Consider the following 55,265-nt stretch of genomic DNA (forward strand, 5'->3'; position numbering starts at 1 on the left):
AGCAGGTGGGTGACTCGCTGGACCTGGACCAGTCCTACCGGGCCCCCGTTCTGCTCGGCTGCTGCCCTTTTGTGCCGGTGCCGCGGGTCGGGCTTGTCGAGCAAGCCCGACCGGCGGCACAGTTGCGTCATGGCCACCACAAGTACCGTCCGTGGGTCCGACCCACGGGGGCGGCAGCACACTGTGCGTGTCACCAGCCGTGGCTCCGCACGCCGTCTGGAGTGCGACACCTGCGGCTGGGTCCAGTCCGCCCAGTTCCTGCCCTGGCTGAAGGCTCGCGACCACCTGGCCGAGGCACACGGCGCCGACGCGCCGGAGTGACCGCGGGGACTGTGCCAAGACGGGCCCTAGACCGCCAGGCCCCTGAGGATCAGGTCGCACACGGCCGTGAAGGCCTCGTCGATGCCGGGCTGTGCCCAGTCGGCGGCGTGGGCGGGGTTGTGGAAGCGGCCCGACGCGTCCCAGACGGCCTGGGCGGTGGCCGGGACATCGGTGGCCGCGAACTCGCCGGCGGCGACCCCCGCGCCGACGATCACCGCGATCTGCTCGACCATCGACGCGACGTGCCGCTCGACCACGCCGCTGTTCTCGACCGCCAGCGCCATGTACGTGGCGAACAGCTCCGGATCGTCCCCCGCCTTGCGCCGCTTCGAGGCGAACAGCGCCGCCAGCCACGCCCGCAGCCGCTCCGGCACAGGGCCGTCGCCCTCCGCGATCGCCTGGAGCGTGGCGTGGGACAGGTCCAGCCAGCGTTGCGTCACCGCCTCGCGCAGCGCCGCCTTCGTCCGGAAGTGCCGGTAGACGCTGCCGTGGCTGACCCCGAGCGCGCGCGCCACGTCCACCACGGTTGCCTTGGCCGGGCCGTAGCGGCGCAGCACGTCCTCCGTGGCGGCGAGGATGCGGTCGGGTGTCAGCGTCTCGGGCGGCATCGCGTCGCGGGCCTTTCGCGGTTCGGGTGATCCCTCAAGTGAACCAATGGTCCCGCCGCACCCCGGGGGCGGGACGCGGGGGGCGGGGTGCGGGGGCCGCCGACGCGTCAGGCCTGCTCGCTGTCGAGGTGGGCCATCTGGGCCGCCGGGTAGCGGTCGCCCGCGGCCGAGCCGCGGGGGACGGCCCGCTCGATGGCGGCCAGGTCGTCCGCGTCGAGGGTGACGTCGAGGGCTCCGAGGGCCTCGGTCAGCCGCTGGCGGGTACGTGCGCCGACCAGCGGGACGATGTCCTCGCCCTGCGCCAGGACCCAGGCGATGGCGATCTGGGCGACGGAGACGCCCTTCTGCTCGGCGATCTTCCGGAGCGACTCGACGAGGTCGAGGTTCCGGCCGAGGTTTTCGCCCTGGAAGCGCGGGCTCATGGCGCGGAAGTCGTTCGCGCCGAGCTGCCGGTCCCGGGTGAAGTGGCCGCTGATGAGCCCCCGCGACAGGACTCCGTACGCGGTGACCCCGATGCCCAGCTCGCGCACGGTGGGCAGGATGTCGGCCTCGATGCCACGGGAGATGAGCGAGTACTCGATCTGCAGATCGCTGATGGGCGCGACGGCGGCCGCCCGCCGGATGGTCTCGGCGCCGACCTCGCTGAGGCCGATGTGGCGCACATAGCCCGCCTCGACGAGCTCGGCGATCGCGCCCACCGTCTCCTCGACAGGGACGTCGGGGTCGATGCGCGCGATCCGGTAGATGTCGATGTGGTCGGTGCCGAGCCGCTGCAGCGAGTACGCGGCGAAGTTCTTCACCGCCGCCGGGCGGCCGTCGTAGCCGGACCACTCACCGGCCGGCCCGCGCAGGGCGCCGAACTTGACGCTGAGGAGCGCCTTTTCGCGGGCGGCCGGGTCGGCGGTGCGCAGGGCCTCGCCGACGAGCAGTTCGTTGTGGCCCATGGCGTAGAAGTCGCCGGTGTCGAGCAGGGTGATCCCGGCGTCCAGCGCGGCGTGGACGGTGGCGATGGACTCGGTGCGGTCGGCGTCACCGTAGAGGGCCGACATGCCCATGCAGCCGAGACCGAGGGCGGAGACCTGGGGAACGGTGGTGCCGAGGGTGCGGTTCAGCACGGTGTGCTCCTTTTGCCGAGGAGGGTGAGGATGAACAAGGGGATATCGGCAAGGATGACACGCGGGCTGACAGATTTCAATATCTGTCAGTCCATTGCTGTCAGTCGCAGGCTCATCAGAGCCGTCAGCACGACCGCCGCCAGTTGCACCACCAGCACCGTCACCAGCGCGTCCCGCATGCCGTGCGAGGGGGCCAGGGACAGGAAGAGCGTGCCGAGCGTGGCCACGCCCAGCGCCAGCGCGGACTGCTGGGTGGTGACCATGACACCGCTGCCGACGCCCGCCCGCTCGGCGGGCACGCCGGTGAGGACCAGGCGCATCAGCAGCGGCAGTTGCAGCCCCTGCCCGAAGCCGGCCAGTATCACGCCGGGCACCAGGTCGAGGACGGTCAGGTCGGACCAGCTCCGCGCCACGGTGACGGCGAGTACCGCCACGCCCGCCGCCTGCAGCAGCCCGCCGACCGTGACCACCCGGCTGCCGTAGCGGCCGATCAGGCGCGGTCCGGCCAGGGAGGCGACGAAGAAGGCCGTGGCCATCGGGGCGAGCGCCAGGCCGGCCGCCACAGGCCCGTAGTGCAGGCCCTCCTGCAGGGCGACCGCGATGACGAACATGAAGCCGCCGAAGCCGATCGAGAACGGCAGCACCATCGGCAACGCCCGCCGCATCCCTGGCAGTTCGAACAGGCTCGGCGGCACCAGCGGGGTCCGCCCGGCACGGTCCGCGCGCCGCTCGACGGCGTAGAAGGCGTAGGCGGCGAAGGGGAAGATCGCCAGCGACACCCAGGTCCACAGTGGCCAGCCCGCGGCCCGGCCCTCGGTCAGCGGGGCGAGCAGGGTCACCAGCGACACCGCGAGCAGCGCCGTGCCGGGGCCGTCGATCGGCGTCGGATGCGCGGAGCGGGTCTCGGGCACCGTACGCACCGCGAGCACCAGCCCGACCAGCGCGACCGGCACGTTGACCAGGAACACGGCCCGCCAGTCGGTTCCGGCGATGTTGGCGGCGACCAGGACGCCGCCCAGGATCTGGCCCGCCACCATGGACAGGCCGGCCGTGGCGCCGTACAGGCTCAGCGCCTTGGCGTGCCGCTTGCCGCGGGTCGCGGAATGGATGGTCGCCAGCACCTGCGGCATCATCAGCGCCGCCGCCGCGCCCTGCGCCACCCGGGCCGCGACCAGCGTCCAGGCGTTCGGCGCGAGCCCGCAGGCCAGTGAGGTCAGGCCGAAGGCGGCCATCCCGGCGAGGAAGAGCCGGCGGCGGCCGAAGGTGTCGCCGATCCGCCCGCCGAGCACCAGCAGCACGGCGTACGCGACGCCGTAGCCGGCGACCACCAGCTCCAGGACCGCCGCCGAGGCGTGGAGGTCGGAGGAGATGGCCGGCAGTGCGACATTGACGATGAAGAAGTCGATCAGGGGCAGGGAAGCGCCGATCAGCACGGTGAACAGCCCCAGCGCGGAGAGCACGGGGGCCGCCACCGGGGCGGGCGCGGACGTCGCCGACGCGGAGGTACGGCCGAGGTGGGTCACCCGGGGCAGCACTTCCGCACGGGAGCGAAGGTCAGTCGTCAGTTCCACAGGTTCGGTCACGTCAGTTACGATCCTCCGTATCTCAGGGTGGTACCAGAGAGCGTTTATCCAGGTATCAGAACCACCTGGCAACCGCTTGAGCCGGGAGCGGCGACGAGGCACCCTGGAACCATGACGACGACCGGCCCGGCACGCCACGAACTGGCCCACTTCCTGCGCAGCCGCCGCGAGCGCATCACCCCGGAGCAGGTCGGCCTCCCGCCCGGCCGCCGCCGTCGCACGCCCGGCCTGCGCCGCGAGGAGGTCGCCACGCTCGCCGCCGTGGGTGTCACCTGGTACACGTGGCTGGAGCAGGCCCGTGACATCCAGGTCTCCGGCCAGGTCGCCGACGCCATCGCCCGGGCCCTCATGCTCGACGCCAACGAGCGCAGCCACCTCTTCGTCCTCGCCGGCGTCCCCGACCCCAACCCGCGCGCCAACTGCCCGGGCATGTCGCCGCAGGTGGCCGAGATGCTCGAAAAGCTGGAGCCGCTGCCCGCCGCCGTCCTCAACAGCCGCACCGACGTCATCGCCCACAACCGCACGTACGCGCGGCTCGTCGGCGACCTCGACCTGCTGCCCTACGAGGACCGCAACATCATGTGGCTGATCTTCACGGACCCGGCCTGGCGCGAGGCCCTCCCCGACTGGCCGGAGACCAGCCGCCTCATCGTCGCCAAATACCGTGCCGCCATGGCCGAGCATCTCTCCGAGCCCGCCTGGAAGGCCCTCGTCAAGCGTCTCCAGGAGGCCTCACCCGAATTCGCGGCCCTCTGGGACCGCCACGAGGTCCTCCAGCCCGAGAACCGCGTCAAGCGCTTCCTCAACCCCGAAGTCGGCCTCCTCACCTTCGACTTCACCCACCTCTGGCTCGGACCCCGGCAAGGCCCCCGGCTCGTCACCTACACCCCGGCCGACGCCGTCACCCGCGACCGCCTGGACCGGCTCTACGAGCTGGCGCTCAGGCGCGAAGCCGCTCCCGTGCCGGCCTGAGCAGCCGCATCCGCGCCTCCATCAGGGCGAAGCCCAGCAGATTGAGCCCGCGCCACTGCGCCGGGTCCGGCGCGCGCTCGTCGTCGGCGGCCAGCCCGATGCCCCATATCCGGTCCAGCGGGCTCGCCTCGACCAGCACCCGCGCGCCCGTGCCGAGCAGATACTCCCGCATGGCCGCGTCCTGGCCGAACTTGGCAACGTTCCCCTCGACGACCAGGTCCCAGCGGTGACGTATCCACTCCTCCTCGTCGAACCCGCGCACCTGGCGGCCAAGCTTCTTCGCCGCATTCGGATGCCGGGCCTCCTGGATCCGGGCCAGCGCCGCGTCGTCCCCGAACAGCCGCGCCTTGCCCGCCATCATCCAATGCTCCGCGCTGCGGTATTCCACCCCGTCCACCGTGAACCCCGAAGGCCACCACTGGCTCAGGCAGCCCGCGCCGATACTGCCGTCCCGCTGCGGCTGATGCCCCCAGAAGAACAGATACTTCGGCCGCACCCCACGCCCCGTCAGCCCGGCGAGCTCCTCGCGGGTGCGTACGCTCGTCGGTCCCCCATGCTGAGTTCGAGTCATGTGATGGACCGTAGCGGGAGGGTCTGACAATTGACCCCTGAATTCAGGGTCGCGCCGGACAGCACGTCACGCGGGGCATTCGACCGGCAGATCGCGCTCACGGGCAGCAGCGGCCAAGCGCTTGTCGTACGAGACGAACGCGGTCAAGGCCTGCTCCAGATGCTCGGCGCTCGCCACGTGGATGGCGTCCAGGCTCCGCAGATGCCGAGACGGGAACTGGCCGGCGGCGCGGAGGATGGGATCAGTCACGCGGATGCGCAGCACGCGGTCCAGCATGTCTTCGGCGGCATCCAGGATCGGCGCAGGAGCCTCAACTCGCACCAGCGCCCGGGCAAATTCGGTGCGGGCGAGGGCGCTGGTCGCGTGGCCTTCGGGGCCACGCGCCGCGAGGAAGGTCCGCAGGGCCGCCGTCTCCTGCTCCGGCACCACGAGTTTGAGCAGCGCGCAGGAACCCAGGTAGATCACCGGTCCTCCTCCTCGCGGAGCGCGATGAGGGCGTCCGCGGGTGATGCCATACCCGGTGGCGGAACGGGCGGCTCCCAGTCGGCCAGTCCGCGTGCCTCGGCGGCATTCTCCGGATCGACGGTCCCCGTGCGGATCAGATCCTCCATGACCCGTTGCCCGGGCGGCGGCGGCCCCAACACGGCGATCAGGCGACCGTTCCGGGTGATCTCCACGCGCTCGCCCGCCACGACTCGGTCGATGAGCTCGCTGGCCTGCTGTTGCAGCTGCCGGATGGGTACTCGCGTGGTCATGACTCAAGCTAGGCGCGGTGGGCGGCAGATGGGGACAACGTGCGTCGATTTACTTCGAACGAAGTACGGTCTCCTTATCCACCAGCTTCGCCATCATCCGCTCCAGTACCGCCAACTCGCCCTCCTCCAGCTCCCGCAGGCCCGCCGGGGGCGTCCCGAGGATCCGCTCGGCCTCGGCGGCGGCGACCGCGCCCGCCGCCGTTACGGTGACGATCTTGGAGCGGCGGTCGGTGGGGTGGGGCGTACGTTCCACGAGGCCGCGCTTGGCGAGGTCGTCGACGACGAGCGTGGTGTAGGGGCGGTCGGTCATGAGGTCGGCGGCGAGATCGCCGAGCTTGGCGGGGGCGGCGGCGATCCGGCGCAGGGCCTTGACGCGGAAGAAGCTCATGCCGAGGGCGTCGCAGACCTCGCTGCGGCGTTCGTTGTCCAGGACGAGGCCGCGCATGGCGGCCCAGGCGCGGGATGCGGCGGCGTCGTTCACCGGGCACCCACCACGCTCTTCGGGGTCGGCTCGCGGAGCCGTTCCGCGGTCCGGTCGGCGGTGCCGGCGGCCCAGCGGCCGGTGGTGAGCAGGCCCAGGAGCAGCACGGCAGCGCCGCAGCCGGCGATGACGGCCCAGGCGGCGATGTTCAGGCTCGCCGCGACGAGGGCGCCCACGACGGCGACGCCGAGGGACTGGCCGACCTGGCGGCTGGTGGAGGCGACGGCTGCGGCGACCCCGGCCTGGTCCCGGGGCATGCCGGAGACGGCGGTGTTGGTGATCGGGGCGTTGACGAAGCCGAAGCCGATGCCGAACAGGACGTACGCCGCGTAGAGCCGCAGGTCCGACGTGTGGGCGTTCAGCGTCGTCAGGAGCAGGCCGCTCGCGGTCGTCGCCACCCCGGCGAGCACCAGGGGCAGCCGTGGTCCCCGGTTGCCGACCATCCGTCCGGACAGCGGTGCGAAGACCAGCGCCATGACGGCCATCGGCAGCAGGTGCAGGCCCGCGTCGAGGGCGGACAGGCCACGGGTGTCCTGCAGGTAGAGGGTGTTGAGGAAGAGGAAGCCCGCCAGCGCGGCGAAGGCGCTCACCGCTATCACCGTCGCCCCGCTGAAGGGCGCGCTGCGGAAGAAGCGCAACTCGATCAGCGGTTCCACGCGCCTGCGCTCGTACCCGATCAGCGACACCAGGGCCGCCACCGCGACCCCGACACAGCCGAGGATCAGCGGCGAGGTCCAGCCCGCGTTCGGCGCCTCGATGATCGCGTACGTGAGCGTGCCGAGCAGCACGATGACCAGCAACTGGCCGACCGGGTCCACCCGGCGGGCCTTGGGTGCCCGGGACTCGGGGACGTACCGGGCCGTGAGCAGCAGTGCCGCGAGCCCGATCGGCACATTGATCCAGAAGATCGCCCGCCAGCTCGCGTACTCGACGAGCGCGCCGCCGATGATGGGCCCGGCGGCCATGCTGATGCCGACGACACCGCCCCAGACGCCGATCGCGCGGGCCCGCTCGCGGCGCTCGGTGAAGGTGTTGGTGATGATCGACATGGCGACCGGGTTGAGCATCGAGCCGCCGATCGCCTGGAGCATCCGGAAGACGATCAGCCACTGCAGGCTGGGCGCGATGCTGCACAGCACCGAGGCGATGGTGAAGAGCGCCAGCCCGGTCTGGAAGACCCGGCGGCGGCCGATCCGGTCGGCGGTGGACCCGGCCAGCATCAGCAGCGAGGCCAGGACGAGGGTGTAGGCGTCGATCGTCCACTGCAGGCCCGAGACGGAGGCGTGCAGGTCGCGCCGAAGCGAGGGCAGGGCGACGTTCAGGATCGTGTTGTCGAGGCTCACGATCAGCAGGCTCATGCAGCAGATCGCGAGGACGAGCAGGCGTCGCCGGGGGCTCAGTTCAGGCATGCGCGGAGACCTCGGATTAGTTGTACGACTATAACGGTTTCACCATACAATGAACTCGGCCATCCGTATACGCGAGAATGGACCCCATGACCGCTGACGCCGCCGCCGACACCACTCCCCTCCAGATCGGCCCGCACTCCGTGTGGCCGCCGGTCGTGCTGGCCCCGATGGCCGGCATCACCAACGCGCCCTTCCGGACCCTGTGCCGGGAGTTCAGCGGCGGCAAGGGCCTGTTCGTCAGCGAGATGATCACCACCCGGGCGCTGGTCGCGCGCAACGACAAGACCATGCACCTCATCCACTTCGACGGCACCGAGAAGCCGCGCTCCATCCAGCTCTACGGAGTGGACCCGGCGACCGTCGGCGCGGCCGTCCGCATGATCGTCGACGAGGATCTCGCCGACCACATCGACCTCAACTTCGGCTGCCCGGTCCCCAAGGTCACCCGCAAGGGCGGCGGCTCGGCGCTCCCGTACAAGCGGAATCTGCTCCGCGCGATCCTGCGCGAGGCGGTGGGCAACGCGGGCGCCCTGCCGGTCACCATCAAGATGCGCAAGGGCATCGACGACGATCACCTGACCTACCTGGACGCCGGACGGATCGCCGTCGAGGAAGGCGTGACCGCGGTCGCGCTGCACGGCCGTACGGCTGCCCAGCACTACGGCGGCAGTGCCGACTGGGAGGCCATCGCCCGCCTCAAGGAGGCCGTCCCCGAGATCCCGGTGCTCGGCAACGGCGACATCTGGTGCGCGGACGACGCGGTGCGGATGATGCGCGAGACCGGCTGCGACGGCGTCGTGGTCGGCCGGGGCTGCCTCGGGCGTCCGTGGCTCTTCGGCGACCTGGTCGCCGCCTTCGAGGGGGCGTACGCCCCCGCGACCCCGGGTCTGCGCGAGGTCGCCGGGGTCATGCGCCGGCACGCGGAGCTGCTGGGGGAGTGGCTGGAGGACGAGGAGCGGGGCGTCATCGACTTCCGCAAGCACGTCGCCTGGTACACCAAGGGGTTCTCGGTGGGCTCCGAGATGCGGCGCAAGCTGGCGATGTCCTCCTCGCTCGCCGAGCTCGACGCCCACCTGGCCGACCTCGACCTCGACCAGCCCTGGCCGGCCGGGGCGGAGGGTCCGCGCGGCCGGACCGCGGCCGGCAAGCGGGTCGTCCTGCCGGACGGCTGGCTCGGCGACCCGTACGACTGCGCTGTCGTGGGCGCGGACGCCGAGCTCGACACGTCCGGCGGTTAACCGCCGATCAGGTCCAATGTCGTTGCCGCCGTCCAGCTGAAGCTGCGGATGCCCCGCCCCTCGCCGGTGTGCGGGTCGACGTACTCGGCGAAGCCCGAGCGTCCGGCGGCGTCCAGCAGGCCCTCCCTGAGCTGCTTGGCGTCGGCCTCGGCGCCGTACTGCCGCAGGCCGCGGTGGAAGAGCCAGGCGATGTTGAACCAGGACGGGCCCCGCCAGTAGCGCGCCGGGTCGAAGGCGGGGGAGAGCAGGTCGTAGCTGGGGAGCAGGTGGACGCGGCCGAGGCCGAACCGGTCGCCGGAGGCGGTGCGCAGCAGGGCCTGGACGAGGTCCTCGGGCAGGCCGGGGACGACCAGGGGGACGAGCCCCGAAGCACTGCGCTCGTCGATCAGTTCCTCGCCGGACGGCGCGCGCAGGTCGCGGCAGCGGAAGATCCCGGCCTCGGCGTCGTAGAGCCGGTCGACGAGGGCGGCGGTGAGCTGCTGGGCCCGGTCGCGGTGCGGCTCGGGCGAGGCGCCGATGGCCTCGGCGATGTCGGCGAGGGCGTACTCGGAGACGATGAGCAGCGCGTTGAAGCAGGGGTCCTCGACGGCGAAGGCGTGCTCCAGGTGCGTGTCGTCGTAGTCGGCCTCCCGGTAGTCCGTGCAGAGCCGTACGTAGCGCCCGTAGTCGTCGTCCGTGGGACGGTCGGCGGCGTCGGAGTGGGCGAGGTCGCGGCGGATGTACGTACCCGGGTCGGCCGGCGCGATCCGGGCGAGAGGGCCGTCCCAGCAGGGGCTGTTGTCCCAGCCGGACTCCCAGGGGTGGACGATGGAGGCGAGTCCGGCGCCGCCGAGGTCGCGGTGGACGCGGAGATAGTCGTGCCACAGGACGAGCTGCGGGTACAGGCGGCTCAGGAAGCCCACCTCCAGCGAGGCGCTGGGGTCGGTGCGGTGGACCTCCCACGCGGCCAGGGCGTGCACGGGCGGCTGGACGATGCCGGACGTGCCGGTGAGGCCGCACTCGCCGGGGACGCCGACCTGCCAGAAGTCGGGGCCGGGGAAGTAGGCGTCGGCGGGGACGGAGTCGTTGAAGACGATGTGCGGGACGCGGCCGTCCGACCGCCACTGGGCGGAGAAGAGGGTCTCCAGTTCGCGGCGGGCGCGGCGCGGGGACAGATGCCGCAGTCCGATGGCGATGAAAGCGGAGTCCCAGCTCCACTGATGCGGGTAGAGGGTGCGGGAGGGGACGGTGGAGCCGCCCGCCCAGTTACCCAGGAGTACGGAGCTCGCGGCAGCGCGTAGCCCCTCGGAATCGGTGTCAGCTGAGTTCCACGGTTCACCGGGTGCGTTCAAAGGTGAGGACACGACTCCTATAACAGCAGTGAGCGTGGCGGCAAACAAAACTCTGGGGAACGTTCCACGAGATCGTCCGGGGAGTGAGACTGAAGGCGTGATTCTCGCCACGTCTGATAGGGGTATCGCTCAGATGAGCACCTCACTCTATGGCACACCTCTCCAAGGCGTGGCACTCAGTGCCATCGTTGTCGAGGTCATCTGATCAAGGAGTTCGATACGGAGCGTGTCCGACCTCGCCTCAACCGATCACGGCTCGCGATCATGTGTTCGGGAAGTGTAGGAATACCCGGCAACCCCCATTCCCTGAGATCACTTTCAATCGCACGGCGGATGGGTGGTTACGGCCATGTGACGTGGTGGTGGACGTACTGCGAGGCCTTCGAGATGGGTACGCTCCCCGCCAGTCAGGGCAACCCGGTCGCGAGGAGAGCAGTCCCGTGTCGGAACGAAACGAAAACCAGAAGTTCGTCTACGACTTCACTGAGGGCAACAAAGACCTCAAGGACCTGCTCGGCGGCAAGGGTGCGAACCTCGCCGAGATGACCAACCTCGGCCTGCCCGTCCCTCCGGGCTTCACGATCACCACCGAGGCGTGCAAGGTCTACCTGGAGTCCGGCGCCGAGCCGTCGGCGCTGCGTGACGAGGTGAGTGCGCACCTCGACGCGCTTGAGCAGCACATGGGCAAGAAGCTCGGCCAGCCGGACGACCCGCTGCTGGTGTCCGTGCGCTCCGGAGCGAAGTTCTCCATGCCGGGCATGATGGACACGGTCCTGAACATCGGCCTGTCCGACGCCTCGGTCGCCGGGCTCGCCGCGCAGGCGGGTGACGACCGCTTCGCGTGGGACTCGTACCGCCGCCTGATCCAGATGTTCGGCAAGACCGTGCTGGGCGTGGACGGCGAGCTGTTCGAGGAGGCGCTGGAGGAGGCCAAGCGGGCCAAGGGCGCCGACAGCGACCTCGGCCTGGGCGCCGACGAGCTGCAGAACCTGGTCGAGGAGTTCAAGGGCATCGTCGCCAAGGAGGCCGGCCGCGAGTTCCCGCAGGAGCCGCGCGAGCAGATGGACCTCGCCGTACGCGCGGTCTTCGACTCGTGGAACACCGACCGGGCCAAGCTCTACCGCCGCCAGGAGCGCATCCCGCACGACCTCGGCACCGCGGTCAACGTCTGTTCCATGGTCTTCGGCAACCTCGGCCCCGACTCCGGCACCGGCGTCGCCTTCACCCGCGACCCGGCCAGCGGCCACCAGGGCGTCTACGGCGACTACCTGCAGAACGCGCAGGGCGAGGACGTCGTCGCCGGCATCCGCAACACGGTGCCGCTCGCGGATCTGGAGGGCCTGGACAAGGCCTCGTACGACCAGCTGATGCAGATCATGGAGACCCTCGAAACGCACTACAGGGATCTGTGCGACATCGAGTTCACCATCGAGCGCGGCAAGCTGTGGATGCTGCAGACGCGGGTCGGCAAGCGGACGGCGGCCGCCGCCTTCCGTATCGCCACCCAGCTCGTCGACCAGCGCCTGATCGACGAGGCCGAGGCCCTCCAGCGGGTCAACGGCGCGCAGCTCGCGCAGCTGATGTTCCCGCGCTTCTCCGAGGACTCCAAGAGCGAGCGCATCGGCTGGGGCATCGCCGCCTCGCCCGGCGCGGCGGTCGGCAAGGCGGTCTTCGACTCGTACACCGCCGTGAAGTGGTCGCGGTCCGGCGAGAAGGTCATCCTGATCCGCCGCGAGACCAACCCCGACGACCTCGACGGCATGATCGCCTCCGAGGGTATCCTCACCTCGCGCGGCGGCAAGACCTCGCACGCCGCCGTCGTCGCCCGCGGCATGGGCAAGACCTGCGTCTGCGGCGCCGAGGAGCTCGAGGTCGACACCAAGCGCCGCCGGATGACCACGGCTGCCGGGCTCGTCGTCGAGGAAGGCGACATCGTCGCCGTCGACGGCTCCACCGGCAAGGTCTACCTCGGCGAGGTGCCGGTCGTCCCCTCGCCGGTCGTCGAGTACTTCGAGGGCCGCATGCACGCCGGTGCCGACGACGCCGACGAGCTGGTCGCCGCCGTGCACCGGATCATGGCGTACGCGGACCGAGTACGCCGCCTGCGTGTACGCGCCAACGCCGACAACGCCGAGGACGCCAACCGGGCGCGCCGCTTCGGCGCCCAGGGCATCGGCCTGTGCCGCACCGAGCACATGTTCCTCGGCGAACGCCGCGAACTGGTCGAGCGGCTGATCCTCGCCGACACCGACACCGAGCGCGACGAGGCACTCAGTGCCCTTCTCCCGCTCCAGAAGGCCGACTTCATCGAGCTCTTCGAGGCGATGGACGGCCTCCCGGTCACCGTGCGGCTGCTGGACCCGCCGCTGCACGAGTTCCTGCCCGACATCACCGAGCTCTCGGTGCGGGTGGCGCTCGCCGAGTCCCGCCGGGACTCCAACGAGAACGACCTGCGGCTGCTTCAGGCCGTCCACAAGCTCCACGAGCAGAACCCGATGCTCGGCCTGCGCGGCGTCCGCCTCGGCCTCGTCATCCCCGGCCTGTTCTCCATGCAGGTCCGCGCCATCGCCGAAGCCGCCGCCCACCGCAAGAACGCCAAGGGCGACCCCCGCCCCGAGATCATGATCCCGCTCGTCGGCACCGTCCAGGAGCTCGAGATCGTCCGCGACGAGGCCGAGAAGGTCATCGCCGAGGTCCAGGCCGCCACGGGAACGGACCTCAAGCTCACCCTCGGCACCATGATCGAACTTCCCCGCGCCGCGCTGACGGCCGGCCAGATCGCCGAGGCGGCGGAATTCTTCTCCTTCGGCACGAATGACCTCACCCAGACCGTCTGGGGCTTCAGTCGCGACGACGTCGAGGCGAGCTTCTTCACCGCCTACCTCGAAAAGGGCATCTTCGGCGTCTCCCCCTTCGAAACCATCGACCGCGACGGCGTCGGCGCGCTCGTGAAGTCCGCCGCCGAAGCCGGCCGCGCCACCAGGCCCGATCTGAAGCTCGGTGTCTGCGGCGAACACGGCGGCGACCCCGAGTCCGTCCACTTCTTCCACGAGGTCGGCCTCGACTACGTCTCCTGCTCCCCGTTCCGCATCCCCGTCGCCCGACTCGAGGCCGGGCGGGCGGCCGCCCTCAGCAAGTCCACCAACGACAGCCGGTAGGCACGCAGGGCCCACGGGCCCGTAAAGACCATCTCCGCACCCTCACCGGGGGCGGCGCCTTGTGCGGAGGCGCCGCCCCCGTCTTTGTGACCTGCGCCGATTGGGCTGCACTGCCTGTGGGCAGGGCTGGGTGCCCGGCGGTCGCGGGGCCGCCGGGTGTCGGGGTTGTCGGTCAGCCGATCGAAAGGGGACAGGTCATGGCACCTGGGGTGTAGCCCGCACGGTGAAGAACACGCTAAAGATCTCGTTGGCCAGATCAAGGCGCCACTGGTAGCGCCCGGGGGGGATGGGCAACGGGCTGACGTTGAGCGCGAACGAGGCGTCGATCGAGGAACCGTGCGCCAGGCCTGGCGGCCGTCCTACTTCTAGCTGGCCTTGGCTGGAGATGGCCTGCGGTCCTGCCGGAGTCTGGACGGCCACAGGCTGACCATCCGAGTCGAGCAACGAAAACAGCATCGTGATCTTTTCGTTTGCTCGATCCCACGGCACCTTGATGAGAACAGCCAATCCCATGGGGGCTGTCGGCGATGACGTCTGAGACCAGCCTGCCCCGAGCATGTGAATCTTGCCGGTGGCGGGTTCTGCCTGTGCAGCGTCACAGAGGATTAGCTGCGCTTCGATCGGTGATGGCATTAGCGACCTGCGAGTTCCCTACTCAGTTGGTTGGTAGCGCTGGTCAGTATCGGTTCCAGAACAGCAACGCCGAGATGAGCGGTGTGGCCGAGACTTGGGGGCGCCGTCTCGTGCTTCTCACCGCGCTCGAACCGGGCAGCTACCTCGGTCTGCGGCTCGTCGTCCTCATAGAAGTCGTTCTCGGTGCTCATGCGACCATCCTCCCTCGTCGGGCTTCCCGCAGCGACAGCTCAAGCCTGTGGGTATGCGCTTCCAAGGTGCCACGCATCGCCCATCGGATCGAGAGCTGGGTACAGAACCGCCAGAACGCGCCTGTTTGCGATCCACGTCTCGACGATTACGCGCCTCCCCCTGTCCGGGCTGTCGTCCCAGACATAGCGAAGCCCAGCCTTGCAGACCACGGCGTCGCGGATGTCGTCTGGATGCACCCCGTGCAATTGGATGATCTTTTGCTCAGTGCGATCGCTGATATGCAGCTTTGCTACCCACAGCGACGCCACAACATCCCCGATCTAACCTGGTGCTCATGTTCAGGGGCAGAGCGTAGTCGATGATGTCCAATGTATCTAGTTCGTCTAAAAAGATCATTTATCGCATGGATATACGGGCGGCTCTGCGGCGGGCCATGAGAACTTGCCCGCCAATACCCTCCCGCGCGGGCGAGCACGCCGAGCGGGTGTCCGCCGCTGTGGACACCCCAGCTGGGAGTGCACTGAGGTGCGCCCGCCGCAGCCTCGGGCGGCGCTGGGCACGTGGATACACCGCTGCGTCTGGTCATCGAGCCCCCGTCGCGGACGGGCGGCCGACGGTTGTGGGTCGACGGCGAGATCCTCGGCGTCGTGTACGGATGGCGGGACGTGGCGGAGTTCCGCGCCGCGCCGGCCTGGACGCCGATACCCTCGCGCCTGACAATCCGGTGCTCGACTGGCACGGGGGCGGACCCGACGTGTGGATGTGACGACGACCAGCGCGACGGCCCCAGGGGCGGACGTGCGAACACCTCCCGGGGCCGCCTGCTGCCCGCGTCCCCCACCATCTGGGCAGGGAGGGCACACCTCGCGCGAAGGTGCCGGTACGCGGGCGTAGGAGGGGCGCCGCCGTTCGCTCGGGGGAACCTCGACGGCGCCCCGGTCCTAGAGCTGTGCGCCGCCGGCGCCGATGTATGCGGTCCACAGCTTCTGGCCGTCCTCGCATCGGCCGTTCGCCGAGTTGCACCACGCGGGGCAGCCGCGAAGGTGGGTGAGGAACGCGACGTATGCCGTCTCGACGGGTGAGGCAGCGTCGCGGGTGGCGTGCCAGACCTCGCCGAGCTTGCTCGTGACCTCGCGCACGCGCTCGGCCTCCTCAGCCGGCGTCGCGTCGGGCACGTCGACCAGGAGGTCACGGATGGCGCGGCCGAGAGCTTCGGAGCGCCGACCGAACTGGTCGTCTGGGGCGCTCACGCTTGCCTCCCGGTCGGCGTCTTGGTCGTCTCGCAGTTCGGTGCGCACGCCCACAGTTCGGTGGGCACGGTCTTGGAGCCGTACGGGATGTCGTAGACGACGATGGAGCGGTCTATGTAGAGGCGGCGGTCGCACAAGGCGCAGAACCAACCGTTGATCTGCTCTTGGCGGAGCGCCGACACATTCAGTGCCGCTCCGCTGGTCGCGGTGCTCACCGGACTGCGCAGGCGGTCGCTGAGCGGTCGCCCACAGTGTTCTTGTCTGGCGGGAGCCAGGACGGGCGGTTAAGGCGGTCTGTGGTGGTTCCCCGAGCGTGCATGCCTGGACGGTAGGGCGCTGGGTTGCCGCACTATTGGCGGGTTGCTCGGAATTTCTCCGGAGCGTGGCCGGGCTGCTCGGGATTGCTCATGCGAGGTCGAGCGCAGCCCTCGCGCGGGCAATCAGTCGGTGCGCGACAGGTCCATAGGCGGCGCTGGCGTCGAGGCGTTCCCAGACCTTGCCGTACAGCGCGATATCCGCCGCGTCGTCGAGCCACATCTCGGCGTTGATCGTCTCGACGATCACCAGTCGCTCGTCATAGATCCAGAACCCGTGCCGAGGCGTCATCGTCAGGGCGGCCTCGAAGGGGATGATGCCGAGCGAAACGGTGTCGAGGCCGATCAGCCCGGCGAGGCGGTCGAGTTGCGCGGCCAGCACCTCGGGCGGACAGATGCGCACACGCAACGCCCCCTCCCACAGCAGGGCACGGAACTCGTGACCGGGCTCGTAGAGGGTCGCCTGCCGCTTCATGCGGGCCCGCACGGCAGCCTCCGTATCCCGAGGTGTCTGCCGCAACTCGGCGTTGTGCAGTAGCAGGTGCCGGGCGTAGTCCGCGGTCTGGAAGATGCCTGGCACGACGGTCGCCTCGTAGGCCCGCACGGTACGGCTGGCCAGGTGTTCGACGGCCGCCGTCTCCTGCCGGGCGCGGTGGCCGGCGGCGAGCTGGCGGCGCCACGACCGGTAGTTCGTCTCCAGCCCGGTCAGCCGGCCTTTCAGCTCGGCCGCGCTTCCGGGGCTGCCGACGCCTCGGCCCACACGGTCAGATCGGCGTTCTTCGGGGTCTGGCGGCCGTTCTCCAGCTTGGACACCTTCGAGGGCAGCCAGCCGCAGCGAGCGGCCAGTTCGCGGCCGGAGAGCCCGGCCTCGGTGCGCAGCTCACGGAGCCGGGCACCGAGGGCCATGCGTGCCTGCTGGAAGTCCGTCGTCACACGGCTGACGGTACCTGCGCCTGAAATTCCACGGTGGGCACTGCGTAGTGCCAGGCAGCATCCCGGGCCTGGCAGGCGGCGAGGACCTGCGTGGGGTCCTCGATCACCTCGACGCCGAGGGTGACGCCCTCCTGATCGATGTGGAACGTCACCAGCGTGCGGGCGTCGAAGAGCCAGAAGTCGTACGACGGCAGGCCGATGCGCTCGGCCTGTGCGCGGTACAGGTTCCTGATGTCCTCGCCGGCCTCGACGTTGCCCAGACCGGTGGCGAGCAGGAAGCGCTGGCCGTCGGTCGGCGGGTCGTCGACCAGCCGCACCCGCTCGAACCGCTTGCCTCGCTCGGCCTGGGCACGGACGTTGGCGTGCCATGGACTGCCGGGGTTGTAGCCGAAGCGTTCGCCTTGCTCGAAGCGCTGCCAGCTGGGGCTGACGCGGTCCGTTGCGTATCCGCGCTGGGTCTCCAGCCGCCAGGCCGTGTGCTCGAACTCGTTGAAGAGATGCGTGATCTCTTCGAACGGGATCAGGTCGGGCACGCCTTACTCCTTCGGTGCGAAGCGGGTGAGCAGCTCGCGCGGGATGACGACGAACGCCTCGTGCGCGGCAACGTCCTTGAGCTGAGCGACGTCCTCGGGGTCGGTGACGGCGTTGCCCTGGACGAGGATCTCGCCTGTGTCGAGGTCCTCGTACAACGTCGGGCAGTTGCCGTCCTCGGACGTCGTGCCAATGAAGCGCAACCTGCGGGCCATGGCGTTCCCCTCTCGTACAGCCGGCCACGGTGCCTGACCTTGGCGCACGGTAACGGCGTGGCCGAGGGGCGCAACAGGGCGCCTCCGGTGCCGCTACGGCATCCTCCCCCTGCCGGGCACCTGCGATGCGATCATGCACGACCCGATCCGCGCCCATGCCCACGTCGCAGATCTCCGCCCGAACGAGGGGATTGATCCGCGCACAGGGCTGGACGGCGATTGCCGAGACCAAGCGGAGAGCAACCTCGGTCCGACGACCGGATCGACGTCAGGAGAAAGACCATGGACCCGACCGAGCGTGCCCTTCAAGCGCGCCTCGCCGCGTACAAGAGCTGGGCCGCGACACCCGACCGAGCGAGCCGTACGGTCGCTGCACGAGGCCTCCAGCCACACACGATTCGTGAGGCAGGCCCGCGAGATGCACCCCGACGGGACCGAGGATCAGATTGCCAAGGTCGCGGAGTCTCTGCGGAAGGCGTTCTACGCCGAGTTGGGACTCAGATCAGCGCAGGCCCGGCGGATCAAGCAGGAAATGCGGGAGGCGGAACGACGCCGAACGGACGGGTAGTGAGCGACTGGCCGGCCACTTGTTGACGGAGCGTGCTGATCTCGCTGAGCAGCTTTTCCAGCAGGTCATTGCTGACGAATGGCACCCGTGTCCCCCTCGGATAGGCATCGCTCCGGTTGAGGATCAGGCTTCGGATCTTTCGCCCACAAGGACGCGAATTGGCCACGGCTTCCTCGCCCGCCGGAAGATGGGCAGCCAGACGACTTGGGGCGCCGAGTCTTGCAACGTCACAGAATGACCACATGCCAGACGAAGGCGGCCTCACGCACGACGATGTCCTCTCAGACGCCACCGAGGGGGACACGATGCCCAGTTACAGCGACGTGCACAAGGCCGTTCGGGTCGAAAAATTCAGAATCTGGTTGGCGTGGGCGTCGGGCGGGGCCATCTGGCTGATCATCACCAACGCGACCAGGAACGTTCCGATCCTGAGCGTGATCACGCAGGTGCTGCTCGTCGCCCTCGGCATTTTCTTCACCGTCGCCGCACTGACGATGACGAGGAAGCTGAACGCCAAGGCGGACGCGGCCCGCAAAGAAGTTCTCGGCGAGCTGTGACCAGGCTGCGGGTGTGTCGGCCTAGTTGTGGATTTGCTCGTTGATGACGTCCTCAGCGATCTGTGAGACCTCGTCCGAGGTACGTCCTTGGCAGGCGGGGGGATCGGTGGGCGCCCCGGCGAGGGTGACCGTGCCCGGCTCGTATTGATCTTTGAGGGCGTCGTGGCAGCCCGCTGGGCCGGGCGGGTACGCCTTGACGGGTGCTGCGGGCGCATTGGTGGGTGCGGACGGCGTGGTGTCGGAGCTGCTGGAGCAGGCGGCGAGGAGGGCGGCGCCGGCGAACAGCGGCGCGGCAGTGGTGCGGGTGTGCATGATCCCCATGGGATGTGACTGGGGGCAGCATGTTGTCATGGTTTACCTGCTTGCATGACTCCGTGACCCTCTCGTGGCTTCGTCACTTCCGTTGGCCATGGGGTCGCCGTGTGTTGGGTCACTCGTAGGCGGTAATGATACGGCGAATCGGGGCATTCTTCTTCCATAAGGCCTCGGGTTGGGCCAGAGTGTCAGTCCTCTGTTCCAAACTGGAGTCACTGATTGGCGTCTTGGGGGTAGGCGATGAGTGTGACCATCAATGAGCAGCGGACATCCGAACACGACGACGATGTTGTCATCGAGCTGACCTCGGAAGAGTTCCACGACGCAGCGCGGCAGGCCTTGCAACGGCTTGGGCTGACGTATGCCGAGCTGGAAGAGCAGGCACACCGTCACGACTTCGAGTCCTCCCGGGCCCAGATGCTGTGGATGGCCATCGGCGGCACGGTTGATCTCTGACGCTCTACAAAGCCAGGCCAGGGCGTTCGCCGAGGAAATACAGGGATTACTGAACCGCACCGTGTGCAGTCATGTGCAGATGAAGGCCGTGGCTCGGCCTACCGCGGACGGCGGGCGGACGTTCTCCCTCGGGCACCAGCTGACGAAGATGCTCGAGCCGGTCCGGTTCCCGCTACGGATCGGCAACCAGAAGCCGCGCCTGTGGATGGACCTTAGCTTCGTATGTCACCTGGACGCCGAGGAGGAGTACCTGATGGTGCTCTCCTCGTTCTTCGGCGTGTTCGCCAGCGAGAGCGCGAAGGATGCCTTGTTCCACTACGACTACGAGAGGAACAAGCGGGACGACTACCCGGACGCGCATCTGCAGGTCGCCGGCCAGGAGGAGACGCTGGCGGCGCTGCTGCCGGGCAGGCCACTGCCGAAGCTGCACTTTCCGGTTGGCGGGAAACGCTTCAGGCCGTGCCTTGAGGACGTCATCGAGTTCCTGGTCCGTGAGGGGCTGGCGGAGGCTCGGGACGGCTACAAGGATGTGCTGGAGGCTGGGCGGGCCCGGTTCCGCCGTAACCAGTTGCGGGCAGCGATGAGGCGGAGCCCTGAGATCGTGGAGGATTTCGTCCGCGAGATGGGGCTCGTCAAGGACTGACGGCGCCCATCCGGCCTAACCCGCTGGGCGCCCAATCCGCGTATCCCGCAGGCTGACCTCATGCGTGCCATCTGGTCGGGCCTGTGGCGTTCGGCCTGGTCAGCGTGCCCGTCGAGCTGTACTCCGCGATGGAGGAACAGGGCCCGGGTCTGCATCAGGTGCACATGTGTGGGTCGCGGATCCCACGCCGCAGGGTGTGCGGGGCCTCACGGACGGCGGAGTATGACCCGCGTCGGCCAGTGACAGAACCGTGACCGCGTGTGCGAGCGGCCCTGCGCTCGGGACAGGGCCGTCACCGCCAGCCCCCGCCCTGTTCAGCCAGCGCTGGCGCGACGCCCCGCGCCACCAGCCGCCGCCTAGAGCCCCGCGTACGTGACGCCCGTGAGCTGCTCGGAGGCCGCCCACAGGAGTTCGGCGGCGCGGTCGTCGCGGGTCCAGGGGGCGCGCCAGGAGGGGGCGGGGGAGCCGCGCCAGCCCTGGAGGCGGGGGCCGGTGAAGGAGTCGGGGGTGACGGAGGGGGCGGTGGCGGCGTAGAGGGTGGGGAGGGCGCCGGCGTCGGCGGACTGGGCGATGACGCGGTTGGCCAGGGTTGCGACGCGCTCGGCGATGTGGCGGCCCTCCATGCGTACGCCGGCGGTCTGGAGGTTCGTGGAGGCGTAGCCGGGGTGCGCGGCGGCGGCGACGGTGTCGGAGCCGGCGGCGGCCAGGCGGCGGGCCAGTTCGTGGATGAAGAGCAGGTTGGCGCTCTTGGAGCGGCCGTACGCGACCCAACGGCGGTAGCGGCGCTCGCTGTTGAGGTCGTCGAGGTCCACGTTGGACAGGGCGTGCATGCCGCTGGAGAGGCTCACCACGCGCGAGCCGGGGGTGGCGAGCAGCTGCGGCAGGAGCAGCCCGGTCAGGGCGAAGTGGCCGAGGTGGTTGACGCCGAACTGGGTCTCGAAGCCGTCGGCCGTGGTGCCGTGGGGGAGGGCCATGACACCGGCGTTGTTGATCAGGAGGTCCAGCCGCTCGTCGTCGTAGTTCTTGGCGAAGCCGCGTACGGTCGACAGGTCGCCCAGGTCGAGGTGGCGGTAGCCGGCCCGGGCGGACGGCACCTCGTGCTGGAGCCGCCGCACGGCGTCCTGGCCGCGCTGTTCGCTGCGGCAGGCCAGCAGGACGCGGGCGCCGTGGCGGGCCAGCTCGCGGGCGGTGACGTATCCGATGCCGCTGTTGGAGCCCGTGACGACGGCGGTGCGGCCGGTCTGGTCGGGGATGTCGTTCGCGGTCCAGGCCATGCGGATCTCTCTCCTCGTTCGCGTACGAGCCGTGTCCCCCCGGTGTCGTTGTCCCGCTCGGTCAGGGTAGTTCAGTCGTCGATTCCGGTGCGCTCCACGCCCGCGGGCCGTCCCCTGCGAACCGGAACCCCCGCCCGCACGGCCGGTGTTGGAACCGCAGGCGGCACGAAAGCGCCCCGGGACCCTGTCGGGCCGGTCCCGGGGCATGCCCAACCCGGGGCGCTTGGCGGCGCCCCTGTTGCGGTCGGATCAGGTCAGGTGTGCGGCTTGTCGTCTCCAGAGCCGAACTCGTCGTTCAGCTTCTGCTGCGCCGTGTCGGTCTGGCCGCTGTACTTGTTCTGGGTCTTCGCGTCGAACGCGTCGCCGGCCTTTTCCACGCCCTGGCGGGCCTGGTCCGGGTGACCCTTGAGCATGTCCTTGATCTTGTCCAGCATGGACATGAAAGTCCTCCTTGCCGTGAAATGGCACTGTCTTCAGGATCGCCGCCCGGCCCGGGATCCGCATCCGCAGGGCTCTGACCAGCGCTATTTCACCTGCACCTCGCAGACCAGTCGCCGCCGGTGGTCCACCGTGCGCTCCTCCCCGGTCAGCGTCAGCGGCACGCGATGCCGTACGTCGCCGCTGGACGCGGCCAGACGCAGCTCCAGCGCGCCGGGCTCGACGATCCGATGCCCCTGGGCGAGCGTGTACGAGGCCAGGTCGGCGTGGAAGGTGAAGCGGACCTCCGCCGAGGCGCCCGGGTCGAGCGGCACGCGGGCGTAGCCGACCAGCCGTACGACGGGGCGGGTGATCCGGGCGACCGGGTCGTGCAGATAGAGCTGGACGACCTCGGTGCCGGGCCGGGGGCCGGTGTTGCGGACCGTGAGGCGCAGGGTCGTCTCGCCGTCGGTGGGCAGCTCGGCGGTGTCGGTCTCCGGCTCGTCCCAGGCGAAGGTGGTGTACGACAGCCCGTGCCCGAAGGCGTACAGCGGCGTCGGGTCGATCGTGCTGGCCTCCCCCCGCTGCCCCAGCGGCGGCGCGAGGTACGTCCACGGCTGCGCCGCCGGCCCATGGGGCACGCTCACCGGCAGCCGCCCCGACGGATTCACCCGCCCGCTCAGCACTCCCGCCACTGCTGGGCCGCCCTCCTGGCCGGGGAAGAAGGCCTGCACGATCGCGGCCGCCCGGTCCGCCCAGCGGCCGAGGGCGTACGGGCGGCCGGTCAGCAGCACGATGACCACGGGGGTGTCTGCGGCGAGGAGCTTGTCGAGCAGCTCGCCCTGCCCTTCCGGGAGGGTCAGGTCGGCCGCGTCGCACCCCTCGCCGGAGGTGCCCCGGCCGAACAGCCCCGACCGGTCGCCGACGACCGCGATGCACACGTCCACGTCGGTGGGCTCGGTGAACTCCGCCTCCGGCAGCTCGGTGCGCAGCGCCTCCAGCACCGTCGGGACGTCGATGCCCATCGGCAGCCCGGGGTGCTCGACGCCGACGTGCCGGGGAAAGGTGTAGCAGCCCAGCATCGCCGCCGGGTCGTCGGCGAGCGGGCCTACCACCGCGATGCGGGCGTCGGGGCGCAGGGGGAGCGTGCCGTCGTTGGCCAGGAGGACGACGGACTCCTCCGCCAACTGCCGTGCGACGGCGCGCATTTCGGGCGGATCCAGGTCCACCGTCGCCGGCGGCTGAGGAAGGGTGCCGTCCAGCAGGCCCAGCTCGGCCTTCTGCGTGAGCACCCGCAGCGCGGCCCGGTCGACCAGCGCCTCCGGCACCGTTCCGGCCCGTACGGCGTCCCGCAGCGGCGGGCCGAAGCAGCGGACGCCCGGCAGCTCGACGTCCACGCCCGCCGCCAGCGCGAGGGCGGCGGCCTGTGCGGGGGACCCGGCGAGGCGGTGGGACAGCTCGACGAAGGACACCCCGAAGTAGTCGGCGACGACGGTGCCGGTGAAGCCCCAGGTGTCGCGGAGCAGCTCGGTCAGCAGCCAGGGGTCGGCGTGGGCGGGGACGCCGTCGGTGTCGGTGTAGGCGGCCATGACCGAGCGGGCGCCGCCGTCGCGCAGGGCCGTCTCGAAGGGCGGCAGGATGACGTCGGCCAGTTCGCGCGGACCGATGGAGACGGGGGCGTGGTTGCGGGCGCCGCGGGAGGCGGAGTAGCCGGCGAAGTGCTTGAGCGTGGCCACGATGCCGGCCGACTCCAGCCCGCGTACGTACGCCGTGCCGATGGTGGCGACCAGGTACGGGTCCTCGCCGATGGACTCCTCCGTACGGCCCCAGCGGGGGTCGCGTACGACGTCCAGGACCGGCGAGAGCCCCTGGTGGATGCCGACGGCCCGCATGGAGCCGCCGATCAGCTCGGCCGCGCGCCCGACCAGCGCCGGGTCGAAGGAGGCGCCCCACGCCAGGGGGGTGGGGAAGACGGTGGCGCCCCAGGCGGTGAAGCCGGTGAGGCACTCCTCGTGGGCGACGGCGGGGATGCCGAAGCGGTTGGCGGCGGCTATACGGGCCTGGGTGCGGGCCAGTTCCGCCGCCCCCCGGGCCGGATCGATCGGGGCGGTGCCGAAGGAGCGGGTCAACTGGCCGAGCCCGTACGGCAGGAGCGCGTCGAGGTCGACCTGCTCGCTGACCTCGTGCTGGAGCGGGGCGACGTCCTCGCCGGCGTCCGAGGTCTCGGAGCCGGGCCAGACGGCGTAGAGCTGGGCGAGCTTCTCCTCGAGGGTCATCAGGGCGAGCAGATCGGCGGCGCGGACGACTGCCGGGAGGGTGGGGTCCTGCCAGGGCCGGGTCATGGAACTCCTTACGGGGTACGGGGCTCAGCCCTTGGTCGCGCCGACCGTGATACCGCCGATGAGCTGCCGCTCGGCGACGGCGTAGAAGGCGAGGGCGGGGACCATGGCGAGGACGAGGTAGGCGAAGACGCGGGCGGTGTCGGACGCGTACTGGCCCTGGAACTGCTGGAGGCCGACCGGGATGGTCCACCACTTCGGGTCGTTGAAGACCAGCAGGGGCAGGAAGAAGTTGTTCCAGCTGGCCACGATCGCCAGCACCGACACCGTGCCCAGCGCCGGCCGGGCCAGCGGCAGCAGTACGCGCCAGAAGAAGCCGAACGCCCCGCAGCCGTCCAGGGTCGCCGCCTCCTCCAGCTCCGCCGGGATCTCCCGGAAGAAGCCGCGCAGGATGACGACGGTGAGCGGCAGCCCGAACGCGGCCTGGGGAAGGATCACGCCGAGCGGATTGTCCAGCAGTCCCACGGAGCGCAGCAGGATGAACAGCGGCACGGCCGCCACCGCGAACGGGAACATCAGCCCCATCGTCAGCAGGCCGAACATCAGCTCCCGCCCCCGGAAGGCGAATCGCGCGAAGGCGAAGGCCGCGAGCGCGGAGGCCGACACGGTGAGGACCGTGGTGCCCAGGGCGATGAGCGTGCTGGAGCCGATGGCCCGCCAGAACGTGCCGTCGCCGAGGAGGTCGGTGTAGTTGGCGGTCACCCAGGGGTGGGGCAGTCCGAAGGGGTTGGTGGAGAGCTGGTCGGTGGACTTGAAGCCGGAGATCAGGCCGTAGAGCAGCGGCGTCACCATCACCGCGCCGACCAGCCAGGCGATGACATACACGGGCAGACGTTTCATGAGCGCGCTCGCATGGTGGTGATGGCTCCTTCGGTGTCACGGCGCATGACGAAGCGCTGGTAGAAGAACGCGAAGACCAGGCTGATCAGGAACATCGCGACGCTGATCGCGCTGGCGTAGCCCACCTGATAGCGCTTGAAGCCGTACTGGAACATGCTGATCGCCATCGTCTCGGAGGCGTGGTCCGGGCCGCCCTCGGAGATGATCCACACCAGGTCGAAGAGCTGGATGGTGTAGATGACGGAGAGGAAGACGCTGATCCGGATGGTCGGGCCGAGCAGCGGCAGGGTGATGTGCCGGAAGCGGGCCCAGGCGCCGGCGCCGTCGATCTTGGCCGCCTCGTGCAGCTCGGCGGGGATGCCCTGGAGGCCGGCGAGGTAGAGCATCGTGTAGAAGCCGAAGTACTTCCAGGCCAGGGTCAGGCAGAGGGTCGCCAGGACGGTGGAGGGGTCGGCGAACCACCGTCCGCCCAGGCTCTCCAGTCCGACCGCGGACAGTAGGTGGTCGGCCAGGCCGTCCCCCGGGGCGAAGATCATGCTGAACAGCACGCCGGTGATGACCTCGGACAGGACGTAGGGCGCGAAGAACAGCATTCGGTACACGGACCGGCCGCGCAGCCGCTGGTTCAGCAGGACCGCCATGGCCAGCGCGAAGGGCAGCTGGAAGACCAGGCCGAAGGCGATCAGCAGGAAGCCCCGCCACAGGTCGCCGAGAAAGACCGGATCGCCCAGCAACGTGCTGAAGTTGCCCAGCCCCGTGAAGTCCGACGGCATCCCGAAGCCGCCCCAGCGGAACAGGCTCGAGTAGAGGGCGAAGAGGATCGGGAGGAGTACGAACGCCGCGAACAGCACGAGCGCGGGCACCGTGAAGACGAAGGCGGTCAGCCACCGCGCCATACGGCGCGTGGCGGGTGGGCGTGTGCCGGGTGCCCCGCGCTTTGTGGCCGCCGGGCCCGTCACGTCGGCCGCGTCCTTGGCGGCTTGCTGGTCACGCAGGTGGATCGCCGTCATCACCATCCCTCTCGAGCCCAACGCATGGGCCGATACGGCGCCGCCCGCCCCGGCGGGAGCTGCCGGGCCGGTGAAGCGGCGCAGCTACTGGCTCTTCGCGACCTGGGTGATCGACCGGGCGACCTGCTCCGGCGACTTGTTGCCCGCGATGAGCGCGGCCACGCTGTCGTTGACCTCCTGGCCGACCGCCGGGGCGTAGGCCTGGTCCAGGTAGAGCTGGAAGCCGGTGGCCTGGTCGAGGGCCGTCGAGACCGCCTTGAGGTTGGCGTCCGTCAGGGCGCTCGCCGCGTCCTTGACCACCGGGAGCACGCCGGTCCCGGTCACCAGCTTCTTGTCGAAGGCGGTGTCGGCGAAGAACTTGAGGAAGTCCACCGCCGCCTGCGGCGCGTCCTTGCGCACCGCGTGCCCGCCGCCACCGCCGAAAGCCTCGGTCAGCGCGCCCGCCCCGCCCTGCACCGCCGGGAAGGAGAAGAAGCCCAGGTCCTTGCCGAGGCCCTTGCCTGAGGTCTTCTCCACGCTCGGCGCCCACTGGCCCATCAGTTCCATGGCCGCCTTGCCGTTGCTGACCGAGGCGGCCTGCCCGCTGGGCGTCGAGTAACCGGCGCCGAGGAAGCCCTTCTGGAACGGCTGAAGGGCGACCAGGTCCTTGAGGTGCTGCCCGGCCGCGACGAAGCCCTGGCCGGTGAAGTCGTTGTCGGTGGCGGCCTTCTGGAGCGCCTCGAGCCCGGCCGTACGCATGGCGAGGTAGGCCCAGTAGTACATGCCGGGCCATTTCTCCTTGCCGGCCAGAGCGATGGGGGTGATTCCCCTCGACTTCAGCTTGTCCACCGCGTCGAGGTAGTCGCTCCAGGTGGTGGGCGGGGTGTCGATGCCGGCGGTGGCGAAGAGCGCCTTGTTGTACCAGAAGCCGACGGCGCCGATGTCGAAGGGAATCCCGTACGTCCTGCCGTCGAATTGATACGCCGTCAAGGAGGCGGGCACGAAGCCCTTCGTCCAGGATGCGGTGGAGGAGGTGAGGTCCTCGACGAGCCCGGCGTCGATCTGCTGCTTGAGGACGCCGCCGCCCCAGGTGTGGAAGACGTCCGGCAGCTTCCCCGAGGCGGTGAGCGCCGTCATCTTCGACTTGTACGCCTCGTTCTCCAGCGTGACGATCTTGATCTTCACGTCCGGGTTCTTCGCCTCGAACTCCTTGGCGCGCTGGGCCCAGATCGCCTTGGCGGGGTTGGTGGTGGTGATGTTCCACCACTCGATGGTGGTCTTCCCCGAGGAGTTCCCTCCGCCGGAGGAGCCGCCGCAGGCGCTCAGCGTGCTCGCGGCGAGCCCGGCGGCGGAAGCCGCCAGAAGGCCGCGCCGGGTCAGGGAGGAAGACGTGTTGCCCAGTGCTGGTCGCATCGCGCACCTTCCGGAAGGCTGCCGATAATTATCGGACCGATGCCGTCGGAAGTTACGGACGTGCCACGCCCCTGTCAACGGATCTGACAGAACCCGTCAGCCGGCGTCAGCCACGGGCCGCCGTGCTCGCCCGGATCACCAGCTCGGTGGCCAACTCCAGGCGCGGGGAGTCGATTTCCTCACCGCGCGCCTGGCGCAGCACCGTACGCGCCGCCAACTTGCCCATTTCCACCAGCGGTTGGCGCACGGTCGTCAACGGCGGTGCGCACCACCGCACTTCGGGCAGGTCGTCGAAGCCGACGACGCTGACGTCCTCCGGCACCCGCAGCCCGCGCCGCCGCAGGGCCTCGATGGCGCCCAGGGCCATCTGGTCGCTGGAGGCGAAGATCGCGGTGGGCGGTTCGGCCAGATCCATCAGCCGGCCGCACGCGGTGAAGCCGCCCTCGTGGTAGAAGTCGCCCTGCATCACCAGGCCGTCGTCCACTCCGACGCCAGCCGCCTCCAGCGCGGCGCGGTAGCCGTCGAGCCGGGCCCGGCTGCACAGCAGACGCGTCGGACCGGCGATGAAGCCGATCCTGCGGTGGCCCAGGCCCAGCAGATGATCGGTCGCCGCCATGCCGCCGGCCCAGTTGGTGGCCCCTATCGTCGGCACGTCCAGTGCCGGGGAGCCGGCCGGGTCGACCACGACGATCGGCACGTTGAGGCGCCGCAGCTCCTCGTGAAGTACCGGCTCCAGTACGGAGAGCACCAGGATCACGCCGTCCGACGCGCGGTCGCGCAGGTTCTTCATCCACTGCCGTGCCGAGCCCGCGCGCCCGTGGATCGCGGACACGACGGTGCCGAAACCGGCGGCGTGCGCGACGTCCTCGACCCCCCGGATGATCTCCACCGCCCATGGGCTGTCCAGGTCGTTGAAGACCAGGTCGAGCAGCGCGGCGCGGTCGCCCGGCGTGGTCGTCCGCCGTCGGTAGCCATGCTGCCGCAGCAGGTCCTCGACCTTGGCCCGGGTCTCCGGGGCCACGTCCGAGCGGCCGTTGACCACTCGCGAGACGGTCGGTACGGATACGCCCGCCGCTGCGGCGATGGCGGTGATGGTGACCTTCCGTCCGCCCGCCGCCCGCACCTGTTCCGTCATGTGGCCCCTCCTTGTACCGAAACCTTTCAGGGACTGGCCCCGGGCCGAGCGTACTCCGGAAAGCGCTGTCACAGGCGTTGACGCACCCCCCGCCCGGCTCTACGGTTTCCCCCGCACCCTCGGAAATCTTGCGGCAATCTTCCGGAAAAGAGGGCACCCCCACATGAACCTTCAGCTTCAGGGCTTACGCAGAGCCGCAATCGCCGTCACCGGTGCGGCCGCGCTCCTCCTCGGCCTTGCGGGCACCAGCCACGCCGCCGGCACCGACCCCGTACTGCGCGACCTCGCGACGGCCAAGGGGAAGTACATCGGCGTCGCGGCCACCGCGAGCGAGCTGAACATCAGCTCGTACGCCTCCATCGCCGGGACCCAGTTCAACTCGGCCACCCCCGGCAACGAGATGAAGTGGGAGTCCGTCGAGCCCACCCGGGGCACCTACAACTGGTCCGGCGGCGACAACCTCGTCAGCTTCGCCCAGGCCCACACCATGCAGGTACGCGGCCACACCCTGGTCTGGCACAGCCAGCTGCCGAGCTGGCTCACCTCGGGCACCTTCAGCAACGACGAGCTGCACGCCCTCATGATCAAGCACGTCACCGACGAGGTCACCCACTTCAAGGGCAAGATCACCCACTGGGACGTCGTCAACGAGCCGCTCAACGAGGACGGCACCTTCCGCGCCAGCCTCTGGTACAACCAGCTCGGCTCCTCCTACATCGCCGACGCCCTGCGCGCCGCCCGCGCCGCCGACCCCGCCGCCAAGCTCTACATCAACGACTACAACACCGACGGCACCGGCGCGAAGTCCGACGGCATGTACAACCTCGCCAAGTCCCTCCTCGCGCAAGGCGTCCCGCTCGACGGCATCGGCTTCCAGGGCCACCTCATCGTGGGCTCGGTCCCCTCCACCATCCAGGCCAACCTCCAGCGCTTCGCCGACCTCGGCCTCGACGTGGCCGTCACCGAGCTCGACATCCGCATGACCCTCCCCGCCACGACCGCCCTGCTCGCCCAGCAGAAGGCCGACTTCAAGTCCGTGGTCAGCGCCTGCGTCGCCGTCTCCCGCTGCGTCGGCGTCACCGTCTGGGGTCTGACCGACGCCACCTCGTGGATCCCCGGCGTCTTCCCCGGCCAGGGCGCGGCCACCCCGTACGACGAGAACTACCAGCCCAAGCCGGCGTATTACGGCATCGCCGAGGCGCTGGGCTGGACCGGTACCGTCCCGGCCGCCGGCTGCACGGTCACGTACGGCGTGAACCAGTGGAACACCGGCTTCACGGCGAACATCACCGTCAAGAACACCGGCGCCGGCGCCGTCAGCGGCTGGACCCTCGGCTGGACGTACCCCTCGGGCCAGAAGGTCACCCAGGCCTGGAACGCCACGGTCACCCAGTCCGGGACGGCCGTGACGGCCACCAACCTCTCCTACAACGGCACGATCTCCGCCGGCGGCACCCAGAGCTTCGGCTTCAACGCCACCTGGTCGGGCTCCAACCCGGCGCCGACCGGCTTCACGCTGAACGGGACGGCCTGCGCGGGGTGACCGCGTCCGGTCATACGGTTCCGGCCGGGACGACCCACTCCGTCGGCTGTCCGGTGTGCTCTGCGACGGTGTCGAAGTCCTGGTCGTAGTGCAGCACCGTGAGACGGTGGGCCGCAGCGGTAACGGCAATCGTCAGGTCCGCGACCCCGGCCGACCGGTGTTGGCCTTTGGCGGTCAGTGCCTCCTGCAGCTCGGAGGCACTCCGCCAGAGGTCATCCGGCGTATCGACCCAGTCGAGAGCTGCGTCGAGCTGTGCCTTGCCCCGCTGCCGGTCCGCGAGATTGCGCACGGAGAACAGCATCTCCAGCTCGGTCGGCCCGCAGATGGCGACCAGCCCGCGCTCCATCAGCGGCACGAGGACTTCCCGCACCGGCGTGAGATGGAGGCGGGCCAGCGCGCTCTTGTCCGGGAAGCGCTGGATCGCCGTCAGGCCACGAAAGGCCGACCGCGAGGCCCCCGTGCCGCCGCTGTGCGCCCGCGGCTAGCGCGCCCGCACCGCGAAGGCCGCCACCGACGCCTCGCCGTCGTCGAGGCACTCGCCGCTCGCCAGGTCGAAGCGCTGCTTGAGCAGCGGTGAGGCGACGAAGACCCGTCCCTCCGCCGTGGAGCCGAGGAGCCCGCGCGACAGCACGTACGCGCCGGTGAAGGGGTCGCGGTTGTCGACCGCGTACAGGCGGCCCTGCCGGTCGGCGAAGAGCGCGGCCTGGCGGCCGTCCGGGAGGAGGGCGGCGATGCCGCGGCCGGGTGTGAGACGGTCACGGTCGCAGACGGCGAACCACTCGTCGTCCAGGAGGAGTTCGACGGTCATGAGGCGGGCGTCCCTTCGAGGGTGCGGATGGGGAGGACCGGGCCGGCGAGCAGCTGGAGATCGGGCTTGATCTGGTCGCGCTCGGGGACGAACTTCACCGAGGGGTCGGGGACGTCGGGCGCGTTGACGAAGGAGACGAAGCGGGCGAGGCGCTCGGGGTCGTTGACGGTGTCGGCCCATTCGTCGCGGTAGCCGGCGACATGGGCGGCCATCAGGGCCTCCAGCTCGTCGCAGATGCCGAGTGAGTCGTGGACGACGACATCGCGTATGTGGTCCAGGCCGCCCTCGATGCGCTCCAGCCACACCGAGGTCCGCTCCAGGCGGTCGGCGGTGCGGATGTAGAACATCAGGAAGCGGTCGATGAGCCGGACCAGCTCCGCGTCGCTCAGGTCCTGGGCCAGCAGATCGGCGTGGCGCGGGGTGGCGCCGCCGTTGCCGCCGACGTACAGGTTCCAGCCGGCCGCCGTCGCGATGACGCCGAAGTCCTTGCTCTGCGCCTCCGCGCACTCGCGGGCGCAGCCGGAGACGGCGGACTTGAGCTTGTGCGGGGACCGTAGCCCCCGGTAACGCAGCTCCAGGTCGATGGCCATGCGGACGGAGTCCTGGACGCCGTAGCGGCACCAGGTCTGCCCCACGCAGGACTTCACCGTCCGCAGGGACTTTCCGTACGCGTGTCCGGACTCGAAGCCCGCGTCCACCAGCCGGGCCCAGATCATGGGCAGTTGCTCGACCCGAGCACCGAACATGTCGATCCTCTGCCCACCGGTGATCTTGGTGTAGAGACCGAAGTCCCTGGCCACCTCGCCGATGACGATGAGCTTTTCCGGGGTGATCTCGCCGCCCGGGATGCGCGGCACGATCGAATAGGAGCCGTTCTTCTGCAGGTTGGCGAGGAAGTGGTCGTTGGTGTCCTGGAGGGCCGCCTGCTCGCCGTCCAGTACGTGTCCGGGGGCGCCGATCGTCGGCGCGAGCGAGGCGATGATCGAGGCGACGGCCGGCTTGCAGATCTCGCAGCCCTCGCCGAGCCGGGCGGCCTCGCGGCCGTGGCGGTCGAGGAGTTCGGCGTACGAGGTGACGCGCAGGGCGAGCACGATCTCGTACAGCTCCTGGCGGGTCTGGGCGAAGCAGCCGCACAGGCCCTTGTCGACCTCGACGCCGCTCGCTTCGAGCTCGGCGGTGACCAGCTGGCCCAGGACCTTGACGCAACTGCCGCAGCCGGTGCCCGCCTTGGTGCACTTCTTGACCTCGGGCACGGTGGTGCAGGAGTGCTCGGTGACGGCGGAGCGGATGGTGCCCTTGGCGACGTTGTGGCAGGAGCAGATCACCGCCTCGTCGGGCAGCGCGGACGGGCCCAGCGCGACCGGGGCGCCCGCGCCGGCCGGGAGGACCAGCTGCTCGGGGGAGACCGGCGGTACGGAGCCGGCGAACGCGCGCAGCGTGCCGTACTGGTCGGCGTCGCCGACGAGAATGCCGCCGAGCAGGACACCGTCGGGGGAGACGACCAGCTTCTTGTAGACGCCGGCGCGGGAGTCGGAGTACACGACGTCGAGGCAGCCCTCCGCCGTGCCGTGGGCGTCGCCGAAGGAGGCGACGTCGACGCCGAGCAGCTTGAGCTTGGTGGACAGGTCGGCGCCCGTGAAGGAAGCGGCGGTCTCCCCGGCGATCGCGGTGGCCACCGTCTCGGCCATCTCGTAACCGGGCGCCACCAGGCCGTACACGCGGCCGTCGGAGGCGAGCGCGCACTCACCGATCGCGTAGACGGCCTCGTCGCCGGTCCGGCACTGCTCGTCGACCACGATGCCGCCGCGCTCGCCCACCGGCAGCCCGCACTCGCGGGCCAGCTGGTCCCGGGGGCGGACGCCGGCCGAGAAGACGACGAGGTCGACGTCGAGCGCCGAGCCGTCCGACAGCTTCATCCCGGCCACCGAGCCGTCCTCGGTGGCCGTGATCTCCTGCGTGCCGACACCGGTGTGCACGGTCACGCCCATGCCCTCGATGGTCCGGCGCAGTGCCTCACCGCCGCCCGCGTCGACCTGCACCGGCATCAGGCGCGGCGCGAACTCCACGACGTGCGTGTCCAGTCCCAGCCCCTTGAGGGCGCCCGCCGCCTCCAGGCCGAGCAGCCCGCCGCCGACGACCGCGCCGGTGCGCGACGTCATGGCGTACTCCTCGATGGCGAGGAGGTCCTCGATGGTGCGGTAGACGAAGCAGCCCGTGGCGTCCTTCCCCGGGACCGGCGGCACGAAGGGGTACGAGCCGGTGGCCAGGACCAGCGTGTCGTACGCGACCGTGAGCCCGGAGCGGGCCGTGACGGTGCGGGCCGCGCGGTCCACGGCGACGGCCGGGTCACCGACGTGCAGCTCGATGCCGTGCTCGGCCATGAAGCCGTCCCCGACCATGGACAGGTCGGCCGGCGTCCTGCCGCTGAAGTAGGACGTGAGCTGGACCCGGTCATAGGCGGGGCGCGGCTCCTCGCAGAGCACCACGACCCGGGAGGTCCTGGTGACGCCCCGGTCGGCCAGCGCCTCCAGGAAACGCTGGCCGACCATCCCGTGGCCGACCAGCACGATCGTAGGCGTGGTCATGATCAAGAGCCTCCGTTGTCGGTGAGCAGATGGAGTGGCGAGGCACGGTCGGGCAGCGGCTCGTCGCCCTCCCACGTGCGGGCCAGCTCGCCGACCGTGGCGAGCTCGCCGAGCAGAATCCCGCCGACCAGGCGGTCGCCACGCGTGACGACCTTCCGGTACGTGCCACGGGTCGCGTCCGCGAGGTGCAGTACGTCGTCCCCGGGCATGGCTGTCGTCTCGCCGAAGGCGGCGATGTCCAGGGTCTGCGGGCCGTTCAGGGTGAGCCGGGTCAGGGCGCGGGTGCCGCGATAGCGCTTGGCCTCGCCCGCGAGGATCCCGGCCAGCACGTCGGCCTGTTCGGTGGCCGCGCCCGCGAGGCCGTATACGACTCCGTCGTGCTGTGAGCAGTCGCCGACGGCGTGAATGTACGGATCGGAGGTGCGCAACTCGTCGTCCACGACGATGCCCTTGGCGACGTCCAGCCCGGCCGCCTGCGCGAGGCCCACCCGGGGGCGGACCCCGCAGGCCAGCACCACCAGCTCGGCGTCGAGCCGGTAGCCGTCGGCCAGTTCGACGGACCGCACCGGTCGGGTGGCGCCCGTGGCGTGGTGCAGGCCGCGCACCCGGCACTCGGTGTGGACCTCCACGCCCAGCGATTCGAGGTGCGCACGCAGCAACTTCCCTGCTGCCGTGTCAAGGTGACGTTCCATCAGGTGCTCGCCCTGCTGGGCCAGCACCACCTGCGCCCCGCGCGCCGCGAGCGCCCGCGCCGCCGACACCCCCAGCAGCCCCCCGCCGACCACCACGGCCCTTGCCCCCGGCTGCACGGCCCCCGACAGCGCCAGGCAGTCGTCCATCGTCCGGAAGGCGTGCACCCCGCCCGGCAACTCCCCGCGACCCTCCGCGAACAGCCCGCGCAACGGCGGCAGCACCGGATTCGACCCCGTCGCCAGCACCAGCCGGTCGTACGGCACGAAGGTACCGTCGTCGCAGACCACCGTCCGCTCCGCCCGGTCCACCCGCACCGCCCGCACACCGCGCCGAGCGGTGCCCCTCCCCCCGTCCGGCAGCGTGATCACGTCGGCCTGATACCGCCCGGCCAGCACCTCCGCCAGCAGCACCCGGTTGTACGGCGCGTGCGGCTCCTCGCCGACCACCGTGACCTCGACGCCCTCGTACGGCGCGAGCTGCCGCGCGAGCCGCGCCCCCGCCATTCCGGCGCCGACCACCACAATCCTCATGCCTACGAGCCTGCGGCCCGGCTGTTACCCGGCGGCATCCTGGCCGTTTCCCCCACGGAACAGTGCCCTCAGCGCGGGGCGGGGCGGGCTGTGAGCACGCGGGCGGTGCCGCCCGCGCCGGGGCGCGGTGCGCCCTGCGCCGGGTGCGCGTCGAAAAGTGTGGATCGGAAACGCCATGGAACACCTTCGCGGCGCGCCCGGGCCTACCCGCCCGTGGTGAAGCGGACCCGCCACAGGTCGCGGAGCAACGCGATCTCGGCCATGTGGTGGATGAATTCGAGGTTGGCCCCCGACAGCACGGCGATGAACGGGTCGTCGGGGTCGGAGCCGTACGGGTACTGCGAGAAGCCGACCGTGTCGAGCTGCTCGTCGGTGACGGCGGCGACGCTGTCACGCCAGCGGTCGATCACCGCCCAGAACCGCTCGAGTGTCAAGGCGGCGGAGGGGCTGAAGTCGACCATCAGCTTCGGATCCTGCCGCCGTTCACCGAAGGCCCACTCCCATCCGCCCGCGAACTGGAAGTGCAGGTGCCCCAGCCGCCACGCGATGGTCGTGACCAGCGTCGCGTCGGGCTCCGGCGCACCGGTGTGGGCGAGGATCTGCTCGACCCGGTCGACACTCACGCTCCAGTCATCGGCGATCTTGGCGACGCTCATGCCGCCGGCCGCCTGCCGGGCAACCTCGGCGTACTCGTTCGCCGGGATGTCCGGAGCGCCCAAGTCGAGCACCCACTCGCCCGGCCCGAACGCCCTGGGCGTGGCCGCCTCGCCCCGGCGCCGGATCGACCAGGAACCGGGCACCGGCTCCCACCGGTACTCCTCGTCGCCGAGCCCCGTCAGCCGCACCTGGGCCATCTCCCTGGCCTTGTCGAACTGGTCGAGGAGCAAGCCCAAGCGGTCCGTCCGCACGCCCTCTGTCTCCATGCCTGGCTCCCCTTCGCGGTCGCGTCTCGTACCCCACTGCGCTCAGGTGGAAGCTAACGGCTCACCTCACGGGGCGCGACCGATTTCCTCACCCACGAAGCGGTGCAGTACCTGGTCGTGACCTGGGGAGTCCCGGGCCGGCTGCTGCTCGGCGGCCTCTTCCTGGTGGCGGGAGCGGCGATGGGCCCGGCCGCCCGGTGGGCCGAGCGCGGTTCTACGCCTGCGCTCGTTCCACTCGCACCGCGCACACCTTGAACTCCGGCATCCGCGAGGTCGGGTCGAGCGCCGGATTCGTCAGGGTGTTGGCCCGCCCCTCGCCGGGCCAGTGAAAGGGCATGAACACCGTGTCCGGCCGGATCGCCCGGCTCACCTGCGCCGGTGCCACGGCCCGGCCGCGCCGGGAGGTCACGGCGACCGGCTCGCCGTCCGCCACGCCGAGCCGGTCCGCGAGCTGCGGGTGCAGCTGTACGAAGGGTCCGGGCGCCGCAGCGTTCAGTTCCGCCACGCGCCGGGTCTGGGCCCCGGACTGGTACTGGGCCAGCACGCGGCCCGTCGTCAGGTACAGCGGGTACTCGGCGTCGGGCTCCTCCGCCGACGGCCGGTGCGTCACCGGCACGAACCGGGCCCGTCCGTCCGGCGTCGCGAACCGGTCGAGGAAGAGCCGGGGCGTACCGGGGTGGCTGTCGTCCGGGCAGGGCCAGAACACGCCCTCCTCCTCCGTGATCCGCCGGTAGGTGATGCCGGAGTAGTCCGCCGGGCCGCCGGCCGAGGCGCGGCGCAGCTCGTCGAAGACCTCCTCCGGGTCCGTGGAGAAGCCCTTCTCCCAACCCAGACGCGCGGCAAGGCCGTTGAGGACGTACAGGTCGCTGCGTACGCCCTCGGGCGGGTCGATCGCCTTCCTGCGCAACAGCACCCGTCCCTCCAGATTGGTCGTCGTCCCCGTCTCCTCGGCCCACTGGGTGACCGGAAGCACCACGTCCGCCATCGCCGCCGTCTCCGACAGGACGACATCGCACACCGCCAGGAAGTCCAGTGCCGCGATCCGCTCCGTGATGTGGGCCGCGCGCGGCGCGGAGACCACCGGGTTGGAGCCCATCAGCAGCAGCCCCTTCACGTCCTGCCCCAGCGCGTCCAGCAGCTCGTACGCGCTTCGCCCCGGCCCGGGCAGGTCGTCCGGGTCCACGCCCCACACGCCCGCGACGTGCGCCCGCGCCCCCGGGTCGTCCAGCTTGCGGTATCCGGGCAACTGGTCGGCTTTCTGGCCGTGTTCGCGGCCGCCCTGGCCGTTGCCCTGGCCGGTGAGGCAGCCGTAGCCGGACCGGGGGCGCCCGGCGCGGCCGGTGGCCAGGCAGAGGTTGATCCAGGCGCCCACGGTGTCGGTGCCCTTGGCCTGCTGCTCGGGGCCGCGCGCGGTGAGCACCATGCCCTCCGGGGTGCCGCAGAAGAGCCGCACCGCCTCGCGCAGCGCGGGAACCGGCACCCCCGTGATCCGCTCGACCAGCTCGGGCCAGTGCGCCATCGCCGCCGCGCGGGCCTCGGGCCAGCCGTTCGTACGCTCCTCGACGAACGCCTCGTCGACCAGGCCCTCGGCCACGACCAGATGCAGCAGCCCGAGTGCCAGAGCCAGATCCGTCCCCGGCCTGGGCTGCAAGTGCAGGTCCGCCTGCTCGGCGGTCCTGGTCCGGCGCGGGTCGACGACGATCAGCCTGCCGCCGTTCGCCTTCAGCTCGGTGAAGTAGCGCAGCGCGGGCGGCATCGTATCGGCCGGATTGGAGCCGACCAGGATCACGCAGCCCGTACGGGCGATGTCCGCCACCGGAAAGGGCAGGCCCCGGTCCAGCCCGAAGGCCCGCTGGTGCGCGGCGGCCGCCGAGGACATGCAGAAGCGGCCGTTGTAGTCGATCTGCGAGGTCTTGAGCACGACCCGCGCGAACTTCCCCAGCGCGTACGCCTTCTCGTTCGTCAGTCCGCCCCCGCCGAACACCCCCACCGCGTCCGCACCGTGCCCCGCCCGGGCCCGTACGAGCCCCTCCGCCACCCGGTCCAGCGCCTCCCCCCACGACGCCGGCTCCAGCTCCCCCGTCTCCCCGCTCCGCACCAGCGGCCCGGTCAGCCGCGCCCCCTTCGACAGCACCTCCGGCGCGGTACGCCCCTTGCCGCACAGGGCGCCCTTGTTCACCGGGAAGTCCCGCTCCACGACCTCGACCGTGCCTCCGGCGGTGGGCCTGAGCCCCATGCCGCACTGCAGCGCGCAGTAGGGGCAATGCGTGTCAACGGTGCTGGTCGCGGTCATGCGGCCAGCTTGCGTCGGCTGTGTTTCGCCCGTTACGCGCACGGGTTACGCCACCGGCACGGGGCCCTCAGCGGGCGGCAGGCCGGGCGGTGAGGTCGCGCGGGGCCCGGGACTACGGACCGCTTCGGCCCAGCGCCTTGGCGACCCCCGTCTCACGCGGGCCCAGGAACTGCGGGTCCGGGGTGAACGCCGCGTCGAAGGCCGCCTTGCCCGCGCCGGCGATCTCGCGGGCGCCGCCGTAGTACCAGGTGAGATTGTGGTTCTCGTCCACGCCGATGCCGTACGCGTCGATGCCGGCGGCAGCGCACAGCGCGAGCGCCCGCCGGATGTGGAAGGCCTGGCTGACGAGCAGGGCCCGGTCGACGCCGAAGATGCGTTTGGCGCGGCTGCAGGAGTCCCAGGTGTCGAAGCCCGCGTAGTCCAGCACGACCCGGGACCCGGGCACGCCATGCCGCTTGAGGTAACTCCGCATCGCGCCGGGCTCGTTGTAATCCGTACGGCTGTTGTCGCCGGTCACCAGGATGACGCGCACCTTGCCCGCTTCGTACAGCTTTGCCGCCGCGTCCAGGCGGTGCGCCAGGTACGGGGACGGCTCGCCGTTCCACAGTCCCGCCCCGAAGACGACGGCCACGGGCGCGGCCGGCGCATCGGCCACCGTACGGACGCGGTCGGCCGCCGACGCCTGCAGCCAGGTAGCGGGGAGCAGCGCCAGAACGCAGCCCAGCATGACGGCCCGCACCAGCCGCCGGCGGTCCTGTCTCTCGCGCGGCAGCCGGGCACGCGGCAGCCGCAGGCGCACCCGCAAGGGCATCCGCAAGGGCATGCGGAACCGCTTCCGTGGCCTCATCGATTCACCTCATCTTTGAATCTATGATGATCAACCCCCCGCTCGACTCGACGCGCAGGCCTCCGATGCGGTTGCATTTCCGTCGTGCTCGACCACGACCACTCCCAGTTGCCCTTCTTCGTCTACGGCACGCTCCGCCAAGGCGGGGCCAATCACGCCGGGCTGCTTCGCGGCCGTACGAAGGTCGTGACCGCCGCCGCACTCTCCGGCGCGGTCCTCTACGACGGCCCCGGATTCCCGTATGCCGTCAACGCCCCCGAAGGCCGAGTCCAGGGCGAACTCGTCTTCCCGCTACCTGAGTTCTATTCCGCCGTACTCTCCGATCTCGACCAGTTGGAGGAGTATGTCCCGGGCGCGCCCGACAACCTCTTCGAGCGCGTCGCCCGCGGCACCCGTACCGAGGACGGCGAACCCCTCCTCGCCTGGGTCTATCTCGCCGCGCCCCTGGAGGAACAGCGGCTGCTCGCCTCCGGCCGCATCATCCCCAGCGGCGACTGGCATCGGCGGTAGATCTCACACCGCCTGCCGGGCGGTGTGAAAACGGCGGAAACCACTCGTCATGTCGGTGCAACGGCTCGGCAACCCCCGCTCGCCACACTCTCTGCATGACGGCACTGGAGTTTTCCGGACCGGAACCCTTCGACAGTACGGCGCAGCTCATGACCCAGATCACGGCCCAGCTCAGCAGCCAGCTCACCGGAGTCGCGCTGCACCGCCGAGGCGAGAGCCGCCGTGAGACCCCCACGGTGCCCACGCTGGTGGCCGTGGCGCACGGCAGCCGTGATCCGGAAGCGCTGCGCACCGCGCAGGCGCTGCTGGACCGGATCCGGGCCGTGCGCCCCGGCCTGCCCGTGCGCCTGGGGCACATCGAGTTGAACGAGCCCCTGCTGGGCGACACGCTGTCGGGCCTGCGCGGTGATGTGGTCCTGGTCCCGCTGCTGCTGAGCCGGGGGTATCACGTCAAGCAGGACATCCCGCAGGCCCTGGCCGGGGCGCCGCATCTGCGCGGTGTCGTCGCCGGCCCGCTCGGGCCGCACCCGCTGCTCGCCGAGGCGCTGCACGGGCGCCTCGCCGAGGCGGGCTGGCGTGCGTCCCAGGGCTCCGGCGCGGGCTCGGGCGGCGCGGCCCGGTCCGGCGTGGTGCTGGCCGCCGCCGGCTCCCGGGATCCCGAGTCCGCCCGGGACACCGCCCGTACGGCCGCGCTGCTGCGCCGGCGGCTCGGCGGGATCCCCGTCGTCCCGGCCTTCGCCACGGCCGGGCCCACCGTCACCGACTCGGTCAACGCCCTGCTCGGCCGGGGCCGCGACCTGATCGCCGTCGCCTCCTGTTTCGCCTCGCCCGGCCGCTTCGCCACCCAGACCGCCGCCGCCGCACCCTGGCTCGCCGCCGCGCCGCTGGGCGCCCACCCGGCGATGGCCCGGCTCGTCCTGCACCGCTACGACCAGGCACTGGCGGCCGCCGCGGGGCCGGCCTGGGAGCAGCTCGCCACGGCCTGAGGGAGGCTCGTACGTCCGGCGTTGGCGTACGGTCGGCCCATGGACGACGTGAACGACCCGGGCGGAGCCCCGTACCGAGAGGCCGATACGGAACGCTACGTACCGGAGCCCGACAAGAGGCCGGGCAGAACGGCGTTCCAGCGGGACCGGGCGAGGATGCTGCACAGCGCGGGCCTGCGCAGGCTCGCCGGGAAGACGCAGGTGGTGGACCCGGTGGACAGCTCGCCGGAGATCAACATGAGCCCTCGCACCCGGTTGACGCACAGCCTGGAGTGCGCGCAGGTCGGCCGGGAGCTGGGCGCGGCGCTGGGCTGCGACCCGGACCTGGTGGAGACCGCGTGCCTGGCGCACGACATCGGGCACCCGCCCTTCGGGCACAACGGCGAACAGGTGCTGGCGGAGGTCGCCGAGGGCTGCGGCGGCTTCGAGGGCAACGCGCAGTCGCTGCGCCTGCTGACCCGGCTCGAGCCCAAGCGCTTCTCGCCGGCCGGCGTCAGCGTCGGCCTCAATCTCACCCGGGCCGCGCTGGACGCCGCCACCAAGTACCCCTGGCCGCGCGGCAGCCACCCCAAGGACCCGGCGAGCCCGAAGTTCGGGGTGTACGAGGACGACCTGCCGGTGTTCGGCTGGCTCCGCAAGGACACCCCGGCCGACCGGCAGTGCTTCGAGGCGCAGGTGATGGACTGGGCCGACGACGTCGCGTACTCCGTCCACGATGTCGAGGACGGCCTGCACGCCGGACACCTCGACCCGAACCTCCTGCTCGCCGAGCCCGAGCGCCGCGAGGTCTTCTCGGTGGCCGCCGCCCGCTACGCCCACGGCGTCGACGCGCAGGAGCTGGCCGAAGCCCTCGACCGGCTGCTGACCCAGGAGTGGTGGCCGCACGGCTACGACGGCTCGGCGGTCGCCCAGGCCCGCCTGAAGGACGCCTCCTCCCAGCTCATCGGCCGCTTCTGCCTCGCCGCCGAGCGGGCCACCCGGGACGCCTACGGCACCGGGCGGCTCACCCGCTACCGCGCCGAGCTGGTGGTGCCCCGCGAACAGCGTCTGGAGTGCGCCGTACTGAAAGCGGTCGCCGACCGGTACGTCATGCAGCGCGACGCGCAGGCACGGCGGCGCGCCCAGCAGCGGATCGTGATCGCCGAGCTGGCCGAGGCACTGCTCGCCCGGGCGCCGGAAGGCCTGGACCCGCAGTTCCGGGGCATCTTCGACGCGGCGGACGACGACCGCACCCGGCAGCGGGCGGTGGTCGACCAGATCGCGTCGCTGACGGATGCTTCCGCGACCGCGCTGCACGCCCGGCTCACCTCCGCGTACGCCGGTCCGTAGCGGCTGGTCGGCGCGGCACCCTTCCCGCAGGCCGCGCGGTGAGGGACGCTCGCAGGGGGACAGGGCATGGCACGGAGCCGAACATCCGGGTTCAGAGTCGAACACCAGGGAGGCGCACAGTGGTGGACGCAGATCAGACCTTCGTCATCGTCGGGGCGGGGCTCGCGGGAGCCAAGGCCGCAGAGACGCTGCGCGCCGAGGGCTTCACCGGCCGGGTGATACTGATCGGCGACGAACGCGACCACCCGTACGAGCGCCCTCCGCTGTCCAAGGGCTTCCTGATCGGCAACGAGGACCGGGACTCGGTCTTCGTCCAGCCCGCCGCCTGGTACGCCGATCACGACGTCGAACTGCACCTCGGCCAGCCCGTCGTCGGCCTCGACCGCGCGGCGAAGACGGTGACCCTCGGCGACGGCACCTCGCTGCGCTACGACAAGCTGCTGCTGGCCACCGGCGCCGAGCCCCGCCGCCTCGACATCCCCGGCACCGACCTGGCCGGCGTCCACCACCTGCGCCGCCTCGCCCACGCCGAGCGCCTCAAGAACGTACTGGCCTCCCTCGGCCGCGAGAACGGCCAGCTGGTCATCGCGGGGGCCGGCTGGATCGGCCTCGAAGTCGCCGCCGCCGCGCGCGGGTACGGCGCCGAGGTCACCATCGTCGAACCCGAGCCGACGCCGCTGCACAGCGTGCTCGGCCCCGAGCTGGGGGAGGTCTTCGCCGAGCTGCACCGCGAGCACGGCGTCCGCTTCCACTTCGGTGCGAGGCTGACCGAGATCACCGGCCAGGACGGCATGGTCATGTCCATCCTCACCGACGACGGCGAGGAGCACCCCGCCCACGACGTGCTCGCCGCCATCGGCGCCGCCCCCCGGACCGCCCTCGCCGAGGCCGCCGGCCTCACCCTCGCCGAGCGCTCGGCCGGCGGCGGCATCGCCGTCGACGCCCACCTGCGTACCTCCGACCCGGACATCTTCGCCGCCGGTGACGTCGCCAACGCCGAACACCCGCTGCTGGGCGGCCGGTTGCGCGTCGAGCACTGGGCCAACGCCCTGAACAGCGGCCCGGTCGCCGGCCGCAACATGCTCGGCAAGGACGTCGTGTACGACCGCGTCCCGTACTTCTTCAGCGACCAGTACGACCTCGGCATGGAGTTCTCCGGCCACGCCGCCCCGGGGACGTACGACCAGGTCATCGCGCGCGGCGATGTCGGGAAGCGCCAGTTCATCGCCTTCTGGCTCAGCCAGGGCCGGGTCCTGGCCGGCATGAACGTCAACGTCTGGGACGTGACCGACACCATCCAGAAGCTGATCCGCTCCGGCGCCCGCGTCGACCCCGACCGACTCGCCGACCCCTCGGTGCCGCTAGCCTCGTTCCTGGAGTGATCAGGAAAGGGGCACGTCATGCGCACGGCCGTCGTAACGCTGGGGGAGATCTTCGAGCTGCGCCGGGATGTGCTGCGCCCCGGCCGGCCCCGCGAGACCGCCGCCTTCCTCGAGGACGGCCACCCGCAGGTCTTCCACATCGCCGCGTACGAGCCCGACGGCACCCTCGCCGCCTGCGCCACCTTCTTCCCGGAGCAGCTCACGGGCGAGCCCGCCCGCGCCTTCCGCCTGCGCGGTATGGCCAGCGCCGACGCCGTCCGTGGCCAGGGGTACGGTGCCGCCGTCCTGCGGGCCGGCATGGCCGAGGCCCGGGCGCGCGGCGCCGAGCTGGTCTGGTGCAACGGCCGCTCCGCCGCCCGGGGCTTCTACGAGCGCCACGGCTTCGCGGCGGTCGGCGAGGAGTTCCAGCTGGAGCCCGCGGGCCCGCACTACGTCTTCGTGGCCAAGCTGTCGTAACCCGGCCGTAGACTTCTGCCGTGGCAGGCAGGATCAGAGACGAAGATGTGAAGGCAGTCCGGGACGCGGTCCCGATCGACGCCGTCGTCTCGGAGTACCTGCAGCTCAAGAACGCGGGCGGCGGCAACCTCAAGGGCCTCTGTCCCTTTCATGATGAGAAGTCCCCGTCCTTCCAGGTAAGTCCCAGCAAGGGGCTTTTCTACTGCTTCGGCTGCCAAGAAGGCGGCGACACCCTCGACTTCGTCATGAAGCTCGACCACCTCTCCTTCTCCGAGGCCGTCGAGCGCCTCGCCGGCGTGGCCGGTGTCACCCTGCGCTACGACGAGGGCGGCTACGCTCCCGGCCGACAGCAGGGCGAGCGGATCCGCCTCGTCGAGGCGCACAAGATCGCCGCCCAGTTCTACGTCGAGCAGCTCGGCAGCGCCGAGGCCGAGATCGGCCGCAAGTTCCTGGCCGAGCGCGGTTTCGACCAGGCCGCCGCCGAGCACTTCGGCGTCGGTTACGCGCCCGCCGGCTGGGACCACCTCATCCGCTTCCTGCGCGGCAAGGGCTTCACAGACAAGGAGCTGCTCACCTCCGGCCTGGCCAGCGAGGGCCGCCGGGGCGCGATCGACCGCTTCCGGGGCCGGCTCATCTGGCCGATCCGCGACATCACCGGCGAGGTGATCGGCTTCGGCGCGCGCAAGCTCCGCGAGGACGACCAGGGCCCGAAGTACCTCAACACCCCCGAGACCCCGCTCTACAAGAAGTCCCACGTCCTGTACGGCATCGACCTGGCGAAGAAGGACATCGCCCGGACCGGTCAGGCGGTCGTGGTCGAGGGCTACACGGATGTCATGGCCTGCCATCTCGCGGGCGTTACGACGGCCATCGCCACGTGCGGCACCGCCTTCGCAGGCGATCACGTGAAGATCCTCCGGCGCCTGCTGATGGACAACTCCCGGTCCGAGGTGGTGTTCACCTTCGACGGCGACGCAGCGGGCCAGAAGGCCGCTCTGCGGGCATTCGAGGACGATCAGAAATTCGCCGCCCGAACGTCGATCGCCATCACTCCCGACGGAATGGACCCGTGCGACCTCCGCCTCGCCAAGGGGGACGGCGCGGTACACCAGGTCGTCGAGGGGCGAACGCCTCTGTTCGAGTTCGCCATCCGCTCGGTGGTCGACCAGCATGATCCCACTACGCCCGAAGGGCAGGCGTCGGCCCTGGAGGCCGTCGCGCCGATCGTGGCGCGCATCAAGGATCTCGCCATCCGGCACAAATACGCGGTGATGCTCTCCGGGCTGTTGGGATACGTCACTGACAACCAATTCGTGGTCCAGCGGGTCAGCCAGCTGGCCCGCTGGGACAGGGATCGCCGGCACGGCGGACCGGACCGGAGCCGGAGCCGCGAGCCGGCAACCACGTCACCCCAACCGGCAGCGCCGCAGGCTCCGCGCGGCCCCCGCCTCGACCTGCGCAGCCCCGCCCACCGCGTCGAGCGCGAACTGCTCAAGCTGGCCCTCCAGTTCCCCGACCTCGTCTCGCCCGCCTTCGACGCCTACGGCGAGGACGAGTTCACCGCCCCGCCCTACGTCGCCGTACGCCGGGCGATCGCCGAGGCGGGCGGCGCCGAGTTCGCCGACGGCGACTACCTCACCCGGGTGCGCGACATCGCCCCCGACGACACGGTCCGCTCCATGATCACCGAGCTGGCCGTCGAGCCGGTCATGCACAAGGCCCCCGACATCTACGCCGGCGACGTCCTCGTCCGCGTACGGCTGCTCGCCGTCGACCGGCGCATCGCCGAGGTCCGAGCCGGCATGATGCGGCTCGGCGCCCAGGGCGACCCCGAGCAGCTCACCGCGGTTCAGAACGAGCTGTGGGCTCTGCAGCAGTACGGTCAGCGGCTTCGCGAGCAGGGCGCGAAGGCGCTGTAGCCAGTTCGAGGAGCTTGTCCACCGACCACTGGTCGTAGGCGTGTTCGCCGTACTTGGCGGCGACGACACGGCCGTCACCCGCGATCAGGAAGTCCGCCGGAAGCCCGAGCCGGCCCCCGGGCTGCTTCGGCGCCGGGAGGTGCTCCCGACCGCGCGCGACCTCCCACCCGCCGCGCAGGACCGCCCACAGGACGGGCCCCCAGGCGCGCGGGTCGAGCAGGGCGCGAGGCGCCGACTCCACGCCGAATTCCGCGTACAGCCGCTTGTCCGGATCGGCGACGACCGCGAAGGGGAGGCCGGCCGTGTGCTCCATCAGTTCCTCGGCGGACGAGTGGAAGACCACGACCTCGCGGATGCCGGCCGCCTCGATCTCCGCATGTCGCCGCACCACCGACCGCAGGTGCAGATTGCACACCGGACAGCCCGCGAAACGCCGGAACTGCAGGTGGATCAGCCGGTCCGGGTCGGGTACCGCGACCGGCGGCCCGGAGACGGGAGTGAGGCTGCGGGCTGTGACGACTGACATGCGCATCGGGCACCCCTCCGTTTAGGCGTACGGCATACGCTTACGAGCGTACGCGTATGCCGTACGCTGTCAACCGCCATGCCCCGCCCACGTTCCCTCACCCACGCCCAGGTGGCCTCGGCCGCCCTCACCGTCATCGACCGCGACGGCCTGCCCGGTCTGTCGATGCGCGCGGTCGCCAAGGAACTCGGCATGAGCACCATGGCGCTGTACCGGTACGTCGACGACCGCGAGGAACTCGAAGCCCATGTCGTCGAGCTCGTACTCGGCGCCGTCGACACCGAGCCGCCACCCCCGGACCTGCCCTGGCGCGAGCGGATCCAGCTCATGGCGGCACGCCTGCGCGACGCCGTGGGGGCGCACCCGGCGATCGTCCCCCTGACCCTCACACAGCGGCACCGTTCACCCGCTCAGCTGCGCTGGGCCGAGGCGGTGCTCGCCATCCTCACCGCGGCCGGCATCGAGGGCGAGCAGCGGGTCATCGCCCTGCGCGCACTGCTCGCCTACGTCGTCGGGGCGATCCAGCTCGAACACCTCGGCCCCCTGGCGGGCGACGGTACGGTCGTCATCTCCCAACTGCCGCCCGGGGACTTCCCGTACATGAGCGAGACCGCGCGCCAGGCCCGGGACGTCGGTCCCGACCAGGAATTCCTCGGCGGACTCGCCGTCCTGCTGCGCGGCCTGGGCGCGTGATCCTCAGCCCCGCAACGCCTCAGCTTCGGAAGGCCTCGGCGTGGTCGGCGACCCACTCGGCGAAGGTGAGCCCGGGGCGGCCGGTGATGTCCCGTACGGCGGGGGAGACCGGGGCGTCGTGGCGCACGGCGGCGGCCTGGTAGGCGAGGAGGGTGTCGGCGACGAAGGACGGGACGCCCTGCTCGATCATCGCCTGCCGGCCTTCCTCGGGCGGGAGTTCCTCGAAGCGCAGGGGCCGGCCGGTGACCTCGCCGATGATCCGGAGTTTGTCGAACTGGGTCAGGGACTCCGGGCCGCTCAGCTCGTAGCGGGCCCCCGTGTGCTCGCCGGCCCCGGAGAGCAGGGCCCGTACGGCGACGTCGGCGATGTCGCGCTCGTGGATGGGCGCCATGGCCGCCATCCCGTAGGCCGCCCGCACGGTGCCGGTGGCGCGGATCTGCGGCGCCCACTGGAAGAGCAGGTTGGTGGCGAACTCCCCGGGCCGCAGGAAGGTCCACTCCAGCCCGGACGCCTCGACCGCGTCCTCGATCTCCTTGTGCATTACGGCGATCGGGCCCTCCTGTTCGGCCACCCCGTCCCGTACCGAGGCCGAGGACAGCAGCACCACACGCCGTACGCCCCGCTCGCGGGCGAGCGCCAGGAAACCGGCGGTGGAGCCGCCCACGGCCGCGGGATTCAGGAACAGCGCGGTGACCCCGTCCAGGGCGGGCGCCAGGGACTCCGGCCCGCCGAGGTCGCCGCCGACCACCTCGGCGGCCGGCGGGAGGCCGGCGGCCCGGGGGTCGCGGGTGAGGGCGCGGACCTTGGCGCCCTCGGCGAGCAGCAGGTCGACGACGTGGCGGCCGACATTGCCGGTTGATCCGGTCACGAAGAACACGGGGTGTCTCCTCAACTTCAGGCTGCAACTTCAGCCAAATGGATAACGACATCAACCATACAGATGACGATGCCCGGATAGGCTTCGCATGTGCAGAAAACGACAGACCCGGACCGGAGCCCCCGGCGGCACCCCGCCCCCGGCGAGCGCCGCCTCGACGCCGAACGCTCCCGCGGCCGCCTGCTGGACGCGGCGCTGGAGGAGTTCTCCGCCAAGGGCTACGCGGGCGCGCGGGTGGCCGACATCGCCGCCCGGGCCGGCCTGAACAAGCAGCTGATCAGCTACTACTTCGGCGGCAAGGCCGGCCTCTACCGCGCCCTGCAGAGCGACTGGCTGGAGCGCGAGACCGAGATCGCCCCGCCCGACCTGCCCCTGTCCGAGCTGATCACCCGCTATCTGCACGCGGCCGTGGCCGACCCGCGCGTCATGCGCCTCGTGCTGTGGGAGGCCCTCGCCGGCGACGCCGACCAGCCCCCGCCGGGCGTCGTCCAGGACGCCGAGGAGGACCTGTCCCGCCTGCGCGCCCGCCAGGCCGACGGCGAACTCGCGGCCGACCTCGACCCCGCGGCCGTCCTGCTCGTCATGATGGGCGCGGTCATGGCGCCGCTCATGATGCCCCGCGAGGCCACCCGGGTCACCGGACTCGACCCCAGGTCACCGGAGTTCGAGGCGTACTACGCCGAGCAGTTGCGCCGCGTCATGCGTCACCTCGCCGCGCTGTGACGGCATGTACGCGGCCGGTGACCTTGCGCTGAAAAAGGGGTCGCACGACCCTCGTGGCGAGGGTGTGCCGTAGGCCACACTGGTGTGCGGTGCCTGAGTCCTCGGAGTGCGGAATTCCGGGTCGCGTCGATGGAGACGCCACCGGTGATCCGCTTACGGCGAATTCCCGGACGGACAGCGGCGATGCAGCCGCGCTGACCGTTCCGCTGTCGCGCGTCTCCGAGTCCGTGACCGTGCTCACCGTGGAGGTCGCTCCCGTGCAGACCCAGACCCTGACAACCGTGGCCGAGGTGGAGGCAGAGGCAATGGGGCCCGCCGCCGCAGACCTGCTGGAGAGGGTCCCAGAGCAGAACCGCCCCGCCGCCCACCCCGAGACCGTGGTGGAAGCGGCCGACGAGCCCGACGAACCACCCGCCGCCCGGCGGTCGTTCCGCGAGGAGGTGGCCGGGCCGTCGTCCGACCTCTTCCGCCAGTATCTGCGCGAGATCGGGCGGATATCCCTGCTCACCGCCGTCGAGGAGGTCGAGCTGGCCCGTCGCGTCGAAGCCGGCCTGTTCGCCGAGGAGATGCTCAACAGCACGCCCGACCTGGACTCGCTCGACTCCCAGCTCGCCGTCGACCTCGACCGCCTGATCGTGCTGGGCCGCATGGCCAAGCGCCGCCTCATCGAGGCCAACCTCCGCCTCGTCGTCTCCGTCGCCAAGCGCTACGTCGGCCGCGGCCTCACCATGCTCGACCTCGTCCAGGAGGGCAACCTCGGCCTCATCCGCGCCGTCGAGAAGTTCGACTACGCCCGCGGCTACAAGTTCTCCACGTACGCGACCTGGTGGATCCGCCAGGCCATGTCCCGCGCCCTCGCCGACCAGGCCCGTACGATCCGGGTGCCCGTGCACGTCGTCGAGTTGATCAACCGCGTCGTCCGCGTCCAGCGCCGCCTCCTCCAGGAGCGCGGCTACGAGCCCTCGACCGAGGAAGTCGCCGCCCAGCTCGACCTCCCCGCGGAGCGCGTCAGCGAAGTCCTGCGCCTCGCCCAGGAACCGGTCTCCCTGCACGCCCCCGTCGGCGAGGAGGACGACGTCGCCCTCGGCGACCTCATCGAGGACGGCGACGCCACGTCGCCCGTCGAATCCGCCGCCTTCCTCCTCCTGCGCGAGCACCTCGAGGCCGTCCTCTCCACCCTCGGCGAACGCGAACGCAAGGTCGTCCAGCTCCGCTACGGCCTCGCCGACGGCCGCCCCCGCACCCTCGAGGAGATCGGCCGCATCTTCGGCGTCACCCGCGAACGCATCCGCCAGATCGAGTCGAAAACCCTCAACAAGCTCCGCGACCACGCCTTCGCCGACCAGCTCCGCGGCTACCTCGACTGACCGCCCGCCCGCTATCGTCCCTGCTCATGACCACGTTCTACGCGACGGTGTGCCTGCCGCCGACCGCACCACGCAAGGTTCCGCGCGCGATAGCGGCCGCCCTGGCGCCGTACGACATCAACCTCGGCCCCGACTGGAATGCGAACGGTCATTGGGACCGGTGGGTCATGGCCGCCACGACCGGGGCCGGCTTCCTCGTCCTGCCCGCACACGACGGCGACCGCAGGCTCATCACGGCGTCGACCGTCCCTCGCCGGAAGGCCGCGCTCGACCCCCTGGGGCCGCTGGAGTGCTACGGCGGGCCGCGCGGACTGCTCGACCTCGACGCCATGCGGCGGCGGGCGACGGCCGGCCACGACGCCCTGCTCGGCGCCTGGCACGAACTGGCCGCCGAGCATCCGCCGGCCCGGCCGCTGGCCGACTTCGTGGCCCGCCACGAGGCCGACCCCGACGGCTACCCCATCGCCGACGCCAAGGAGGAGCACCTGACCCAGCCCCTCGTCCAGGCCGTCGCCCAGCGGGCCGTCGCGGGCGACCCGCACTTCGGAACCTGGCTCCTGCTCAACGACCCGGTCGCGTACTTCGCGCAGGAACACGAGGCCGAGCGGCAGGGGAGCGCCCTTTACGCCGTCCCCGGCCGGGCCCTGGTCACGCTCGACGGCAGGTGGACCGATGCGGAGACCGACGGCTACTGGGAGCAGGCCAACAGCTACCTCGACGGCCTCGATGCCGAGGCCGTCGTCGTGGACGTGCTGTGTCACATCTGAGGCCCGCTCCCGAGCCGGGCCCCTGGGGCCTGTCCGGCCGATCTCCGTGGCGTCGCGTGCCCCGGCCCTAGTCGACCTCCGCCACCGCCTGGGCGAACTGCGCCGCATAGAGCCGCGCGTACGCGCCCTCCGCCGCCAACAGCTCGCTGTGCGTGCCGTGTTCGACGATCGTGCCGCTCTCCATCACCAGGATCACGTCGGCGTCGCGGATGGTGGACAGGCGGTGCGCGATGACGAAGCTCGTCCGGCCGTGCGACAGCCGGGCCATCGCGCGCTGGATGAGCACCTCCGTACGGGTGTCGACGGAGCTGGTCGCCTCGTCCAGCACCAGGATCACCGGGTCGGAGAGGAAGGCCCGGGCGATGGTGATGAGCTGCTTCTCGCCGGCGCTGACGCCCGAGCCCTCGTCGTCGATGACCGTGTCGTAGCCGTCCGGGAGGGTGCGGATGAAGCGGTCGGCGTGGGCCGCACGGGCGGCCTCCTCGATCTCCTGCTGGGTCGCGCCTTCCGTTCCGTACGCGATGTTCTCGGCGATGGTGCCGCCGAAGAGCCAGGTGTCCTGGAGGACCATTCCGATCCCGGACCGCAGTTCCTCCCGGGACATGGCCGCGATGTCGGTGCCGTCGAGGGTGATCCGGCCGCCGGTGACCTCGTAGAACCGCATCAGCAGGTTGACCAGGGTGGTCTTGCCGGCGCCGGTGGGGCCGACGATCGCGACGGTGTGGCCCGGCTCGACGGCCAGCGACAGGTCGTCGATGAGCGGCTTCTCCGGGTCGTAGCGGAAGGCGACCGACTCGAAGCCGACCCGCCCCCGCAGCTCGGCCGGCCGGGCCGGCTCCACGGGCTCCTCGCTCTGCTCCTCGGCGTCCAGCAGCTCGAAGATGCGTTCCCCCGAAGCGACCCCGGACTGGACGAGGTTGGACATGCTCGCGACCTGGGTGAGCGGCTGGCTGAACTGCCGGGAGTACTGGATGAAGGCCTGGACGTCACCGATCGACAGCGAGCCGCTGGCGACCCTGAGACCGCCGACCACGGCGACCAGCACGTAGTTCAGGTTGCCTATGAACATCATCGCGGGCTGGATGATCCCGGAGATGAACTGCGCCCGGAAGCCCGACCGGTACAGCGCCTCGTTCTGCTCGCGGAAGGTCTCCGCGGACTCGTCCTGCCGCCCGAAGACCTTGACCAGCGAGTGGCCGGTGTACATCTCCTCGATGTGGGCGTTGAGCTTGCCCGTGGTCTTCCACTGGGCGACGAACTGCGGCTGCGCCCGCTTGCCGACCGCCGTCGCGACCACCACCGACAGCGGCACGGTCACCACCGCGATGAGCGCCAGCAGCGGCGAGATCCAGAACATCATCCCGAGCACGCCGACGATGGACAGCACCGAGAAGACGATCTGGCCCATGGTCTGCTGCAGAGTCTGGCCGATGTTGTCGATGTCGTTGGTCGCCCGGCTGAGCACCTCACCGCGCGGCTGCTGGTCGAAGTACGACAGCGGCAGCCGCGCCAGCTTCGCCTCGACCTCCCCGCGCAGCCGGGAGACGGCCCGCTGGATGACCCGGGTCGCCAGCCGGCCCTGGGCGACGTGGAAGACCGCGGCCGCCGCGTAGATCCCCAGCACGGTCAGCAGTACGGAGCCGACCGCACCGAAGTCGATGCCCTGCCCCGGGACGAAGTCCATCGCGGAGAGCACGTCGGCGAGGTTGCCGTGGCCCTGCTGCCGCAGCGCGGCCACCGCCTGCGCCTTCGTGGTGCCGGCGTGCATGGACCGGCCGATGACCCCGGAGAAGATCAGGTCGGTGGCGCGGCCCAGGATCTTCGGGGCGGCCACGTTGAGCCCGACGCTCACGGCCGCGCATGCCAGCACTCCGTACAGCGACAGCCGGTCGGGCCGCATCAGGCCGAGCAGCCGTTTGCCGGAGCCCTTGAAGTCCATGGAGCGCTCCGTGGGCTGGCCGCCCATGAAGCGCATGGGCCCGGCGGCCGGCGCGGGGCCGCGCCGGGTCGGGGTGGTGGTCATGCCGCCTCCTGCTCGGTGAGCTGGGAGAGCACGATCTCCCGATAGGTGTCGTTGTCCGCCATCAGCTCGCGGTGGGTGCCCGTACCGACGACCCGGCCCTCGTCCAGGACGACGATGCGGTCGGCGTCACGGATGGTGCTGACCCGCTGGGCGACGATCACCACCGTCGCCTCGGCGGTCTCCCGCCCGAGCGCCAGCCGCAGGGCGGCGTCGGTCGCGTAGTCCAGGGCCGAGAAGGAGTCGTCGAACAGATAGATCTCCGGCCGCCGTACCAGCGCCCGCGCGATCGCCAGCCGCTGCCGCTGCCCGCCCGACACATTGGTGCCGCCCTGCGCGATGGGCGCGTCGAGCCCGCCCTCCAGCTGCTCGACGAAGCCCTTGGCCTGCGCCACCTCCAGCGCGTGCCACAACTCCTCGTCCGTCGCGTCCGGCTTGCCATAGCGCAGATTGGACGCCACCGTCCCGGAGAAGAGGTAGGGCCGCTGCGGTACGAGGGCCACGGTCCTGGCCATCAGCGCCGGATCCAGGTCCCGTACGCTCACGCCGTCCACCAGCACCTCGCCGCCCGTGGCGTCGAACAGCCGGGGCACCAGCCCCAGCAGGGTGCTCTTGCCGCTGCCGGTCGAGCCGATCACCGCGGTGATCTCGCCCGGCCGGGCGACCAGATCCACCCCGTGCAGCACCTTCGCCTCGGCGCCGGGGTACGCGAAGTCCGCGCCGCGCAGCTCCAGATGGCCGTGGCGCAGCAGCTTCCGTACGGGCGCGATTGGCGGCACGACGCTCGACTCGGTACCGAGCACCTCCTCGATGCGCTCGGCGCAGACCTCGGCGCGCGGCACCATCATGAACATGAAGGTGGCCATCATGACGGACATCAGGATCTGCATCAGATAGCTGAGGAAGGCGGTCAGCGCGCCGATCTGCATCCCGCCGCTGTCGATCCGCTGGGCGCCGAACCACATCACCGCCACGCTCGACATGTTCACCACCGCGAAGACCAGCGGGAACATCAGCGCCATCAGCTGACCGGTGCGCAGCGAGTAGTACGTCAGCTCCGCGTTGGCCCGCCCGAAGCGCTCGCGCTCGTACTCGTCCTTGACGAAGGCCCGGATCACCCGGATACCGGTGATCTGCTCGCGCAGCACCTTGTTCACGGTGTCCAGCCGCTCCTGCATGGTCCGGAACAGCGGCCGCAGCTGCCGCACCAGCAGCGTGACGATCACGCCGAGCACCGGCACCACCGCCAGCAGCAGCGAGGACAGCGGAACGTCCTGGCCCAGCGCCATGATGATGCCGCCGACGCACATGATCGGCGCCGAGACCATCAGCGTGAAGGTCATCAGCACCAGCATCTGCACCTGCTGGACGTCATTGGTCGTACGGGTGATCAGTGACGGCGCCCCGAAGTGACCCACCTCACGCGCCGAGAAGCTCTGCACCCGGTCGAAGACCGACGCCCGGATGTCGCGGCCGACCGCCATGGCGGTGCGCGCCCCGAAGTAGACCGCGCCTATCGCACAGATCACCTGGAGCACGCTCACCGCGAGCATGACGCCGCCGACCCGCATGATGTAGCCGGTGTCCCCCTTCACCACGCCGCTGTCGATGATGTCGGCGTTCAGGGTGGGCAGGTAAAGCGTGGCGATCGTCTGCACCAGTTGGAGCAGAACGAGCAGCACGATGGGTTTCTTGTACGGACGCAGATGGGAGCGGAGGAGTCGGATCAGCACGACAGGGGATCCTACGTTCCGACTGTTGCCGAGGCACCCGGTTTCTCAGCGGGCAGAAGCCCCTGCACCGGGCCCTGATCCAGACCCCTGTCCCGGGAACGCGCCGGGGTGGATCTGGTCCCGTACCGAGGCGTACTGCTGCCGCACGGCCTGACCGATCGGCAGATCGTCCTCGCCCGGCTCGATCTGCTGGAGGGCCGCGCCCTGCCACCGCGGCGGATGCTCGGCCGACCCGCTGCCCATCACCGCGCCCAGCGACCAGGCTGCCTGCCGGGCCGCGCCCAGCGCCGCGTACTCCGCCGGCTGCGGGATCACGATCCGCGCCCCGAGCAGCGCCGGAGCCATCTGCTGCAGCGCCGGCAGCTCGCCCGCCGGGCCCAGCACGAAGATCCGCCGCACCTCCACGCCCCGCCCGCGCAGCACGTCCAGCGCGTCCGCCAGCCCGCACAGCATCCCCTCGAACGCCGCCCGCGCCAGATGCTCCGGCTTCATGCTCTCCCGCCGCAGCCCCGCCAGCGTCCCCGCCGTGTGCGGCAGATCCGGCGTCCGCTCACCCTCCAGATACGGCAGCAGCACGAGCCCGTGCGACCCCGGCGTCGACTTCACCGCCAGGTCCGAAAGTCCGGCCAGGTCCGTACCCAGCAGGTCGGCCGTGCCGCGTAGGGCCCGTACGGCATTGCGGGTGTGCACCATCGGCAGATGCCGCCCGGTCGCGTCGGCGAACGAGGTGATGGTGCCGGTCGGATCGCTCAGCGCCTCATGGTGCACCGCGAAGATCGTCCCCCCGGCCCCCAGCGACACCACCGCGTCGCCGGGCCCGACCCCGAGGCCGAGCGCAGCCGCCATGTTGTCCCCGGTCCCGGCGGATATCAGCAGCCCCTCCGGGGTCTGCCCGGCGGGCTCGGCCGGCCGCAGCACGTCGGGCAGCGCCACCTGGTGCCCGAGCGCCAGCTCGACCAGATCGGTGCGGTACTGCCCGGTCGCCGCCGACCAGTAGCCCGTACCGGAGGCGTCACCCCGGTCGGTCGTACGCCGTTGGGGCCGGCCCATCAGCTGCCACACCAGCCAGTCGTGCGGCAGCAGCACCTCCGCCGTCCGCTGCGCCGACCGCGGCTCGTGCTGCGCCAGCCACCGCAGCTTCGCCACCGGATACGCCGCCTGCGGCACCGCCCCGACCGCCTCGGCCCAGCCCCCCGGCC

Annotated in this window: 53 protein-coding genes and 1 pseudogene (1 of these 54 running past the window's edge); 18 read left to right on the forward strand and 36 right to left on the reverse strand. The window is 70.9% G+C overall.

Features of this window, described 5'->3' with window-relative positions:
• Positions 1-129 precede the first annotated feature (129 nt).
• Positions 130-321, forward strand: a complete 192-nt coding sequence (locus tag ACFXJ5_RS10795; protein WP_384629845.1) for a hypothetical protein — start codon at positions 130-132, stop codon at positions 319-321.
• A gap of 26 nt (positions 322-347) precedes the next feature.
• On the opposite strand, the gene ACFXJ5_RS10800 is transcribed toward ACFXJ5_RS10795, so the two are convergent.
• The 3 genes from ACFXJ5_RS10800 to ACFXJ5_RS10810 form a co-directional block, all read right to left on the reverse strand.
• Positions 348-929 carry a TetR family transcriptional regulator gene (locus ACFXJ5_RS10800; protein ID WP_384629846.1) on the reverse strand — a complete coding sequence of 194 codons (582 nt, stop codon included), beginning with the start codon at positions 927-929 and terminating at the stop codon, positions 348-350.
• A 107-nt stretch (positions 930-1,036) separates the two neighbouring features.
• Entirely contained in the window at positions 1,037-2,044 is a 1,008-nt protein-coding gene (locus ACFXJ5_RS10805; RefSeq protein ID WP_384629848.1) for an aldo/keto reductase, read from the reverse strand.
• Positions 2,045-2,130: 86 nt separating this feature from the next.
• On the reverse strand, positions 2,131-3,567 hold the full coding sequence (locus ACFXJ5_RS10810; protein WP_384630069.1) for an MFS transporter: 1,437 nt from the start codon (positions 3,565-3,567) through the stop codon (positions 2,131-2,133).
• A gap of 171 nt (positions 3,568-3,738) precedes the next feature.
• Here ACFXJ5_RS10810 and ACFXJ5_RS10815 point away from each other — a divergent pair, with 171 nt between their 5' ends.
• Positions 3,739-4,599 (forward strand): helix-turn-helix transcriptional regulator, encoded by an 861-nt coding sequence (locus ACFXJ5_RS10815; protein ID WP_384629850.1) that lies wholly within the window; start codon positions 3,739-3,741, stop codon positions 4,597-4,599.
• Here the strand turns inward: ACFXJ5_RS10815 and ACFXJ5_RS10820 are convergent.
• The 5 genes from ACFXJ5_RS10820 to ACFXJ5_RS10840 form a co-directional block, all read right to left on the reverse strand.
• A complete protein-coding gene (locus ACFXJ5_RS10820) occupies positions 4,568-5,170 on the reverse strand; it encodes an NADAR family protein (protein WP_384629852.1) in 603 nt (200 codons plus the stop codon). The two genes, ACFXJ5_RS10815 and ACFXJ5_RS10820, sit on opposite strands and share 32 nt — an antisense overlap.
• Before the next feature lie 66 nt (positions 5,171-5,236).
• Complete coding sequence (locus tag ACFXJ5_RS10825) at positions 5,237-5,635, reverse strand: type II toxin-antitoxin system VapC family toxin (RefSeq protein ID WP_384629854.1); 399 nt, start codon at positions 5,633-5,635, stop codon at positions 5,237-5,239.
• Entirely contained in the window at positions 5,632-5,925 is a 294-nt protein-coding gene (locus ACFXJ5_RS10830; RefSeq protein WP_384629856.1) for a type II toxin-antitoxin system Phd/YefM family antitoxin, read from the reverse strand. The genes ACFXJ5_RS10825 and ACFXJ5_RS10830 overlap by 4 nt, the downstream gene beginning before the upstream one ends.
• A gap of 49 nt (positions 5,926-5,974) precedes the next feature.
• A complete protein-coding gene (locus ACFXJ5_RS10835) occupies positions 5,975-6,406 on the reverse strand; it encodes a MarR family transcriptional regulator (RefSeq protein ID WP_384629858.1) in 432 nt (143 codons plus the stop codon).
• Positions 6,403-7,815, reverse strand: coding sequence for an MFS transporter (locus ACFXJ5_RS10840; RefSeq protein WP_384629859.1), 1,413 nt, complete (start codon positions 7,813-7,815; stop codon positions 6,403-6,405). Before ACFXJ5_RS10840 ends, ACFXJ5_RS10835 begins: the two co-directional genes overlap by 4 nt.
• 86 nt (positions 7,816-7,901) lie before the next feature.
• Here ACFXJ5_RS10840 and dusB point away from each other — a divergent pair, with 86 nt between their 5' ends.
• A complete protein-coding gene (dusB, locus tag ACFXJ5_RS10845; protein ID WP_384629861.1) occupies positions 7,902-9,053 on the forward strand; it encodes a tRNA dihydrouridine synthase DusB in 1,152 nt (383 codons plus the stop codon).
• Here the strand turns inward: dusB and ACFXJ5_RS10850 are convergent.
• A complete protein-coding gene (locus ACFXJ5_RS10850) occupies positions 9,050-10,396 on the reverse strand; it encodes an MGH1-like glycoside hydrolase domain-containing protein (protein WP_384629863.1) in 1,347 nt (448 codons plus the stop codon). The two genes, dusB and ACFXJ5_RS10850, sit on opposite strands and share 4 nt — an antisense overlap.
• Positions 10,397-10,824: 428 nt before the next feature.
• Here ACFXJ5_RS10850 and ppdK point away from each other — a divergent pair, with 428 nt between their 5' ends.
• Positions 10,825-13,542 carry a pyruvate, phosphate dikinase gene (gene ppdK / locus ACFXJ5_RS10855; protein ID WP_384629865.1) on the forward strand — a complete coding sequence of 906 codons (2,718 nt, stop codon included), beginning with the start codon at positions 10,825-10,827 and terminating at the stop codon, positions 13,540-13,542.
• Between the two features lie 195 nt (positions 13,543-13,737).
• On the opposite strand, the gene ACFXJ5_RS10860 is transcribed toward ppdK, so the two are convergent.
• The 7 genes and pseudogenes from ACFXJ5_RS10860 to ACFXJ5_RS10890 all read right to left on the reverse strand — a co-directional run bounded on the left by ACFXJ5_RS10860 (position 13,738) and on the right by ACFXJ5_RS10890 (position 17,610).
• Entirely contained in the window at positions 13,738-14,175 is a 438-nt protein-coding gene (locus tag ACFXJ5_RS10860) for a DUF6941 family protein (protein WP_384629867.1), read from the reverse strand.
• Positions 14,175-14,366: a hypothetical protein gene (locus ACFXJ5_RS10865; RefSeq protein ID WP_384629868.1), complete on the reverse strand. Its 192-nt coding sequence runs from the start codon at positions 14,364-14,366 to the stop codon at positions 14,175-14,177. The genes ACFXJ5_RS10860 and ACFXJ5_RS10865 overlap by 1 nt, the downstream gene beginning before the upstream one ends.
• 942 nt (positions 14,367-15,308) lie before the next feature.
• Complete coding sequence (locus ACFXJ5_RS10870; protein ID WP_384629870.1) at positions 15,309-15,617, reverse strand: hypothetical protein; 309 nt, start codon at positions 15,615-15,617, stop codon at positions 15,309-15,311.
• Positions 15,614-15,832: a hypothetical protein gene (locus tag ACFXJ5_RS10875; RefSeq protein WP_384629872.1), complete on the reverse strand. Its 219-nt coding sequence runs from the start codon at positions 15,830-15,832 to the stop codon at positions 15,614-15,616. Before ACFXJ5_RS10875 ends, ACFXJ5_RS10870 begins: the two co-directional genes overlap by 4 nt.
• Before the next feature lie 190 nt (positions 15,833-16,022).
• Positions 16,023-16,864 (reverse strand): annotated as a pseudogene (locus tag ACFXJ5_RS10880) (helix-turn-helix domain-containing protein).
• The gene (locus ACFXJ5_RS10885; protein ID WP_384629873.1) at positions 16,861-17,397 is read right to left on the reverse strand and encodes a DUF6879 family protein; all 537 of its coding nucleotides are present in this window, start codon (positions 17,395-17,397) and stop codon (positions 16,861-16,863) included. The pseudogene ACFXJ5_RS10880 and the gene ACFXJ5_RS10885 overlap by 4 nt, the downstream one beginning before the upstream one ends.
• Before the next feature lie 3 nt (positions 17,398-17,400).
• Positions 17,401-17,610 (reverse strand): hypothetical protein, encoded by a 210-nt coding sequence (locus ACFXJ5_RS10890; RefSeq protein ID WP_384629875.1) that lies wholly within the window; start codon positions 17,608-17,610, stop codon positions 17,401-17,403.
• 810 nt (positions 17,611-18,420) lie between these two features.
• Here ACFXJ5_RS10890 and ACFXJ5_RS10895 point away from each other — a divergent pair.
• Positions 18,421-18,735 (forward strand): hypothetical protein, encoded by a 315-nt coding sequence (locus tag ACFXJ5_RS10895; protein WP_384629877.1) that lies wholly within the window; start codon positions 18,421-18,423, stop codon positions 18,733-18,735.
• Positions 18,736-18,756: 21 nt separating this feature from the next.
• Here the strand turns inward: ACFXJ5_RS10895 and ACFXJ5_RS10900 are convergent, their stop codons facing one another.
• Positions 18,757-19,047 carry a hypothetical protein gene (locus ACFXJ5_RS10900; RefSeq protein WP_384629879.1) on the reverse strand — a complete coding sequence of 97 codons (291 nt, stop codon included), beginning with the start codon at positions 19,045-19,047 and terminating at the stop codon, positions 18,757-18,759.
• A gap of 243 nt (positions 19,048-19,290) precedes the next feature.
• Here ACFXJ5_RS10900 and ACFXJ5_RS10905 point away from each other — a divergent pair, with 243 nt between their 5' ends.
• Positions 19,291-19,506 (forward strand): hypothetical protein, encoded by a 216-nt coding sequence (locus ACFXJ5_RS10905; protein WP_384629881.1) that lies wholly within the window; start codon positions 19,291-19,293, stop codon positions 19,504-19,506.
• 79 nt (positions 19,507-19,585) lie between these two features.
• Positions 19,586-20,149 carry a hypothetical protein gene (locus tag ACFXJ5_RS10910; RefSeq protein WP_384630071.1) on the forward strand — a complete coding sequence of 188 codons (564 nt, stop codon included), beginning with the start codon at positions 19,586-19,588 and terminating at the stop codon, positions 20,147-20,149.
• A 356-nt stretch (positions 20,150-20,505) separates the two neighbouring features.
• Here ACFXJ5_RS10910 and ACFXJ5_RS10915 read toward each other — a convergent pair whose 3' ends face one another.
• The 7 genes from ACFXJ5_RS10915 to ACFXJ5_RS10945 form a co-directional block, all read right to left on the reverse strand.
• Positions 20,506-21,423 (reverse strand): oxidoreductase, encoded by a 918-nt coding sequence (locus tag ACFXJ5_RS10915; RefSeq protein ID WP_384629883.1) that lies wholly within the window; start codon positions 21,421-21,423, stop codon positions 20,506-20,508.
• A gap of 254 nt (positions 21,424-21,677) precedes the next feature.
• Positions 21,678-21,863, reverse strand: a complete 186-nt coding sequence (locus ACFXJ5_RS10920; protein ID WP_384629885.1) for an antitoxin — start codon at positions 21,861-21,863, stop codon at positions 21,678-21,680.
• 84 nt (positions 21,864-21,947) lie between these two features.
• The gene (locus ACFXJ5_RS10925; RefSeq protein ID WP_384629887.1) at positions 21,948-24,182 is read right to left on the reverse strand and encodes a beta-xylosidase/alpha-l-arabinosidase; all 2,235 of its coding nucleotides are present in this window, start codon (positions 24,180-24,182) and stop codon (positions 21,948-21,950) included.
• A gap of 24 nt (positions 24,183-24,206) precedes the next feature.
• Positions 24,207-25,019 carry a carbohydrate ABC transporter permease gene (locus ACFXJ5_RS10930; RefSeq protein WP_384629889.1) on the reverse strand — a complete coding sequence of 271 codons (813 nt, stop codon included), beginning with the start codon at positions 25,017-25,019 and terminating at the stop codon, positions 24,207-24,209.
• Positions 25,016-26,029 carry a carbohydrate ABC transporter permease gene (locus ACFXJ5_RS10935; RefSeq protein ID WP_384629891.1) on the reverse strand — a complete coding sequence of 338 codons (1,014 nt, stop codon included), beginning with the start codon at positions 26,027-26,029 and terminating at the stop codon, positions 25,016-25,018. The genes ACFXJ5_RS10930 and ACFXJ5_RS10935 overlap by 4 nt, the downstream gene beginning before the upstream one ends.
• An 84-nt stretch (positions 26,030-26,113) precedes the next feature.
• The gene (locus tag ACFXJ5_RS10940; RefSeq protein ID WP_384629893.1) at positions 26,114-27,421 is read right to left on the reverse strand and encodes an extracellular solute-binding protein; all 1,308 of its coding nucleotides are present in this window, start codon (positions 27,419-27,421) and stop codon (positions 26,114-26,116) included.
• Positions 27,422-27,527: 106 nt separating this feature from the next.
• Positions 27,528-28,556 carry a LacI family DNA-binding transcriptional regulator gene (locus ACFXJ5_RS10945; protein ID WP_384629895.1) on the reverse strand — a complete coding sequence of 343 codons (1,029 nt, stop codon included), beginning with the start codon at positions 28,554-28,556 and terminating at the stop codon, positions 27,528-27,530.
• A 163-nt stretch (positions 28,557-28,719) separates the two neighbouring features.
• On the opposite strand from ACFXJ5_RS10945, the gene ACFXJ5_RS10950 reads away from it, so the two are divergent.
• Positions 28,720-30,099, forward strand: coding sequence for an endo-1,4-beta-xylanase (locus tag ACFXJ5_RS10950; protein ID WP_384629897.1), 1,380 nt, complete (start codon positions 28,720-28,722; stop codon positions 30,097-30,099).
• A 10-nt stretch (positions 30,100-30,109) separates the two neighbouring features.
• Here ACFXJ5_RS10950 and ACFXJ5_RS10955 read toward each other — a convergent pair whose 3' ends face one another.
• The 7 genes from ACFXJ5_RS10955 to ACFXJ5_RS10985 all read right to left on the reverse strand — a co-directional run bounded on the left by ACFXJ5_RS10955 (position 30,110) and on the right by ACFXJ5_RS10985 (position 38,778).
• Entirely contained in the window at positions 30,110-30,529 is a 420-nt protein-coding gene (locus ACFXJ5_RS10955; RefSeq protein ID WP_384630073.1) for a PIN domain nuclease, read from the reverse strand.
• A 51-nt stretch (positions 30,530-30,580) separates the two neighbouring features.
• Positions 30,581-30,907, reverse strand: a complete 327-nt coding sequence (gene nirD, locus ACFXJ5_RS10960) for a nitrite reductase small subunit NirD (protein WP_384629899.1) — start codon at positions 30,905-30,907, stop codon at positions 30,581-30,583.
• Complete coding sequence (gene nirB, locus ACFXJ5_RS10965; protein ID WP_384629901.1) at positions 30,904-33,492, reverse strand: nitrite reductase large subunit NirB; 2,589 nt, start codon at positions 33,490-33,492, stop codon at positions 30,904-30,906. The genes nirD and nirB overlap by 4 nt, the downstream gene beginning before the upstream one ends.
• 2 nt (positions 33,493-33,494) lie before the next feature.
• Positions 33,495-34,715 (reverse strand): NAD(P)/FAD-dependent oxidoreductase, encoded by a 1,221-nt coding sequence (locus ACFXJ5_RS10970; protein WP_384629903.1) that lies wholly within the window; start codon positions 34,713-34,715, stop codon positions 33,495-33,497.
• A 203-nt stretch (positions 34,716-34,918) separates the two neighbouring features.
• Positions 34,919-35,638: a DinB family protein gene (locus ACFXJ5_RS10975; protein WP_384629905.1), complete on the reverse strand. Its 720-nt coding sequence runs from the start codon at positions 35,636-35,638 to the stop codon at positions 34,919-34,921.
• 214 nt (positions 35,639-35,852) lie between these two features.
• Positions 35,853-37,931, reverse strand: a complete 2,079-nt coding sequence (locus ACFXJ5_RS10980) for a molybdopterin oxidoreductase family protein (RefSeq protein WP_384629907.1) — start codon at positions 37,929-37,931, stop codon at positions 35,853-35,855.
• Positions 37,932-38,043: 112 nt separating this feature from the next.
• Positions 38,044-38,778, reverse strand: coding sequence for a vancomycin high temperature exclusion protein (locus ACFXJ5_RS10985; protein ID WP_384629909.1), 735 nt, complete (start codon positions 38,776-38,778; stop codon positions 38,044-38,046).
• 84 nt (positions 38,779-38,862) lie between these two features.
• On the opposite strand from ACFXJ5_RS10985, the gene ACFXJ5_RS10990 reads away from it, so the two are divergent.
• The 6 genes from ACFXJ5_RS10990 to dnaG all read left to right on the forward strand — a co-directional run bounded on the left by ACFXJ5_RS10990 (position 38,863) and on the right by dnaG (position 45,360).
• Entirely contained in the window at positions 38,863-39,288 is a 426-nt protein-coding gene (locus ACFXJ5_RS10990) for a gamma-glutamylcyclotransferase family protein (RefSeq protein WP_384629911.1), read from the forward strand.
• 95 nt (positions 39,289-39,383) lie between these two features.
• The gene (locus ACFXJ5_RS10995) at positions 39,384-40,274 is read left to right on the forward strand and encodes a sirohydrochlorin chelatase (RefSeq protein WP_384629913.1); all 891 of its coding nucleotides are present in this window, start codon (positions 39,384-39,386) and stop codon (positions 40,272-40,274) included.
• Positions 40,275-40,313: 39 nt separating this feature from the next.
• A complete protein-coding gene (locus ACFXJ5_RS11000; RefSeq protein ID WP_384629915.1) occupies positions 40,314-41,603 on the forward strand; it encodes a deoxyguanosinetriphosphate triphosphohydrolase in 1,290 nt (429 codons plus the stop codon).
• Positions 41,604-41,722: 119 nt separating this feature from the next.
• Positions 41,723-42,985 carry an NAD(P)/FAD-dependent oxidoreductase gene (locus tag ACFXJ5_RS11005; protein WP_384629916.1) on the forward strand — a complete coding sequence of 421 codons (1,263 nt, stop codon included), beginning with the start codon at positions 41,723-41,725 and terminating at the stop codon, positions 42,983-42,985.
• Between the two features lie 18 nt (positions 42,986-43,003).
• A complete protein-coding gene (locus ACFXJ5_RS11010) occupies positions 43,004-43,441 on the forward strand; it encodes a GNAT family N-acetyltransferase (protein ID WP_384629918.1) in 438 nt (145 codons plus the stop codon).
• A gap of 20 nt (positions 43,442-43,461) precedes the next feature.
• On the forward strand, positions 43,462-45,360 hold the full coding sequence (gene dnaG / locus ACFXJ5_RS11015; RefSeq protein ID WP_384629919.1) for a DNA primase: 1,899 nt from the start codon (positions 43,462-43,464) through the stop codon (positions 45,358-45,360).
• Here the strand turns inward: dnaG and ACFXJ5_RS11020 are convergent.
• The gene (locus ACFXJ5_RS11020; protein ID WP_384629921.1) at positions 45,281-45,886 is read right to left on the reverse strand and encodes a peroxiredoxin-like family protein; all 606 of its coding nucleotides are present in this window, start codon (positions 45,884-45,886) and stop codon (positions 45,281-45,283) included. The two genes, dnaG and ACFXJ5_RS11020, sit on opposite strands and share 80 nt — an antisense overlap.
• A gap of 78 nt (positions 45,887-45,964) precedes the next feature.
• Here ACFXJ5_RS11020 and ACFXJ5_RS11025 point away from each other — a divergent pair, with 78 nt between their 5' ends.
• Complete coding sequence (locus ACFXJ5_RS11025) at positions 45,965-46,579, forward strand: TetR/AcrR family transcriptional regulator (RefSeq protein ID WP_384629922.1); 615 nt, start codon at positions 45,965-45,967, stop codon at positions 46,577-46,579.
• Between the two features lie 19 nt (positions 46,580-46,598).
• Here ACFXJ5_RS11025 and ACFXJ5_RS11030 read toward each other — a convergent pair whose 3' ends face one another.
• Positions 46,599-47,456, reverse strand: coding sequence for an NAD(P)H-binding protein (locus ACFXJ5_RS11030; protein ID WP_384629924.1), 858 nt, complete (start codon positions 47,454-47,456; stop codon positions 46,599-46,601).
• Between the two features lie 90 nt (positions 47,457-47,546).
• On the opposite strand from ACFXJ5_RS11030, the gene ACFXJ5_RS11035 reads away from it, so the two are divergent.
• The 3 genes from ACFXJ5_RS11035 (at position 47,547) to ACFXJ5_RS11045 (ending at position 50,313) form a co-directional block, all read left to right on the forward strand.
• A complete protein-coding gene (locus ACFXJ5_RS11035; protein WP_384629926.1) occupies positions 47,547-48,179 on the forward strand; it encodes a TetR/AcrR family transcriptional regulator in 633 nt (210 codons plus the stop codon).
• Between the two features lie 89 nt (positions 48,180-48,268).
• Complete coding sequence (locus ACFXJ5_RS11040; protein ID WP_384629928.1) at positions 48,269-49,546, forward strand: RNA polymerase sigma factor; 1,278 nt, start codon at positions 48,269-48,271, stop codon at positions 49,544-49,546.
• A 26-nt stretch (positions 49,547-49,572) separates the two neighbouring features.
• Positions 49,573-50,313: a hypothetical protein gene (locus ACFXJ5_RS11045; protein ID WP_384629930.1), complete on the forward strand. Its 741-nt coding sequence runs from the start codon at positions 49,573-49,575 to the stop codon at positions 50,311-50,313.
• 67 nt (positions 50,314-50,380) lie between these two features.
• Here ACFXJ5_RS11045 and ACFXJ5_RS11050 read toward each other — a convergent pair whose 3' ends face one another.
• The 3 genes in view from ACFXJ5_RS11050 to ACFXJ5_RS11060 are tightly spaced (at most 45 nt apart) and all read right to left on the reverse strand, a layout consistent with a single transcriptional unit that may run on beyond the window.
• Positions 50,381-52,336, reverse strand: a complete 1,956-nt coding sequence (locus ACFXJ5_RS11050; protein WP_384629932.1) for an ABC transporter ATP-binding protein — start codon at positions 52,334-52,336, stop codon at positions 50,381-50,383.
• Entirely contained in the window at positions 52,333-54,066 is a 1,734-nt protein-coding gene (locus ACFXJ5_RS11055; protein WP_384629934.1) for an ABC transporter ATP-binding protein, read from the reverse strand. The genes ACFXJ5_RS11050 and ACFXJ5_RS11055 overlap by 4 nt, the downstream gene beginning before the upstream one ends.
• Before the next feature lie 45 nt (positions 54,067-54,111).
• A protein-coding gene (locus ACFXJ5_RS11060; RefSeq protein ID WP_384629935.1) for an FGGY family carbohydrate kinase crosses the window boundary here: on the reverse strand, positions 54,112-55,265 show its 3' portion. 343 nt of this gene lie beyond the right edge of the window; the window shows 1,154 of its 1,497 coding nt (coding positions 344-1,497); the start codon falls outside the window, past its right edge — the gene reads right to left on this strand; the stop codon is at positions 54,112-54,114.

Origin of the sequence: Streptomyces sp. NPDC059373, assembly GCF_042751495.1 — a bacterium.
Classification (GTDB): Bacteria; Actinomycetota; Actinomycetes; order Streptomycetales; family Streptomycetaceae; genus Actinacidiphila.

What these genes read in the sequence shown, in the direction of transcription:
- ACFXJ5_RS10795 (WP_384629845.1), top strand. Translation starts at nt 130, where the DNA reads ATGGCCACCACAAGTACCGTCCGTGGGTCCGACCCACGGGGGCGGCAG.
- ACFXJ5_RS10800 (WP_384629846.1), bottom strand. Translation starts at nt 929, where the DNA reads ATGCCGCCCGAGACGCTGACACCCGACCGCATCCTCGCCGCCACGGAG.
- ACFXJ5_RS10815 (WP_384629850.1), top strand. Translation starts at nt 3,739, where the DNA reads ATGACGACGACCGGCCCGGCACGCCACGAACTGGCCCACTTCCTGCGC.
- ACFXJ5_RS10820 (WP_384629852.1), bottom strand. Translation starts at nt 5,170, where the DNA reads ATGACTCGAACTCAGCATGGGGGACCGACGAGCGTACGCACCCGCGAG.
- ACFXJ5_RS10830 (WP_384629856.1), bottom strand. Translation starts at nt 5,925, where the DNA reads ATGACCACGCGAGTACCCATCCGGCAGCTGCAACAGCAGGCCAGCGAG.
- ACFXJ5_RS10840 (WP_384629859.1), bottom strand. Translation starts at nt 7,815, where the DNA reads ATGCCTGAACTGAGCCCCCGGCGACGCCTGCTCGTCCTCGCGATCTGC.
- dusB (WP_384629861.1), top strand. Translation starts at nt 7,902, where the DNA reads ATGACCGCTGACGCCGCCGCCGACACCACTCCCCTCCAGATCGGCCCG.
- ACFXJ5_RS10860 (WP_384629867.1), bottom strand. Translation starts at nt 14,175, where the DNA reads ATGCCATCACCGATCGAAGCGCAGCTAATCCTCTGTGACGCTGCACAG.
- ACFXJ5_RS10865 (WP_384629868.1), bottom strand. Translation starts at nt 14,366, where the DNA reads ATGAGCACCGAGAACGACTTCTATGAGGACGACGAGCCGCAGACCGAG.
- ACFXJ5_RS10890 (WP_384629875.1), bottom strand. Translation starts at nt 17,610, where the DNA reads ATGGCCCGCAGGTTGCGCTTCATTGGCACGACGTCCGAGGACGGCAAC.
- ACFXJ5_RS10895 (WP_384629877.1), top strand. Translation starts at nt 18,421, where the DNA reads ATGCCAGACGAAGGCGGCCTCACGCACGACGATGTCCTCTCAGACGCC.
- ACFXJ5_RS10900 (WP_384629879.1), bottom strand. Translation starts at nt 19,047, where the DNA reads ATGCACACCCGCACCACTGCCGCGCCGCTGTTCGCCGGCGCCGCCCTC.
- ACFXJ5_RS10905 (WP_384629881.1), top strand. Translation starts at nt 19,291, where the DNA reads ATGAGTGTGACCATCAATGAGCAGCGGACATCCGAACACGACGACGAT.
- ACFXJ5_RS10910 (WP_384630071.1), top strand. Translation starts at nt 19,586, where the DNA reads ATGAAGGCCGTGGCTCGGCCTACCGCGGACGGCGGGCGGACGTTCTCC.
- ACFXJ5_RS10915 (WP_384629883.1), bottom strand. Translation starts at nt 21,423, where the DNA reads ATGGCCTGGACCGCGAACGACATCCCCGACCAGACCGGCCGCACCGCC.
- ACFXJ5_RS10920 (WP_384629885.1), bottom strand. Translation starts at nt 21,863, where the DNA reads ATGTCCATGCTGGACAAGATCAAGGACATGCTCAAGGGTCACCCGGAC.
- ACFXJ5_RS10925 (WP_384629887.1), bottom strand. Translation starts at nt 24,182, where the DNA reads ATGACCCGGCCCTGGCAGGACCCCACCCTCCCGGCAGTCGTCCGCGCC.
- ACFXJ5_RS10930 (WP_384629889.1), bottom strand. Translation starts at nt 25,019, where the DNA reads ATGAAACGTCTGCCCGTGTATGTCATCGCCTGGCTGGTCGGCGCGGTG.
- ACFXJ5_RS10935 (WP_384629891.1), bottom strand. Translation starts at nt 26,029, where the DNA reads ATGACGGCGATCCACCTGCGTGACCAGCAAGCCGCCAAGGACGCGGCC.
- ACFXJ5_RS10940 (WP_384629893.1), bottom strand. Translation starts at nt 27,421, where the DNA reads ATGCGACCAGCACTGGGCAACACGTCTTCCTCCCTGACCCGGCGCGGC.
- ACFXJ5_RS10945 (WP_384629895.1), bottom strand. Translation starts at nt 28,556, where the DNA reads ATGACGGAACAGGTGCGGGCGGCGGGCGGACGGAAGGTCACCATCACC.
- ACFXJ5_RS10950 (WP_384629897.1), top strand. Translation starts at nt 28,720, where the DNA reads ATGAACCTTCAGCTTCAGGGCTTACGCAGAGCCGCAATCGCCGTCACC.
- nirD (WP_384629899.1), bottom strand. Translation starts at nt 30,907, where the DNA reads ATGACCGTCGAACTCCTCCTGGACGACGAGTGGTTCGCCGTCTGCGAC.
- nirB (WP_384629901.1), bottom strand. Translation starts at nt 33,492, where the DNA reads ATGACCACGCCTACGATCGTGCTGGTCGGCCACGGGATGGTCGGCCAG.
- ACFXJ5_RS10970 (WP_384629903.1), bottom strand. Translation starts at nt 34,715, where the DNA reads ATGAGGATTGTGGTGGTCGGCGCCGGAATGGCGGGGGCGCGGCTCGCG.
- ACFXJ5_RS10975 (WP_384629905.1), bottom strand. Translation starts at nt 35,638, where the DNA reads ATGGAGACAGAGGGCGTGCGGACGGACCGCTTGGGCTTGCTCCTCGAC.
- ACFXJ5_RS10980 (WP_384629907.1), bottom strand. Translation starts at nt 37,931, where the DNA reads ATGACCGCGACCAGCACCGTTGACACGCATTGCCCCTACTGCGCGCTG.
- ACFXJ5_RS10985 (WP_384629909.1), bottom strand. Translation starts at nt 38,778, where the DNA reads ATGAGGCCACGGAAGCGGTTCCGCATGCCCTTGCGGATGCCCTTGCGG.
- ACFXJ5_RS10995 (WP_384629913.1), top strand. Translation starts at nt 39,384, where the DNA reads ATGACGGCACTGGAGTTTTCCGGACCGGAACCCTTCGACAGTACGGCG.
- ACFXJ5_RS11000 (WP_384629915.1), top strand. Translation starts at nt 40,314, where the DNA reads ATGGACGACGTGAACGACCCGGGCGGAGCCCCGTACCGAGAGGCCGAT.
- ACFXJ5_RS11010 (WP_384629918.1), top strand. Translation starts at nt 43,004, where the DNA reads ATGCGCACGGCCGTCGTAACGCTGGGGGAGATCTTCGAGCTGCGCCGG.
- ACFXJ5_RS11020 (WP_384629921.1), bottom strand. Translation starts at nt 45,886, where the DNA reads ATGTCAGTCGTCACAGCCCGCAGCCTCACTCCCGTCTCCGGGCCGCCG.
- ACFXJ5_RS11025 (WP_384629922.1), top strand. Translation starts at nt 45,965, where the DNA reads ATGCCCCGCCCACGTTCCCTCACCCACGCCCAGGTGGCCTCGGCCGCC.
- ACFXJ5_RS11045 (WP_384629930.1), top strand. Translation starts at nt 49,573, where the DNA reads ATGACCACGTTCTACGCGACGGTGTGCCTGCCGCCGACCGCACCACGC.
- ACFXJ5_RS11050 (WP_384629932.1), bottom strand. Translation starts at nt 52,336, where the DNA reads ATGACCACCACCCCGACCCGGCGCGGCCCCGCGCCGGCCGCCGGGCCC.